This window comes from Saccharopolyspora rectivirgula DSM 43747 (assembly GCF_000497205.1).
Classification (GTDB): Bacteria; Actinomycetota; Actinomycetes; order Mycobacteriales; family Pseudonocardiaceae; genus Saccharopolyspora; species Saccharopolyspora rectivirgula.
Genome location: NZ_AYJW01000035.1, coordinates 1 through 40,577, shown reverse-complemented (window position 1 = coordinate 40,577; position 40,577 = coordinate 1). Strand labels below are relative to the sequence as shown.

42 protein-coding genes, 1 pseudogene and 1 riboswitch are annotated in these 40,577 nt (G+C 70.5%); of the genes and pseudogenes, 33 read left to right on the top strand and 10 right to left on the bottom strand.

The genetic code is table 11. From position 1 onward, the window contains the following. The first annotated feature begins 41 nt into the window (after nt 1-41). Complete coding sequence (locus SREC43747_RS0111530; RefSeq protein ID WP_029721395.1) at nt 42-950, top strand: CPBP family intramembrane glutamic endopeptidase; 909 nt, start codon at nt 42-44, stop codon at nt 948-950. A gap of 3 nt (nt 951-953) precedes the next feature. Here SREC43747_RS0111530 and SREC43747_RS0111525 read toward each other — a convergent pair whose 3' ends face one another. After that, nucleotides 954-1,745, bottom strand: a complete 792-nt coding sequence (locus SREC43747_RS0111525) for a carbon-nitrogen hydrolase family protein (RefSeq protein WP_029721394.1) — start codon at nt 1,743-1,745, stop codon at nt 954-956. A gap of 221 nt (nt 1,746-1,966) precedes the next feature. Here SREC43747_RS0111525 and SREC43747_RS0111520 point away from each other — a divergent pair, with 221 nt between their 5' ends. From SREC43747_RS0111520 to SREC43747_RS21615, 6 genes are all read left to right on the top strand, one after another. Next, nucleotides 1,967-3,556: an ABC transporter substrate-binding protein gene (locus SREC43747_RS0111520; protein WP_051387964.1), complete on the top strand. Its 1,590-nt coding sequence runs from the start codon at nt 1,967-1,969 to the stop codon at nt 3,554-3,556. Next, entirely contained in the window at nt 3,553-4,533 is a 981-nt protein-coding gene (locus SREC43747_RS0111515) for an ABC transporter permease (RefSeq protein WP_029721392.1), read from the top strand. Before SREC43747_RS0111520 ends, SREC43747_RS0111515 begins: the two co-directional genes overlap by 4 nt. After that, nucleotides 4,526-5,425: an ABC transporter permease gene (locus tag SREC43747_RS0111510; RefSeq protein WP_081722543.1), complete on the top strand. Its 900-nt coding sequence runs from the start codon at nt 4,526-4,528 to the stop codon at nt 5,423-5,425. The genes SREC43747_RS0111515 and SREC43747_RS0111510 overlap by 8 nt, the downstream gene beginning before the upstream one ends. Continuing rightward, nucleotides 5,422-6,363 carry an ABC transporter ATP-binding protein gene (locus SREC43747_RS0111505; protein ID WP_029721390.1) on the top strand — a complete coding sequence of 314 codons (942 nt, stop codon included), beginning with the start codon at nt 5,422-5,424 and terminating at the stop codon, nt 6,361-6,363. Before SREC43747_RS0111510 ends, SREC43747_RS0111505 begins: the two co-directional genes overlap by 4 nt. After that, nucleotides 6,357-7,001, top strand: coding sequence for an ABC transporter ATP-binding protein (locus SREC43747_RS0111500; RefSeq protein WP_029721389.1), 645 nt, complete (start codon nt 6,357-6,359; stop codon nt 6,999-7,001). Before SREC43747_RS0111505 ends, SREC43747_RS0111500 begins: the two co-directional genes overlap by 7 nt. A 63-nt stretch (nt 7,002-7,064) precedes the next feature. Further along, nucleotides 7,065-7,223: a hypothetical protein gene (locus SREC43747_RS21615; RefSeq protein ID WP_162832388.1), complete on the top strand. Its 159-nt coding sequence runs from the start codon at nt 7,065-7,067 to the stop codon at nt 7,221-7,223. 25 nt (nt 7,224-7,248) lie between these two features. On the opposite strand, the gene SREC43747_RS0111490 is transcribed toward SREC43747_RS21615, so the two are convergent. After that, nucleotides 7,249-8,535 carry a hemolysin family protein gene (locus SREC43747_RS0111490; RefSeq protein WP_029721388.1) on the bottom strand — a complete coding sequence of 429 codons (1,287 nt, stop codon included), beginning with the start codon at nt 8,533-8,535 and terminating at the stop codon, nt 7,249-7,251. Between the two features lie 113 nt (nt 8,536-8,648). On the opposite strand from SREC43747_RS0111490, the gene SREC43747_RS0111485 reads away from it, so the two are divergent. Then, the gene (locus tag SREC43747_RS0111485; protein ID WP_029721387.1) at nt 8,649-9,599 is read left to right on the top strand and encodes a sporulation protein; all 951 of its coding nucleotides are present in this window, start codon (nt 8,649-8,651) and stop codon (nt 9,597-9,599) included. Nucleotides 9,600-9,630: 31 nt separating this feature from the next. On the opposite strand, the gene SREC43747_RS0111480 is transcribed toward SREC43747_RS0111485, so the two are convergent. Continuing rightward, entirely contained in the window at nt 9,631-10,338 is a 708-nt protein-coding gene (locus SREC43747_RS0111480; protein ID WP_081722542.1) for a YqeB family protein, read from the bottom strand. Nucleotides 10,339-10,417: 79 nt separating this feature from the next. Next, nucleotides 10,418-11,665: a M14 family metallopeptidase gene (locus SREC43747_RS0111475; protein ID WP_029721385.1), complete on the bottom strand. Its 1,248-nt coding sequence runs from the start codon at nt 11,663-11,665 to the stop codon at nt 10,418-10,420. A gap of 183 nt (nt 11,666-11,848) precedes the next feature. On the opposite strand from SREC43747_RS0111475, the gene hisD reads away from it, so the two are divergent. From hisD to SREC43747_RS21610, 5 genes are all read left to right on the top strand, one after another. Further along, nucleotides 11,849-13,162, top strand: a complete 1,314-nt coding sequence (gene hisD, locus SREC43747_RS0111470) for a histidinol dehydrogenase (RefSeq protein ID WP_029721384.1) — start codon at nt 11,849-11,851, stop codon at nt 13,160-13,162. Nucleotides 13,163-13,199: 37 nt separating this feature from the next. Beyond that, nucleotides 13,200-14,318 (top strand): histidinol-phosphate transaminase, encoded by a 1,119-nt coding sequence (locus tag SREC43747_RS0111465; protein WP_029721383.1) that lies wholly within the window; start codon nt 13,200-13,202, stop codon nt 14,316-14,318. After that, on the top strand, nt 14,315-14,935 hold the full coding sequence (gene hisB, locus SREC43747_RS0111460; RefSeq protein WP_029721382.1) for an imidazoleglycerol-phosphate dehydratase HisB: 621 nt from the start codon (nt 14,315-14,317) through the stop codon (nt 14,933-14,935). Before SREC43747_RS0111465 ends, hisB begins: the two co-directional genes overlap by 4 nt. 184 nt (nt 14,936-15,119) lie before the next feature. After that, the gene (locus SREC43747_RS19795) at nt 15,120-15,662 is read left to right on the top strand and encodes a phospholipase domain-containing protein (RefSeq protein WP_037331819.1); all 543 of its coding nucleotides are present in this window, start codon (nt 15,120-15,122) and stop codon (nt 15,660-15,662) included. Nucleotides 15,663-15,672: 10 nt separating this feature from the next. Next, entirely contained in the window at nt 15,673-15,831 is a 159-nt protein-coding gene (locus SREC43747_RS21610) for a CG2302 family histidine operon protein (protein WP_162832387.1), read from the top strand. Between the two features lie 80 nt (nt 15,832-15,911). Here the strand turns inward: SREC43747_RS21610 and SREC43747_RS0111445 are convergent, their stop codons facing one another. Beyond that, the gene (locus SREC43747_RS0111445) at nt 15,912-17,261 is read right to left on the bottom strand and encodes a cation:dicarboxylate symporter family transporter (protein WP_029721381.1); all 1,350 of its coding nucleotides are present in this window, start codon (nt 17,259-17,261) and stop codon (nt 15,912-15,914) included. Nucleotides 17,262-17,710: 449 nt separating this feature from the next. Between SREC43747_RS0111445 and SREC43747_RS0111440 the strand changes: the two genes are divergently transcribed. The 6 genes from SREC43747_RS0111440 (at nt 17,711) to SREC43747_RS0111415 (ending at nt 23,855) form a co-directional block, all read left to right on the top strand. Then, the gene (locus SREC43747_RS0111440) at nt 17,711-19,333 is read left to right on the top strand and encodes an ATP-binding protein (RefSeq protein ID WP_029721380.1); all 1,623 of its coding nucleotides are present in this window, start codon (nt 17,711-17,713) and stop codon (nt 19,331-19,333) included. Nucleotides 19,334-19,615: 282 nt separating this feature from the next. Continuing rightward, entirely contained in the window at nt 19,616-20,101 is a 486-nt protein-coding gene (locus SREC43747_RS20275; protein ID WP_051387962.1) for an SseB family protein, read from the top strand. A 16-nt stretch (nt 20,102-20,117) separates the two neighbouring features. Beyond that, complete coding sequence (locus SREC43747_RS21710; protein ID WP_051387961.1) at nt 20,118-20,696, top strand: hypothetical protein; 579 nt, start codon at nt 20,118-20,120, stop codon at nt 20,694-20,696. A gap of 3 nt (nt 20,697-20,699) precedes the next feature. Beyond that, complete coding sequence (locus SREC43747_RS20265; protein ID WP_029721377.1) at nt 20,700-22,232, top strand: putative T7SS-secreted protein; 1,533 nt, start codon at nt 20,700-20,702, stop codon at nt 22,230-22,232. A 48-nt stretch (nt 22,233-22,280) separates the two neighbouring features. Continuing rightward, nucleotides 22,281-22,697 (top strand): hypothetical protein, encoded by a 417-nt coding sequence (locus SREC43747_RS0111420; RefSeq protein ID WP_152528397.1) that lies wholly within the window; start codon nt 22,281-22,283, stop codon nt 22,695-22,697. Between the two features lie 480 nt (nt 22,698-23,177). Next, on the top strand, nt 23,178-23,855 hold the full coding sequence (locus tag SREC43747_RS0111415; RefSeq protein WP_029721375.1) for a response regulator: 678 nt from the start codon (nt 23,178-23,180) through the stop codon (nt 23,853-23,855). Nucleotide 23,856: 1 nt separating this feature from the next. On the opposite strand, the gene soxR is transcribed toward SREC43747_RS0111415, so the two are convergent. After that, nucleotides 23,857-24,315: a redox-sensitive transcriptional activator SoxR gene (soxR, locus tag SREC43747_RS0111410; protein WP_029721374.1), complete on the bottom strand. Its 459-nt coding sequence runs from the start codon at nt 24,313-24,315 to the stop codon at nt 23,857-23,859. A gap of 90 nt (nt 24,316-24,405) precedes the next feature. Between soxR and SREC43747_RS0111405 the strand changes: the two genes are divergently transcribed. The 7 genes from SREC43747_RS0111405 to hisI are packed head-to-tail and all read left to right on the top strand — an operon-like array spanning nt 24,406 to nt 28,862. Beyond that, entirely contained in the window at nt 24,406-25,107 is a 702-nt protein-coding gene (locus SREC43747_RS0111405) for a thiamine pyrophosphate-binding protein (protein WP_029721373.1), read from the top strand. Beyond that, the gene (locus SREC43747_RS0111400; RefSeq protein WP_029721372.1) at nt 25,104-25,994 is read left to right on the top strand and encodes a transketolase family protein; all 891 of its coding nucleotides are present in this window, start codon (nt 25,104-25,106) and stop codon (nt 25,992-25,994) included. The genes SREC43747_RS0111405 and SREC43747_RS0111400 overlap by 4 nt, the downstream gene beginning before the upstream one ends. A 47-nt stretch (nt 25,995-26,041) precedes the next feature. Beyond that, nucleotides 26,042-26,674, top strand: coding sequence for an imidazole glycerol phosphate synthase subunit HisH (gene hisH / locus SREC43747_RS0111395; protein ID WP_037331816.1), 633 nt, complete (start codon nt 26,042-26,044; stop codon nt 26,672-26,674). Beyond that, nucleotides 26,671-26,874, top strand: coding sequence for a hypothetical protein (locus tag SREC43747_RS0111390; RefSeq protein WP_236623147.1), 204 nt, complete (start codon nt 26,671-26,673; stop codon nt 26,872-26,874). The genes hisH and SREC43747_RS0111390 overlap by 4 nt, the downstream gene beginning before the upstream one ends. Before the next feature lie 54 nt (nt 26,875-26,928). Then, nucleotides 26,929-27,660: a bifunctional 1-(5-phosphoribosyl)-5-((5-phosphoribosylamino)methylideneamino)imidazole-4-carboxamide isomerase/phosphoribosylanthranilate isomerase PriA gene (priA, locus tag SREC43747_RS0111385; protein ID WP_029721369.1), complete on the top strand. Its 732-nt coding sequence runs from the start codon at nt 26,929-26,931 to the stop codon at nt 27,658-27,660. 54 nt (nt 27,661-27,714) lie between these two features. Continuing rightward, nucleotides 27,715-28,488, top strand: a complete 774-nt coding sequence (hisF, locus tag SREC43747_RS0111380; RefSeq protein WP_029721368.1) for an imidazole glycerol phosphate synthase subunit HisF — start codon at nt 27,715-27,717, stop codon at nt 28,486-28,488. Beyond that, complete coding sequence (hisI, locus tag SREC43747_RS0111375; RefSeq protein WP_029721367.1) at nt 28,485-28,862, top strand: phosphoribosyl-AMP cyclohydrolase; 378 nt, start codon at nt 28,485-28,487, stop codon at nt 28,860-28,862. Before hisF ends, hisI begins: the two co-directional genes overlap by 4 nt. Here hisI and SREC43747_RS0111370 read toward each other — a convergent pair. Further along, complete coding sequence (locus SREC43747_RS0111370) at nt 28,859-29,491, bottom strand: TetR/AcrR family transcriptional regulator (protein ID WP_029721366.1); 633 nt, start codon at nt 29,489-29,491, stop codon at nt 28,859-28,861. The two genes, hisI and SREC43747_RS0111370, sit on opposite strands and share 4 nt — an antisense overlap. An 87-nt stretch (nt 29,492-29,578) precedes the next feature. Between SREC43747_RS0111370 and SREC43747_RS0111365 the strand changes: the two genes are divergently transcribed. From SREC43747_RS0111365 to lgt, 6 genes are all read left to right on the top strand, one after another. After that, nucleotides 29,579-31,171 carry an anthranilate synthase component I gene (locus SREC43747_RS0111365; RefSeq protein ID WP_029721365.1) on the top strand — a complete coding sequence of 531 codons (1,593 nt, stop codon included), beginning with the start codon at nt 29,579-29,581 and terminating at the stop codon, nt 31,169-31,171. A gap of 16 nt (nt 31,172-31,187) precedes the next feature. Next, nucleotides 31,188-31,730 carry a Trp biosynthesis-associated membrane protein gene (locus tag SREC43747_RS0111360; protein ID WP_236623146.1) on the top strand — a complete coding sequence of 181 codons (543 nt, stop codon included), beginning with the start codon at nt 31,188-31,190 and terminating at the stop codon, nt 31,728-31,730. Nucleotides 31,731-31,981: 251 nt separating this feature from the next. Further along, nucleotides 31,982-32,791, top strand: a complete 810-nt coding sequence (gene trpC / locus SREC43747_RS0111350; protein WP_029721363.1) for an indole-3-glycerol phosphate synthase TrpC — start codon at nt 31,982-31,984, stop codon at nt 32,789-32,791. Nucleotides 32,792-32,852: 61 nt separating this feature from the next. Further along, entirely contained in the window at nt 32,853-34,127 is a 1,275-nt protein-coding gene (gene trpB / locus SREC43747_RS0111345; RefSeq protein WP_029721362.1) for a tryptophan synthase subunit beta, read from the top strand. After that, nucleotides 34,124-34,918 carry a tryptophan synthase subunit alpha gene (trpA, locus tag SREC43747_RS0111340; protein ID WP_029721361.1) on the top strand — a complete coding sequence of 265 codons (795 nt, stop codon included), beginning with the start codon at nt 34,124-34,126 and terminating at the stop codon, nt 34,916-34,918. Before trpB ends, trpA begins: the two co-directional genes overlap by 4 nt. 62 nt (nt 34,919-34,980) lie before the next feature. Beyond that, a complete protein-coding gene (lgt, locus tag SREC43747_RS0111335) occupies nt 34,981-35,964 on the top strand; it encodes a prolipoprotein diacylglyceryl transferase (RefSeq protein WP_081722540.1) in 984 nt (327 codons plus the stop codon). Here the strand turns inward: lgt and SREC43747_RS0111330 are convergent. Genes SREC43747_RS0111330 through SREC43747_RS0111320 form a run of 3 tightly spaced genes read right to left on the bottom strand, consistent with a single transcriptional unit; the run spans nt 35,961 to nt 38,721 of the window. After that, on the bottom strand, nt 35,961-36,743 hold the full coding sequence (locus SREC43747_RS0111330; RefSeq protein WP_029721359.1) for an ABC transporter ATP-binding protein: 783 nt from the start codon (nt 36,741-36,743) through the stop codon (nt 35,961-35,963). The genes lgt and SREC43747_RS0111330 overlap by 4 nt on opposite strands. Beyond that, entirely contained in the window at nt 36,740-37,729 is a 990-nt protein-coding gene (locus tag SREC43747_RS0111325; protein ID WP_081722544.1) for a FecCD family ABC transporter permease, read from the bottom strand. The genes SREC43747_RS0111330 and SREC43747_RS0111325 overlap by 4 nt, the downstream gene beginning before the upstream one ends. Before the next feature lie 53 nt (nt 37,730-37,782). After that, on the bottom strand, nt 37,783-38,721 hold the full coding sequence (locus tag SREC43747_RS0111320) for an ABC transporter substrate-binding protein (protein ID WP_029721357.1): 939 nt from the start codon (nt 38,719-38,721) through the stop codon (nt 37,783-37,785). A 52-nt stretch (nt 38,722-38,773) separates the two neighbouring features. Then, nucleotides 38,774-38,915, bottom strand: a riboswitch (adenosylcobalamin (AdoCbl) riboswitch). Between the two features lie 352 nt (nt 38,916-39,267). Here SREC43747_RS0111320 and SREC43747_RS20260 point away from each other — a divergent pair. Next, a pseudogene (locus SREC43747_RS20260) lies at nt 39,268-40,577 on the top strand (glutamate synthase subunit alpha); the annotation flags it as partial.

Here is a 40,577-nt window from a genome sequence, read left to right as displayed (position 1 = left end):
GGAACAGCTGCGAATAGCCACGGTGATCACTCGACTGGAAGGTGGCGCGGGGGTGCTGGCGCTGCGCGGAGTGGTCCGCTCTGCTGAGCGGCCCGGACCAGGCCCGCAGACCGTCCGGCCCGATCTCCGGACTGCTCGTCGTAGCGGCGTGCACGGTTCTCGGTCCCCCGATCGCACTGCTGGTCCTGATGCCGCTGCTGGGGGTTTCCGCGCAGCAGCTGGTGTCGCCCACGATCGAGCTGTCGACCCAGTTCGCCCTGCTGCTCAGCCACCTCGGGGCGCTGGTGCTGCTGCTCCTGTGGGTCCGGTTCAAGGAACGACGACCGGTGAGCAGCCTCGGACTGCGCCCCACCGGGCGCGTGAGCTGGTCCCTGCTGGCCGGGGGCGGGGTCGCGCTGCTGGTGCTGGCGGTGCCGCTGGCGGTCAACGTGCTCAGCGGGCAGTTCACCGTGCTGCTGCCGGTCCGGTTCGTCGGTGCGCTGCTGGCGCTGATCTGCTTCGCGGTGCAGGCCAGCACCGAGGAGATCGTCTTCCGCGGCTACTTGATGCAGGTGCTGTCCCGCAAGTGGGGGTGGGTGGCCGGGCTGCTGCTGCAGGCGCTGGTCTTCTCCGCCGCGCACCTGTTCAACGCGGGGATGAACGCGATCGCCGCGGTGAACATCTTCCTCATCGGGCTGCTGTTGGGCTGCTGGGCGCTGGGCGAGGGCGGCCTGTGGGGCGTTTGCGCTTTCCACACCGCGTGGAACTGGGCGCAGGGCAACGTGTTCGGCATCGAGGTGTCCGGGCTGGACCTGCGGCACACGGTGCTGGACCTGGACCCGGCTCCCGGGAGCCTGTCGGTGCTCACCGGCGGCGCGTTCGGCATCGAGGCGAGCTTGGTCACCACCGCGGTGCTGCTGGCCGGAACCGCGGTGGCGGGGTGGGCGTTGCGCCGGAAGCTGGTCGGCTGACGGTCAGAAGCGCCGGTTGGCCAGCACGGGCACCGCTTGCCGCGCCTCGTCGACGGCGGATTCGTCGAGATCGGTGATCAGGACGTCGGGGGCGTCGGCGAGCTGGGCGTGGACCGCGCCCAACGGGGTGGCCACCATGCTGTGCCCGATCCCGGTCGGGGCTTTGGTCTCCGGGGTGCGGCCGATGCTGCGCGGATCCGCCTGCCCGCAGGCGACGACCCACGACGTCGAGTCGAGCGCCCGCGCCCGGACCAGCAGTTCCCACTGCTCCCGCTTGCCCGGTCCGGCGCCCCAGGAGGCGGCGGTGACGATGATCTTGGCGCCCTTGTCGGCGAGCGCGGTGTAGAGCCCGGGGAAGCGGATGTCGTAGCAGGTGGTGACGCCGATCCGAACCCCCTCCAGGTCCACCGCGACCGGGGTGTCCCCGGGGGCGACCGTGCGCGACTCGGCGAAACCGAAGGCGTCGAACAGGTGGATCTTGTCGTAGCTGGTGTCCAGGCCGCGGCCGGTGATCAGCAGCGTGTTGGTCACCCGGCCGTCCGGGGCGGGGGTGAACATGCCGGCCACCACGGCGATCCCGGCTTCCGCGGCCAGTTCGCGGACCTGTTGCGCCCAGGGGCCGTCGAGCGGCTCGGCCAGCGGGGCCAGCTTCACCCCGAAGCACGCCATGGTGGCCTCCGGGAAGACGGCGAGCTGGGCGCCGGCTTCGGCGGCCCGTCGGATTCCGTCGGCGACCAGTTCCAGGTTCGCTCGCGGGTCCGGTCCCGACACCACTTGGCACAGCGCGATTCGCATCGGCATCTCCCACGTTCTCGGCTGCACCCCAGTCTTGCACACCGGAAATGCCGGAAATGCGGTTGCGAATCCGGTTCCGGAGCGCTCGGCAGCTGCTGCTCCCGCTCCTCCTGCGGTGGTCGCGCGGTGCGCGGCGGTCCGCTGTCGGCTGTGGGAGTGATCTCACGAGAAGCGGGAGCAGGTTATTGCCAATAAGTTGCAGTAACTTCTAGAGTGCAACTGTGCCTACTCGTCGCCAGTTCCTGTCCGCGGTGCCGGCCGCGCTGACCCTGTTCGCAGCTGGTTGCTCAGCCCCCACGGCGCCCGGGTCCGGGCCGTCGGACTCGCTGCTGTTGGCCGACGGGTTCGAGCCGGACAGCCTGCACCCCCTGCTCGGCTACGCCCAAGAGGGAGCCGGCAAGTTCTACGACGGGCTGCTGGCCTTCGACGGTCGGGGCGAGATGCGCCCGGCGCTGGCCACCGCGCTGCCGGAGTCCACTTCGGATGGGAAGCGGTGGACCGCGCGGCTGCGGCAGGGCGTCCACTTCCACGACGGAACCCCGCTCACCGCGCGGGACGTGGCGGCCACCTACCGGGCCGTGCTCGATCCCGCGTACGCATCGACCATCAGCTCCGATTACGCGATGCTGGGCGAGGTGCGGGAACTGGACGACCACACCGTCCAATTCGAACTGAAGTACCCGTACGCGCCGTGGCCGGCGAAGCTCGTGCTCGGCATCGTGCCGGCGAAGAGCCTCGCCGACCGCCGCCCGCTGGAGAACTCACCGCTGAACACCCGACCGGTGGGCACCGGCCCGTACCGCCTCGTCGAATGGCGGCGCGGGGACCAGATGCGCTGGGAGGCCAACCCGCAGCACTGGGCCGGCGAACCGGCGATCCGGAACGTCACCGTCGTCTTCGCCAAGGACGACAACACCAGGGCCCAGCGGCTGCGCACCGGTGAATTCGACGGCACCGTGCTCCCCCCGGTGCTCGCGGACAGCTCCGGGCAGGGCGGTTACCGCGTCGTGCACCACAAGACCGCCGACTACCGCGCCATCATGCTGCCCAACGACCACCCGGTGACCGGCGACCGGGCGGTCCGGCTGGCCCTCAACCACGCGGTGAACCGGAAGGGCATGATCGACGCGGTGCTGGGCGGGCACGGCGAGCCCGCGCACACCCCGATCCCCTCCTCGATGAGCGGCTACCACGAGCCCGCAGCGGTGTTCGCCCACGACCCGGCCAAAGCCCGCCGCATCCTGGACGACGCGGGCTGGCGCACCGGGCCGGACGGGATCCGGCAGCGGGACGGCCGCCGGGCCAGCGTCACGGTCATGTACTTCGCCGACGACAGCCTCCGCAAGAACCTGGCGCAGGCCTTCGCCTCCGACGCCAAGGAAATCGGCATCGAGGTGCAACTGGCCGGAGTGGACCGTTCCGCAGCGGCGGAGCGACTCGCCACCGAAGGCATCGTGCTGGGCGGCGGCAACCCGATCGACCCGGACCTGCAGGCGTACTCCAGCCTGCACTCGTCGGTCATCGGCACCGGCACCTACAACAACCCCGGCAAGTACCGGAACCGGGAAGTGGACGAGGCGCTGGACCGCGGCCGCCGCACCCTGGACCGGCAGCAGCGGGCCGAGCACTACAAGCAGGTGCAGCGCGCCTACGTCGCCGACCCCGGCCTGGTCTACCTGGCGTTCATCGACCACTCCTACGTGATGCGGGAAGGGCGCTGGTCCGGCTACCAACCGGTGGTCGAGCCGCACACGCACGGCACCACCTGGGGTCCGTGGTGGAACGTCGAGTCCTGGAAGCCGGTCGCGTGAGCCGCGCAGCAGCCGTTCGACGACTGGTGCTGCGGCGCCTGGCCTTCTCGGTGCCGGTGCTGGTGCTGGTGGCGTTCGTGGTCTTCCTGCTGGCCGCGGCTTCCCCGTTCGACCCGGTCTACCAGTACTACGGGGTGGAGATCTACAACGCCTCGGCGCAGGACGTGGCCCGGGTCCGCGAACAGCTCGGGTTGGACACCGGGGTGCTCGCCCAGTTCTGGAACTGGGCGAGCGGAGTGGCCAGCGGAGACCTCGGGGTTTCCCGGGCCTTCCGCCAACCGGTCGCGCAGGTCGTCGCGGAGCGTCTGCCGTGGACGATGCTGCTGGCCGCCACCGGCTTGGCGCTGGCCGTGGTGCTGGCCCTCGTGCTGGGCACCACCGCGGCGTGGCGGCAGGGCGGCTGGGTCGACCGGCTGGTGACCGGGCTCGGGCACGTGGTGGCCGGGCTGCCGCCCTTCGTGCTCGCGCTGCTGGCGATCGCGGTCTTCTCCCTGGCGCTGGGGTGGTTCCCGGTCGCGGGCCTGACCGACGGGGGCAGCGAGGTGACCTTCGGCCAGGTGGCGGGGCACCTGGCGCTCCCGGCCCTGGTGCTGGGCGTCTCCCAGGCGCCGTGGCTGGTGCTGCACGTGCGCCAATCGCTGCTGGAGTCCCTGACCGAGGACCACGTCACCGGAGCGCGCGCCCGGGGGCTGCGGGAACGCGTCGTGGTGCTGCGGCACGCGCTGCCCACCGCCCTGCTGCCCGTGGTGACCCTCACCGGTGTTCGGATCCCGGAACTGGTGACCGGGACCGTGCTGGTCGAGGAGGTCTTCTCGTGGCCGGGACTGGCCGGCGCGATCGTGACCGCGGCGACCGCGGTGGACTACCCGCTGCTGGCGGTGGTGACCTTGACGGCGACTGCCGCGGTGCTGCTGGGTTCGCTGCTGGCCGACGTCGCGGTGGTGCTGCTCGACCCGAGGGTGACCGCCGATGGCTGAGAACACCGACGTGCAGCTGTGGCGTCCGGCGGGCAGCACCAGGACCGGAATCCGGTTCGTCGCGTCCGGGGAACGCCGGGAGCAGTTCCGGCTGTGGGGATCGATCGCCCTGCTGGGTGCGCTGGTGTGCGCTGCGATCGTGGTCCCGGCCGTGGTCGGCGACCAGCCCGTGCGGTACGACTCGGTGCGGTTGGCGCCCGGCTCCGCCCACCCGTTCGGCACCGATTCGGCCGGTCGGGACCTGCTCGTGCGCTGCCTGGCGGGACTGCGGGTCTCGCTGGTGGTGGCGCTGGTCAGCGCGGTGACGTCCACAGTGCTGGGATCGGTGGTGGGCGCGGTGTCCGGGGCGCTCGGCGGTTGGCCGGACCGGCTGATGATGCGGCTGGTCGACGCGATCAACTCGATTCCGCACCTGCTGCTGGGCATCGTGATCGTGGCGCTGTACCGGGGCAGTCTGCTCGCGGTCGTGCTGTCCATCGCGCTGACCCACTGGACCGCGGTGGCCCGGATCGTGCGGGCCGAGGTGCTCTCCCTGCGGCAGCGGCCCTACGTGGACGCGGCGGTCAACGCCGGGGCGTCGCGCTGGTGGGTGCTGCGCCGCCACCTGCTGCCGGCCGTGGTGCCGCAGGCCGCGCTGTCGGCGGTGCTGCTGGTCCCGCACGCCGTGTGGCACGAGACCTCCCTGAGCTTCCTGGGGCTCGGCCTGCCACCGCACCTGGCCAGCATCGGCACCGTCCTCGGGGAGGGTCGGGAAGCGGTGCTGCTGGGTGCCTGGTGGATCGTGCTGTTCCCGTCGCTGCTGCTGCTGGTCACCACGCTGGCGGTGGCCGGTCTGGCGGCCAGCTGGCGGGATCGGATGATTCCGCGACGCAGATCGGAGCTGTCGCTGTGAGTGACCAGTTGCTGGAACTCGAGCGGATGTCGGTGCGGTTCCTGCTCGGCCGGCGCGGCGCGGTGCGCGCGGTGACCGATGCCTCGCTGAGCTTGCGGCCCGGCCAGGTGACCGCTCTGATCGGCGAATCCGGCTGCGGGAAATCGGTGCTGGCGGCCGCGCTGCTGGGGCTGCTCCCGGCCAACGCCCAGGTGCGGGGCAGGGCGCTGCTGGCCGACGGCACCGATCTGCTGAGCGCTTCGGACGAGGAGCTCACCCAGGTGCGCGGGCGGCAGGTGGGCCTGGTGCCGCAGTCCGCCGCGACGCACCTGACCCCGGTGCGCACCGCGCGCAGCCAGCTGGCGGAGACCGTGCGCGAGCTCGGCGGTCGACGCGGTGTCGAGGAACTGGCGCTGCAGGTCGGTTTGCGCCCCGAACAGCTCGACCACTACCCGCACGAGCTGTCCGGGGGAATGGCGCAGCGGGTGGCGCTGGCCCTCGCGCTGGCCGGGGACCCGCCGCTGCTGATCGCCGACGAGCCGACCACCGGCCTGGACCGGCCGCTGGTGGAACGGACGGTGGACCTGCTCGCCGAAGCCGCCGGCCAGGACCGCGCGGTGCTGTTGATCACGCACGACCTCGCCGCGGCCCGCCGGGTGGCCACCGACGTCGCGGTGATGTACGCCAGCCGCATCGTGGAGTCCGGCCCGGCGGACAAGGTCTTCGCCGATCCCTGGCACCCGTACACCGCGGGGCTGCTGCGGGCGTTGCCGGAGAACGGTTTCCAGCCGATCCCCGGGCAGCCACCGGTGCTGTCCGAACTGGATGAAGCAGAGCGGAAGTGGGGTTGCGTGTTCTGTCAGCGCTGTCCGGACGTGCCGGGGGTGCCCCCGTGCAACGGGAATCCGGACCTGGTGGAGGTCGGTGACCGTCGAGTCGCGGCGCACCCGCCATGCTGAGCGGTAGCGGACTGGTCGTCGGGTACCGGTCGGGCGAGCCGGTGCTCGACGGGATCGACATCGAGGTCCCGGCCGGCGCGGTGACCGGCCTGGCCGGCCCGAGCGGCTCGGGCAAGTCCACGCTGGCCCGGGTGCTGGCGCTGCTGCAGGCCCCGTGGTCGGGCCAGGTCGTGCTGGACGGGGAACCGGTCACCAAGTTCCGGCACGCCGCGCCGCGCCGGCAGCGGACCGCGGTGGCCCTGGTGTTCCAGCATCCCCGGGAGGCGGCGGATCCGCGGTTCACCTTGCGTGAGATCATCGCCGAGCCGCTGGCGGCGAACCGGGTCCCGGGGGACGTGGGCGCGCTGGCCGACGAGGTGGGGTTGACCGCGGAGCTGCTGGCCCGGCGACCGCACGAGGTCAGCGACGGCCAGCTGCAGCGGGCTTGCCTGGCCCGGGCGTTGGCGTTGCGCCCGCGCTACGTCATCTGCGACGAGATGACGGCCATGTTGGACGCTTCGACCGCGGCGGCCCTGGTGCAGGTAATGAATCGCCGGGTGGCGGAGGATAACACGGGTGTGCTCGCTGTTAGCCACGACGAGGGCCTGCTGAAGCACTGGGCGGACCATGTCGTTCAATTGGGTATCGCCCCGGTGTGACATCGTGTCCGGACGCGGAGCAGGGACCGCTCGGCAACACCGATGAGCTTTGAGGAGTCGACGTTGAGCGAGGACGAAGGCACCAGCTTCATGCAATGGCGGGAACGGGCCCAGGAGGAGGTCCGCCGCGACCAGCCGAAGCTCCGGGGGATCATGATCACCGCCGCGGTGGTGGTCGTGGTGGGCATCGTTGCGGGGGCGCTGATCCTGCTGCTGGCCTGATGCGGTGCCACCGCGCGGTGGCGTCTCAGGTGTCCCGGTCCAGCGGGGTGATCAGCAGGCGGGAGACCCGGTGCGCGTCCATGTCGCGGACGGTGAACCGGTGGCCGAGCGCCTCGATGGACTCGCCCACGTTCGGGACTCGCCCCAGCTGGCTGATGAAGAATCCGGCGACCGTGTCGTAGGGGCCTTCGGGCAGTTTGATCCCGGTCTGCTGCTCGAAGTCCCCGCGGTGCAGCAGTCCGTCGGCTTCGAAGCTGCCGTCGGCCCGGCGGCGGACCGGAACGGCGCTGGGGTCGTACTCGTCCCAGATGTCGCCGACGACTTCTTCGACGAGGTCTTCGACGGTCGCGATGCCGGCCGTCCCGCCGTACTCGTCCACCACCACGGCCAGGTGGCCGCCTTTGCGCCGCATCTGCGACAGCGCGGCCAGCACCGGTTTGCTCGCCGGGAGCGCGGTCACCGGCCGGGTGATGTCGCCGACGGTCCGGTCCCCGGCGCGCTGGCCGACGGTGAGCAGGTCGCGGACGTGGATGAAGCCGATGACGTCGTCGGCGGTCTCCCGGATGACCGGGTACCGGGAGTGGGGTTTGTCGCCGACCTGCTCGATCGCCTCCTGCAGCGTCGTCCGGTGGTCGAGGAAGTCCACTTCGGTGCGGGGCACCATCACTTCGCCGAGCACCCGGTCGGCGGCTTTGAAGGTGTCGGTCAGCAGCCGCCTCTCCTCGACGGTCAGCTGCTCGTTGGTGCGGACCATGTCCCGCAGTTCCTCTTCGGAAACCGCTTCCCCCGCGGCTCGGGGGTTCAGCCCCAGCAGCCGCACCACCGCGTCGGTGGACTTGGACAGCAGCCAGATCAGCGGGCGGAACAGGGTGGCCATCCGGTCCAGGACACCGGCGGTGAACAGCGCGACGGCCTCGGACTTCTGCAGGGCCAGCCGCTTCGGCGCCAGCTCGCCGAGCACCAGGGACAGGTAGGAGACCAGCAGCGTCACCAGCAGCAGGGCGACGGTGGCGGCCAGCCCGGCCGGCAGCCCCCAGCCGGTGAACACCGGTTCGATGCGGACGGCGATCGTCGCTCCGCCGTAGCTGGAGGCGAAGAAACCGGCGAAGGTGACCCCGATCTGCACGGCGGACAGGAAGCGGTTGGAGTCCTCCCGGAGCTGGGCGACCCGCTTCCCGCGGCGACTCCGCTCGGCCAACCTGCGCACCTGGCTGTCCCGCAGCGACACCAGTGCGATCTCAGCAGCTGCGAAGTAGCCGCCCACCAGCACGAACAGCAGCACGAGCGCGAGATTCCACGCAGCGGTGTCCATTCGCGCAGTATCGCACCGGTGTCGCTGGTGGACCCGGTGATGATCGGCTGTTCGCGCGGTTTGTCGGGTATGTTCGTCCGCGGCGATCTTGATCTTGACCGCGGGAGGTCCGGATGTTCAAGAAGATGTTGCAGGCCTTCGGCGTCGGCGGACCGGCGGTGGACACCGTGCTGGACGGGGCGCCGTGCCGGCCGGGCGGGGTGGCCACCGGCCAGGTGCGCCTCAGCGGGGGCAGCGCCGCCGTTGACGTCCAGAGCGTCGTGCTGACCGTCGTGGCCGAAGTGGAGTCCGAGGAGGCGGACCGCAACTTCACCGCGGAACTGCTGCGGGAAACCGCCAGCGGGCCCTTCCGGCTGGCCGAAGGGGAGACCCGGGAGATCCCGTTCCAGCTGCACCTGCCGTGGGAGACGCCGCTCACCGCGGTGGGCGGGGCCCCGCTGCACGGGATGCGGCTCGGCGTGCGCACCGAGGTGGCCATCGCCAAAGCGGTGGACAAAGGCGACCTCGATCCGCTGCTGGTGGAGCCGTTGGAGTCCCAGCAGCGCGTGCTGGACGCCGTGCTCGCGCTGGGCTGCCAGTTCACCGGAGCCGACGTCGAGCACGGTCAGATCTACGGGGTTCCGCAGCAGTACCCCTTCTACCAGGAGATCGAATTCCTGCCGCCCCCGCAGTTCGCCGGCCGGGTCAACGAGATCGAACTCACCTTCGTGGCGCGCCCGGACAGCTTGGACGTCGTCCTGGAGGCGGACAAGCGGGGCGGGTTGCTGCGACCCGGGCACGACGCGTTCGGCCGCTTCCACCGCACTCACGAGGACGCGCTCAACACCGACTGGGCGGCGGAGATCACCGGCTGGTTGGAGGCGGTGGCCGAGCACGGCGGTGCGCCGGGGTTCCTCCCGCACGGCGGGCACGACGGCGGGAGCGCGCTGGGCGGTGCTGGGGCCGCGCTGGGCGGCGCGGTCGCGGGGGCCGCTGCCGGAGTGGTCGGCGGCATGGTGCTCGGCGAAGTGGTCGACGAGATCGGTGACTTCTTCGAAGGGGAAGAAGGCGAGGAGGAGGACTGACCCCCGCGCGACCCGCCCACCGCGGGCGGGGTCAGTCCCGGGTGACCGCGCGCCAGTGCTGGCGCTTGTTCCGGTCCCGGAGCACGATGCCGTGCCGGCCGAGCTCCTCCCGCAGCGCCTGCTGCTGCCGGCGGTCGCGCCTGCGGATGGCCCGCTGCCGGGCGGCCAGCAGCTCGTTCACCCGCAGCGGCAGATCCGGGCTCTCGCCCTCCCAGAGCCGGTAGGAGTTGCGGTGGGGATCGCCGTCGGACCAGGGGTACTCGTGCTCGCCGAACGCCCGGCGCAACTCGGCGAGGGGCAACCCGACGCGGACCCGGTGCCGTTCACCGCCGGACTCGTCCAGCACCACCAGGTCCTGCTCGTCGAGGAAGACCGCGCCGATCCCGTCCCGGTCGAGCTCGACCTTCCGGTGGCCCTGCAGCAGGGTCACCGCGTCGGTGTCGACGACCACCGACACGCGTTCCTGCGCCCACAACCCGGCGAAGCCCAACCCGATCGCCGCTCCGCCCGCCACCACGGCGATCGTGCCCCACGGGTCGGAGCCGGAGGCGAGCAGTTTGAAAACCCCCTGGAAGGGCGCCCAGGACAGCGAGGCGACCCAGGTCGAAGCTAGCCGCAGCAACCAGCCGATCACCGCGCCGAGCACCGGGGCGCACACCCACGAACCGATGCGCTGCACGGCCGGCGGGGAAACGGTGATCGCGGTGTTGTCCGGCTTCCGAACGGGGTCTGCTGCCATACCGGCCATTATTCCGGTGGTGCCGGGCACCGGTGCTGGCGCGAGGCCCGCGGACCGGGCTCGCGCCAGCGCTCGGGCGTCAGGCGCCGGCCTCCCGCAGCAGGATGTCCACGGCGCCGTCGTTGCGCGCGGTCTCCTGCTCGATGACCTCGTCAGGCGGGTAGAAGCCGTCCAGACCGCTGCCGTCAGCGGGGTACATCTCCAGGCAGAACGCCAGGATCTTGTGCTCGCCCCACAGCCAGTCCAGGCTGTCGCCGTCGGTGATGTAGAGGTCGCTCGACTGCTGGGGCGTGTAGCCGTTGGAGTCGGCCATCTCGGTGCCGACCCGCTGGAACCGGTCGTACTCCTCCTGGGTCATGCCTTCGGTCACGTCGTCGGTGGTGTGCCCGAACGGCCACAGCACCAGCTCGGAGTAGGTGTGGAAGTCGATCGCGGCCTTGATCTGCTGGGTGCCGTCGACCACCCGCGAGTTGACGAAGTCGCGCAGCGCGGCGGTCTCCGGGGCCGAGAACGGGGCGCTCCCCCGGTAGGTCTCGGAGGAGGGGTTGTCGCTGGCCCCACCGCAGCAGCCCCACTTGTAGCCCCAGTTGCGGTTGAGGTCGGTGCCGCTGTCCTGCCGGTTCTTGCGCCAGCCCTGGTACTGGCCGGACGCGATGTCGTAGGTGGAGCCGTCCGGGTTGGCCATCGGCACCACCCAGATCTCCCGGCTGTCCACGGACTCCCGCACACCGCTGTCGGTGGCGTAGCCGTCGGTGAACCGCTGCACGATGTGCAGGCACATCTCGGTGGTGAGGTGCTCGCGGGCGTGCTGGTTGCAGATGAACAGCACTTCCGGCTCGTCCTCGTCCTGGGCCGCGTTGTCGCTGATCTTCACCAGCGGGATGTCGCGGCCCTCGTAGGACGTGCCGATGCTGGACTTCACCGCGATGTCCGGGTGGTCGGCCACCACGGCGTCCAACTCGGCCATCATCTCGTCGTAGGTGTGGTAGCCCTCATCGCCCGGGGGGAAGTCGGCCGCTGGCTGCTGAGAGGCCGGGAGCTCCCTGCTGAGCGCGGTCTGCTCCTGCAGGGAGAAGCCGGCCCGCCGCAGCTGCTCGGCCTGGTCCCGGGTGGCTTCGACGGTCGCCACGTCACCGGCCACCCCGATGACCAGCGCTCCGGTCCGGTTGATCTGGGTGCGGTCCTGGCCGTCGGTGCCCGCAACGGTGTAGATCACCCGCTCGTCCGCGGGGGCGGACGGCTCGGCCGCCCCGCTGGCCACCGGCCATAGCAGCAGCAGGCACGCGCTGGCCAGCACCGCTGTGGTTCTGCGCCGTGAGCTCAACATCGCGTCTCCGATCGATCACTGGTGGTGACGTGGAGAGGTTGGCGGAGCGGGAATCTGTTGGCAACCCACTGACGCAGAATGGTCGCGGCCAACGTTTTCCCATTTCACGGACGCGTCCAGGGGGTCGATGACGGCGACGACTACCCTGGGGTGGAGACACTGCCGGATTCTGGAAGGACGCTCATGCTCACCCGTACCGACCTGCGCGGTCGTGTTCCGTCCACCGCTGAACTGCGTGCCACCCTCCCGCGCGCCGAGATGGACGTGGAGCAGGTCCTGCACCAGGTGCGCCCGGTGATCGAAGCGGTGCGGGACCGGGGTGTCGAGGCAGTCCTGGAGTTCACCGAGAAGTTTGACTCGGTTCGACCGGATCGAGTGCGGGTGCCGGCGGAGGAGCTGCGCCGGGCGCTCGACGAGCTCGACCCGCAGGTGCGCGCCGGGCTGGAGGAGTCGATCGCCCGCGCCCGCAAGGTCCACAACGACCAGCGGCGCACCGATGTGACCACCCAGGTCGTGCCGGGCGGCACGGTGACCGAGCGCTGGGTCCCGGTCGAGCGGGTGGGGCTGTACGCCCCGGGCGGACTGGCGGTCTACCCCTCCAGCGTGGTGATGAACGTGGTGCCCGCCCAGGCCGCCGGGGTCGAGTCCCTGGTGGTGTGCAGCCCGCCGCAGGCGGAGTTCGGCGGCCGGCCGCACCCGGTCATCCTCGCCGCCGCGCAGCTGCTCGGCGTGACGGAGGTGTGGGCGGTCGGCGGTGCCCAGGCGGTCGCCCTGCTGGCCTACGGCGGAACGGACACCGACGGGGCCGAACTGGTGCCGGCGGACATGGTCACCGGCCCGGGGAACGTCTTCGTCACCGCTGCCAAGCGGCAGTTGCGCAGCCTGATCGGCATCGACTCGGAGGCCGGTCCGACGGAGATCGCCATCCTGGCCGACGAGACCGCCGACCCGGTGCACGTGGCCGCGGACCTGATCAGCCAGGCCGAGCACGACACGCTCGCCGCCAGCGTGCTGGTGACCGACTCCGAGGCGCTGGCCGACGCGGTGGACGCGGAGTTGGCGCGCCAGGTGCCGCAGACCAAGCACTCCGAACGCATCCGCACCGCGCTGACCGGGAAGCAGTCCGGTTGCATCCTGGTGTCGGGCATCGATGACGGGATCAAGGTGGTCGACGCCTACGCGGCCGAGCACCTGGAGATCCAGACCGCTCAGGCCGAGCAGGTGGCGCAGCGGGTCCGCAACGCCGGCGCGATCTTCGTCGGCCCCTACGCGCCGGTTTCGCTCGGCGACTACTGCGCCGGCTCCAACCACGTGCTGCCCACCGGTGGGTGCGCCCGCCACTCCTCCGGGTTGAGCGTGCAGAGCTTCCTGCGCGGCATCCACGTCATCTCCTACACCGAGCAGGCGCTGCGCGACGTCGCGGACAAGGTCGTCGCCCTGGCCACCGCCGAAGACCTCCCGGCGCACGGCCAGGCGGTCACCGCCCGATTCGACTGAGCCGTCTTCCGTTGTTCGATCTCGAAGGTAATGCCACATGACTGAGGTGCTCGGCGCCGACACGACGCTCGCCGACCTGCCGCTCCGGGACGACCTGCGCGGACGCAGCCCCTACGGCGCCCCGCAGCTGGACGTCGCGGTGCGGTTGAACACCAACGAGAACCCCTACCCGCCGCCCCCGGAGCTGGTGGAGGACGTGGCCGCGGCGGTGCGGGAGGCCGCTGCCGAGCTGAACCGCTACCCCGACCGCGACGCCACCCTGCTGCGCGCCGACCTGGCCGCTTACCTGTCCAGCTCCACCGGTGTGCGGCTGGCGAAGGAGAACGTGTGGGCGGCCAACGGGTCCAACGAGATCCTGCAGCAGATCCTGCAGGCGTTCGGCGGCCCGGGGCGCACCGCGCTGGGGTTCGTGCCGTCCTACTCGATGCACCCGATCTTGACGGCGGGCACGCGGACCGAGTGGTTGGAATCGCCGCGCCGCGCGGACTTCAGCCTGGACGGCGCCGAGGCGGCGCGGGTGGTCCGCGACGAGCAGCCGGACGTGGTCTTCCTGACCAGCCCCAACAACCCGACGGGCCAGTCGGCTCCGCTGGACGAGCTGCGGGCGGTGCTGGACGTCGCTCCCGGGGTGGTCGTGGTGGACGAGGCCTACGCGGAGTTCTCGTCCCAGCCCAGCGCGGTTCACCTGCTGGAGCAGTACCCGCAGAAGCTCATCGTGAGCCGCACCATGAGCAAGGCGTTCGCGTTCGCCGGCGGTCGGCTGGGATACCTCGCCGCGGCCCCGGCGGTGATCGACGCGCTGCTGCTGGTGCGGTTGCCCTACCACCTGTCGACGCCCACCCAGGCGGCCGCGCGCGCTGCTCTGCGGCACGCCGAGGCGACCTTGTCCTCGGTGCGTTCCCTGATCGAGGAGCGGGAGCGGGTCACCGAGGAGCTGCGCGGCATGGGCTTCACGCCGGTTCCCAGCGACGCGAACTTCATCCTGTTCGGCACCTTCGCCGACGCGCACCGCGCCTGGGAGCGCTACCTGGAAGCCGATGTGCTCATCCGGGACGTCGGCATCCCCGGCCACCTGCGGGTGACCGTCGGCACCCCCGAGGAGAACGACGCCTTTCTGGCCGCCAGCAAGGCAGTACGCGAGGAGATCAGCCAGTGACCGCATTCCAGCCGGGCAGCCGGGTCGGCAAGGTCGAGCGCACCACGAAGGAATCGTCGGTGCTGGTCGAATTGGACCTCGACGGGACCGGCCAGGTCGAGGTCGACACCGGTGTGCCGTTCTACGACCACATGCTCAACTCGCTGGGCACGCACGCCGCGTTCGACCTGCGGGTCAAGGCCAGCGGGGACACCCACATCGACGCCCACCACACCGTCGAGGACACCGCGATCGTCTTCGGCCAGGCGCTGCGGCAGGCCCTCGGCGACAAGAAGGGCATCCGCCGGTTCGGTGATGCCTGGATCCCGATGGACGAGACGCTGGCGCACGCCGCGGTGGACGTGTCGGGGCGTTCCTACTGCGTGCAGACCGGGGAGCCCGACGAGTACCGGACCTTCACCATCGGTGGGAACTACCCGTTCGTGCTCAACCGCCACGTGTTCGAGTCGATCGCCTTCCACTCGCAGATCAACCTGCACGTCCGGGTGCTCTACGGGCGCGACCCGCACCACATCGCGGAGGCGCAGTACAAGGCCATCGCGCGGGCGCTGCGGGCGGCGGTCGAACCGGACCCGCGGTTCGCCGGGGTGGTGCCGTCCACGAAGGGAACGCTCTGATCGCGCGGACGAGGCGGAGCGTGCTACTCCAATCGCTCACCGTTACTCCTTTCAGGGGATAACCGGCGTTCACGGATGCGTCATCGTGGAGCCTGCCTCCCGTCGGTTCCATGGCTGACGATGTCAGCTTGTGACCGATGTTGCCGAGTGCGCACCCGCTGGTGGAGCCAGCCGATGCCGTCCGGTGGCCGCTTGGTCGCCGGACGGCCAGCTCCACGTCTCGGCGGGCCTGCAGGACCGCGCGCTCGGTCTGCGGCTCGGCAGCACCAGTTCGTCCCCGGTCCGCTTCGAGATCTGCTCGCCCGGCCCGACCGGGCCGCTGGTGGTGGACGTTCGCGGGGAGCACGTGGAGAAGGTGCCCGTGTCCGACCACTACCGGGTGGCGGTCCGGGGGCCGGAGCGGTTCCGCTTCGAGCTGAGCGGCTCGGTCACCGGTGCCGCGGCCGCGGTCGACGTGCAGGTCCGCCCCGGGCCGTCCGGGCTGTCCCTGGAGTTGCGCAACAACGGCGCCCACGAGGTGGTGCTGCGGATCCGCTCCGGCCGGGAGCCGGCGTGCGAACAGGACGTCCGGGTGGTGGCCGGGGGTGCGCAGCCGGTGGACTGGCCGGCCGATGGGGACGGTTACGACGTGGAGATCACCGCTCCCCAGGACGCTTCGTTCTACCGCCGGATCAGTGGACTGCGCAGCTGGGACAGCTGCCGCGGGGCGCTCCGGTGCGACGGGTAGCATGACCGCCATGCGGGAAGTGCTCCCGATCTTGTTGCTGGGATTGGCCGGGTTCCTCAGCGGCGGCGTCTACGTCACCTGGCGGAATTCGCGTGCGCTGTCGGTGGTACTCGCGGTGCTGGCGCTGCTCGCGCTGGCCGGTGGAGTCACCTGGCTGTTGTCCGGTTAGGCGCAGCGGTCGCCCGCCGCCCCGGATGCGGAACCGCCCCCGCACCGGTCGTCCGGCGCGAGGGCGGTTCCCGCGGCAGATCAGGCGGAAGCGGATTCCTTCTGGGACTCTTGGCCACCGTGCCCGTCATCCACAAAGGAGGATTCGTCGAACGGGTCCTCGCCGGAGAACACCCGCTGCATCTGCGTCCGGTCGATCTCCTTGGTCCAGGATCCGATCAGGACGGTGGCGACGGCGTTGCCGGCGAAGTTGGTCAGCGCGCGGGCTTCCGACATGAACCGGTCGATGCCGACGATCATGCCCACACCGTCCACCAGGTCGGGGCGGTGCGACTGCAGACCACCGGCGAGCGTGGCCAGTCCGGCACCGGTGACGCCCGCGGCGCCCTTCGAGGCGATGATCATGAACAGCAGCAGGGAGACCTGCTCGCCGACCGTCAGCGGGTCGCCCATCGCGCTGGCGATGAACAGCGACGCCATGGTCAGGTAGATGGCGGTGCCGTCCAAGTTGAACGAGTAACCGGTCGGAACGGTGATGCCGACCACCGGCTTGCTGATGCCCAGGTGCTCCATCTTGGCGATCAGCCGCGGCAGCGCGGTCTCCGACGACGAGGTGGACACGATCAGCAGGAACTCGCGGCCGAGGTACCGCAGCAGCGAGAAGATGTTGACCTTGGCGAACAGCCACAGGATCGGCCCGAGCACCAGGAAGATGAACAGCACGCAGGTGACGTAGAAGCCGACCATGATCACGGCCAAGCCCTTGAGGGCGTCCATGCCGGTGGCTCCGACCACGGCGGCGATCGCGCCGAACGCGCCCACCGGGGCCGCCCACATGATCATGGCGAGGACTTTGAACACCAGGCGCTGGATGTGCTCGATGCCCCGCAGGATCGGAGCGCCCCGCTCACCGAGGCTCTGCAGCGCGAACCCGGTCAGCAGCGCGACCAGCAGGGTCTGCAGGACCTCGCCCGAGGTCAGCGCGGACACCAGGGTGTCCGGGATGATCCCCAGCAGGAAGTCGACGGTGCTGCTGGCTTCTTCGCCGGCTTGCTCCGCCCCGGCGCCGCGCATCTCGTCGGTCAACTGCATGCCTTCACCGGGGTGCAGGAAGTTGCCGACGACCAAGCCGATGACCAGGGCGACCAGGGACATGACGATGAAGTAGCCCAGTGCCAGGCCGCCGACCTTGCCGACCTGCGCGGCCTGCCGGACGTTCCCCACGCCGAGGACGATCGTGCAGAAGATCACCGGCGAGATCATCATCTTGATGAGGTCGACGAAGCCGGTGCCCAGGGGTTTCAGCGCCTGGCCGAAATCGGGCGCGGCAAAACCGACGATGATGCCGGCGATCACCGCGGCGATCACCGCGATGTACAGGAAGTGAGTCCTGTCCCGACGGCGGGTTGTCGCAGCCTCGTTGCTTGCCACGTGCGTACTCCTAGCGGGCTTCGGGGACGATTGCCCCGTCGTGTCCGAGGTCACCCAAGGGTCGGGAGAGACTATCGGTGCCCGCCGTCCCCGCCGTCACGCTTTTGTTCATTGTGTTCACGGCAGTGTTACCTTCTTGGTACCTGCTGTTACGCATACTAGTCCGGCTGGTCGCGCTGGGTGATGACGACCGGCGCATTGGTTGGCAGCCGCGGGTTTTCGCACCGGGGAGGAATCGCCGGGGCGCCGAGCACCGCAAGTATCGCCGTTCACCGGGCCGTTCGCCGCTCCAGCGGTGCCCGTTCCCGCGATCCGGTGGGCGGTGTCGGGCCGGCCGCGGTCCGCGTTGCCGGCCGGTTGCGGTTTTGTGCTGATACGCTCGGTGAATTCGGTTCTCCGGCGGGGTTCGCCGCCGGACCAATCCGTTCGTTCCTCAGCGCTGGTCGCCCATGCACCGAAGAGACATCTCGAACTGGTTCAGCCGGGTGCGCCCGGGGTGGAGCCTGGCGCGACAGCTGTTCGTCCTCCACGTGATCGTCGTCGTCCTGGTGGTGCTCACCGGCGCCGGTCTGGCTTGGTACGAGGCGCAGCGGCGCACCGAGCAGGCCGCTCGGGACGAAGTCGTGGCGGTGGCGAGGACGCTGGCCGCGCAACCGCTGGTGCAGCGGGCGGTCACCGGTCCGGACGGGAGTTCGGTGCTGCAGCCGTTGGCCGAACGCGTTCGGGCGGACACCGGGGTCGGGTTCATCACGATCATGACCCCTTCCGGTGTTCGGCTCACGCACCCGAATCCGGAGCTGATCGGGGAGCGCTTCCTCGGGCACATCGATCGAGCGGTGGCCGGTCACGTGCTCACCGAGACCTACACGGGAACCCTGGGGCCTTCAGTGCGGGCCGTGGTGCCGGTCTTCGGGGACCGGGGGGACGTGGTCGGGCTGGTCGCGGTCGGGATCACGGTGCAGGCCATCAGCGCCGAGGTGCGAGAACAGGTGGGGGTGCTGGCCGCGGTGGCCGGCGCGGCGCTGGTGGTGGGGGCGCTGCTGACGCACCTGATCAGCGCGCGGTTGCGGCGGCAGACCCACGGCATGACGCCCACCCAGCTCAGCCAGCTCTACGAGTACCACGACGCCATCCTGCACGCGGTGCAGGAAGGTCTCCTGCTGGTGGACCCGACGGGGCGGATCGTGCTGTGCAACGACGGTGCGGCCGCGCTGCTCGGGGTGTCCCCGCAGGAGGTGGAGGGCGAGCACGTCGCCGCGGCCGGGTTGTCGGGGCCGCTCGCCGAGGCGCTGGAGGCCGACCGGAAGGTCACCGACGAGGTCTTCCTCACCGACGACCGGGTGCTGCTGGTCAACATCTCCCCGGTGCGCAGCGAAAGCCGCGACCTGGGCAACGTGGTGACGTTGCGCGACCACACCGAGCTGCAGGCGCTGAGCGGGGAGCTGGATTCGGTGCGGGGCTTCGCCGAGTCCCTCCGCTCCCAGGCGCACGAGTCGGCGAACCGGCTGCACGCGGTGGTCTCCCTGATCGAGCTCGGTCGCCCGGAGGAAGCGGTGCAGTTCGCCACCCGGGAGTTGGAGCTGGCCCAGCAGTTGACCGACCGCGTCGTGGGAGCGGTGCGCGAGCCGGTGCTGGCCGCCGTCTTGTTGGGCAAGAGCGCGGAGGCCAGCGAACGCGGTGTTGCGGTGGTGGTCACCGAGGACACGGAAGTCGGCGACGAGGTCGTGGAGCAGTTCGACTCGCGGGACCTGGTGACCGTCCTGGGGAATCTCATCGACAACGCGGTGGAGGCGGTGGCGGACCGCCCGGGTGGCCGGGTGGCGGTGACGTTCCTGTCCGATGGCGAAGAACTGGTGATCGAGGTGGCCGACAACGGCCCCGGGGTGGCCGAGGAGGACATCGCCGAGATGTTCCAGCGGGGGTGGTCCACGAAGGCCGACGGGCGGGGCCTGGGATTGGCCCTGGTGGGGCAGAGCGTTCGCCGTTACGGCGGAACCATTTCGGTGCGCAACGACCGGGGGGCGGGGTTCACCGTGCGGCTCCCGGTTCGATCGCGGCGGTCGCGGGGCTGATCGTTCGGCGCGGACGGACGTCGTCTCAACAGGACAGTCCATTGTGTCTTGTTTAGTCCCATTGGGTGATTCGGTTTTCCCTTGAATTTTCAGTGTTCTTCGATCGCTGCACTTCACGGACTCGCGCCCGTGTTAGCTGCTTCATAGTTCTTCCGATCCGGTGGACCGGCACCTCGGGTGAGAACAGAATTACTGCCCGTTGCTCGAATCCGGTCGAGAGGGGAATGCTGAAGTGATTTCGGCGAAGTCCTGCTGCCTCGAAGCGCCTTCGCGGGTTGGAGCATGCTGACCGGCCCGCGGCGGGTTGTGCTGGGCGGCACGCTCCCGGTCGGGGAAACCGCGCCAGGGGAGGCTGGTGGCCGCGCTGCGCTGCTGGACGCGGTGTGGGCGGTTCGCTGGGGGCGCACCGAGCAGATCCCGCGCGTCGTGCAGCTGCTGCGCCAGATGCCGGAACTGGTCGTGGAGACGAACATCGACGAAGCCGGTGCGGCCGTGCGGACCTGGCAGGTCGAAGGAGCCCGGTGGCTACCGGTGTTCACCGGTGTGGCGCAGCTGGCGGCGCACGGAGTGGCAGTCGGCCGCGGGGACCAGAACATCTCCTACGGCTTGGTGAGCGGGCGCGAATTGCTGGAGCAGGTGTGGCCGCAGCTGCCGCGCGGTACTGGCTTGCTGCTCGATCCGGCCGCGGACCACGTGCTTCCGCTGCCGCCGTTGGCCGGTGTCGCGCCCGATGAGATCGCGTTGCCGCGCCAGCGGACGACGAACTGAGCACGGGAGGGGAGCAATGGGGCACGAAGCCTTCGGCGTTGATCTCGAGGCGTTGTCCCTGGCCGAACAAGGCGTGCGGGACGCTGTGGCCGAGCTGGGGGAAATGGCCGGCTGGGAAGGCAGTTATGTCGCCAAGGACGGGAAGGGCTTGGTCGAAGGGATCACCGACAACGCCGACGACGTGGGCACCGGTGAACTGCCCGGCGCGTTGACCCGGTTCGCCGACGCCTGGAACTGGGGCGTGCGCGTCCTGGTGAACGACGGCTACGCCGTGGCCGATGCGCTGCGGGACACCCGTTCCGAGTACGAAAAAGCCGAAGAAGCAGCTTCCGATGCCGTCAAGTACGTCCTGCACGCGGCGTTCGGCAATCCGATGGAGGACTCGACCGCGTGGCAGGACAAATCAGCCGGGGAGATCGTCAGTGATTTGACCCCCAGCCTGGACGGGGAGATGCAGCGCGTGGAGCGGGCTCAGCAGACCTTGGCGCAGAGCGGGATGTCCGTCGTGGAAAGCCGAACCGGTGTTCCGGTTTCCCAGCTGGCAGAGCAGGTGCAAACCCAGCAACAGGCTCAGTCGCAAGGAGCAGGCCAGTAAGCCGTGGTTACCAACGATTCCTCCCTCGGAGAGGATCTCGGGGAGCTTTGGGACACCGCCAAAGACGCGGGGAAGTCCGTCGGTCAGAAGCTGGGCCTCATCGAAGAAGACCTGATCCCGGGCAATCCGGACGCCGCCCGGGCGATCGCGGACGACTTGCTCGCTCTGGCCGGTGCTTTCGAGCGGGCTGGCGAAGGGTTCAAGCGGATCAACCTGGGCGGCTGGCGAGGTGCGGCTGCCGACAACGCCAGCTCTTACGTCCAGCAGTCGCCGCCGAAGTGGTTCGCCGCTGCGGACGCGTTCGACAAAGCTGGCAAGGCGGTCGCGGAATACGCCGAGATCCTGGCCGAACAACAGGGCAAAGCCGCTCGCGCCAAAGAGGCCCTGGACAAGGCGACCGAAGAGGCCGAGGCGGCGGCCGAGCGCTACAACGAGGCGGCCGCGGCCGCAGCGGACGGTGCGGGGCCGGATCCAGGGCCGTGGCAGGATCCGACGGCGCAAACGCGGCAGCAGGCGCAAGCTGACATCGAGGCAGCTCAGCGCGCAGTCCAGGAGGCTGATGCGCGCGCGGCCCGCGCGGTGACCGAAGCGGCCCAGCAGGCTCCGGCCGAGCCGGGACGGTTGGAAAAGCTCAAACGGGAAGCCGGGGACCTGCTGCAGGGCATGGGCCGGGCCATCGGAGGAGTGGCCGAGGGAGCCGGGTCCGCTGTGGTGGACCTGTACAAGACGGTCCGCGCCGTGACCCCGTTCGATCCGTACAACATCACCCACCCCGCGGCGTTCGCCGAAACGGCGACCACATTGGCCGCCGGCCTCATCGGGGTCGCGCAAAACCCCTACCAGGGGGCCAAAACGATCCTCGACATCGACGGGTGGCGTGAAAACCCCGCCAAATCGTTGGGATCGTTGATCCCGGACGCGGTTGCTTCGCTGGCCGGTGGGGCCGGGGTGGCCGGGAAAGCGGCCAGGGGCGTCGGTCGGGTCGCGGGCGAGGTGGACGAGCTGGCCGGAATCGCCCGGCACGCCGATGACATCGCTCGAGCGGAGCGGGTCGTCCCCGACTCGCACATCTCGCACCTGCCCCACACCCCGGACAACGTTCCGGGAGCTTCGCATCCGTCGAGCACGGGATGGCAGCACTCCGACACCCCGACGTCGTTCGGGCAGTCCGAGCAGCCGTTCGGTTCGTACCCCTCGGAACACGAGTTCGGACCGAAGGGAACTGAATGGGAGCCGCCGGAAAAGCCGAAGGTGGAGGGCAACCCTCCGCCGCCGGAGCCCGACCACGATTTCCCGGAGGGCTCTTGGCTGGATCACGGTGACGGGGCCACCGATCCGAGGGAGGAATGGGACGACATAGTCGAGGACAAGCCTGATTCCACTCCGGTGGTCGACAAATCAGAGGCGATCAACCGGCTCCTCAGGCAGGCGGAAGACGTCCGGGAGGCCATGAAAACTGCAAGTCCTCTGGAAAAGAAGTATTTGCAAAGCGAGCTCGAGAGCATTCGAGCGGAAATTCGGAAGCTGGGGGGTTGAATGCGCACGCACGAGCGTTACATTTGGACGCACGGGCCTGCGGGGTTGGTGAAAGCCAAGATCCGAGTCGAGTACGAAGAGGAGAAGGAGTTCTTCCGCGTCCTCTTGATGGGCGATGACGTGCCCGCGGTCCAATCCCCCGGCAGGAACATGTTCCGCGCCTTGATGGGCCTGCGCCTCCAGTTGGAAGACATCGGACCCTGGAAACTGCTCATCGCTGCAGCGCGCTACGACGCGTGGGACGGCATCCCGGGTTATCCCTGCCCGCGCACTCGAGTTCGCCTCTACCCCTTCGGTCAGCCGCCCACCGAACCGGTGCACGCCCTGGAGCACACCCAAGATCCCAATGTGCTGGCCGTGAGCGTGCAGGAAAGCTTGATGTGGCGGTTCCAGTGGCAGCACAACACCGATTCGTGGAGCAGGACCTTCGGCGCTCAGCGCCAACGCGTGTACGGCACCGGCTGATCGCTGCAGTCCGAGCCGGCAGGGGTGGCGCGGTCGTCGGTGGCCGTTGCCGTGCAGGGACCGGTGGCAACGGCTTCGGGGCCGGTGCGAGCTGGCCGCAGCGAGCCGCCGGGCGGACGGGGACGCCCCGGATCCACCGGTGATCGCTCCACAGCAGCGGGTGCGGACTCGCGCCGCCCGAGGCCGGTGCGTCCGAAGTCGTCCGAGCGCGTTCGTCCAGGGCGGAACATCTGGGGCGCCCCGCTTCTCCGGGCGCTGCACCGGCGTGGTCCAGTCGTTTCGCGACCGGACCACCGGCAGCCGCGGGGAACGGGTCCTGCCGCGGCGATCGCGGTCCGCTGCGGCTCCGGTCACGCGCCCCGGCTACCGGCACCGCGACCAGGGGCGGAGAATTGCCGGTGGTCGATGTGGCGGACGAGCGGGGAGGGAGATCGTGACTCACCAGCGGAACCGGCTGCACGGCGGACCGGGCTGCCACCGGTGATCTCGGTACTGGTCGTCGAGGACGACCCGGTGGCCGGGGAGGCGCACGAGACCTACGTCAACCGGGTCGAGGGGTTCCAGGTCGTCGGCCGAGTGCGCACCGGGCAGCAGGCCCTGCAGTTCGTCGAACACGCCACCGTCGACCTGGTGCTGCTGGACATCCGGCTGCCGGACATGGACGGTCTGCAGGTCGCCCGCGCGCTGCGCACCAGCGGCAACCACGCGGACGTGATCGCCGTCACCTCGGCTCGGGATCTCAAGGTCGTGCGCGCTGCCGTTTCCAGCGGGGTCGTGCAGTACCTGCTCAAACCGTTCACCTTCGCCGCGATGCGGGAGAAGCTCGAGCACTACGCCCGGTTCCGCCAGACCATCGGCGGCGATCGGGAAGTCAGCGGCCAAGCCGAGATCGACCGCGCGTTCGCCATGCTCCGCGGAGTGGACCGCAGTTCCCTGCCCAAGGGGATGGGGGAGGAGACCCTCGCGAAGGTGGTCTCGGCGCTGCGCCGCTACCCGGAAGGCGCTCCCGCCGGGGAAGTCGGGGAAACCGCCGGGGTGTCCCGGGTCACCGCCCGGCGCTACCTGGAATACCTGGTCGACAACGGCATGGTCGAGCGCAGCCCGCAGTACGGCGGGGTCGGTCGCCCCGAGATGACCTACCGGTGGCTCGAGCGCTGACTCACCGCTCGTCGGCGGCCGGGCGCAGCAGCGGAGCCCCCGGGCCCAGCTCCGCCATCCGGTCGTCCCGGTTGTGCAGCGCGCAGGACCGCAGCGACAGGCAACCGCAGCCGATGCACCCGGTCAGCCGGTCCCGCAAGCGCTGCAGGCCGTCGATCCGCGCGTCGAGCTCGTCCCGCCACTTGCGGGACAGCCGCGTCCAGTCGGCCTTCGTCGGCGCGTGGTCGGCCGGCAGCGTGGAAAGGGCTCGCGAGATCTCCTCCAAACTGAGCCCGACCCGCTGCGCGGCCCGGATGAACGCCAACCGGCGCAGCACCGCGCGGTCGTACCGGCGCTGGTTGCCCGAGGTGCGGGTGGACGAGATCAGGCCGCGCTGCTCGTAGAAGCGCAGGGCGGTCTGGGCGATGCCGCTGCGCTGGGACACCTCACCGATGGTGAGCTTCTTGGGTAGTTCAGCCACGGAACCAGACTAGCTACTTCGAGCTAACTCCAGGTTCGTGCTGCGATCAGGACTTGACTTGGAGTTCACTCGAACTTCAAGGATCGGGTCATGACAACGACTTCTTCCGCGCTCGGGTACGCCGAGCTCCCCGCCCTGCTGCGCCGGATGACCGGGGACGACAAGCACACCTTCGCCGCCACTTCCACCCTGGACGTGCTGTGGGTGCTCTACGACCAGGTCCTGTCGGTGGACCCGGAGCGTCCGGACGATCCTGATCGCGACCGCTTCCTGCTGTCCAAAGGACACGGTCCGATGGCCTACTACGCGGTGCTGGCGGCCAAGGGGTTCATCGCCGTCGAAGAACTGGACTCCTGGGGAAGCCACGGCTCCCGCCTCGGGTTCCACCCCGACCGGGTGCTGGTCCCGGGGGTGGAGATCAGCAGCGGTTCGCTGGGGCAGGGGCTCGCCCTGGGCGTCGGCACGGCCCTGGGACTGCGCGCCCAAGGGCGGACGAAACCCCGGGTGGTGGTGCTCACCGGGGACGCCGAACTCGACGAGGGCAGCAACCACGAGGCCATCGCGGTGGCCGGTCGGATGGGGCTTTCCCGGCTCACCGCGGTGGTGGTCGACAACCGGTCCGCCACGCACGGCTGGCCGGGCGGCATCGCCCGGCGGTTCTCCGTCGAGGGCTGGGAAACCCGCACCGCGGACGGGCGCGACCACACCGCCCTGCGCCAGGCGCTCGCCGACCGGCGCAGCTCCCGGCCGCTGGCCGTGATCGCCGAGGTCGAGCCCAAGGAGGTGGCGTGACCGTGCGCGAGACCTTCGTCAACACCACTACCGCAGCGCTCGACTCCGATCCGCGGATCGCCCTGGTGCTGGCGGACGTGTCGGCCGACCGGTTCACCGCAGCCGCCCGCCGCCACCCGGACCGGGTGATCAACGTGGGCATCCGCGAGCAAGCCATGATCGGCATCGCCGGCGGGCTGGCGCTGTCCGGGATGCGGCCGGTGGTGCACACCATCGCCCCGTTCCTGGTGGAACGACCGTTCGAGCAGATCAAGATCAGCCTCGACCACCAGGACGCGGCAGCCGTGCTGGTGAGCAACGGCGCTTCCTACGACTACTCCCAGGCCGGGCGGACCCACATGAGCCCGGGCGACGTGGCGCTGCTGGACGCCCTGCCCGGTTGGACCGTGCACGTGCCCGGGCACCCCGCGGAGGTCGAAGCGCTGCTGCGCACGGCGCTGGCCGGGGAGGGGCGCGTCTACCTGCGGCTCTCCGAGCAGACCAATCCGCGCCCGGAAGCGGTGGGCCCCGGCTGGTCGGTGCTCCGGCGCGGCGAGCGCGGCGTGGTGCTGGCGGTGGGCCCGATGCTCGGACCGGTGCTGCAAGCCACCAGCGGGCTGCCGGTGACGGTGCTGTACACCGCCACGGTCCGGCCGTTCGACTCCGCGGGGCTGAACCGGGCGGTGGAGCAGGCCGCGCCGGACGTCGTGCTGGTGGAGCCCTACCTGTCCGGCACCTCGGCGCACCTGGTGGCCGAGGCGCTCGCGACGACTCCGCACCGGGTGCTGCCGCTGGGGGTGCGCCGGGACGTCGAGCTGCGGGCGTACGGCACGCCGGAGGAGCACGCCGCCGCGCACGGACTGGATCCGGCTGCCCTCGCCGCGCGGATCCGGGCGTTCCTCGGTTGAACTCCCCGACATGCGGCGGCGCGGGCTCCGGCGGGTAGCCTGGTGCCGTGGCACGACGAATCGTCATCCTGGACTACGGATCCGGCAATCTCCGTTCCGCGGAACGCGCTCTCCAGCGCGTGGGCGCTGACGTCGAAGTGACCTCCGACAAGCATGCCGCGCTGGAGGCCGAGGGACTGGTCGTGCCAGGCGTGGGGGCCTTCGCCGCCTGCATGGAGGGGCTGCGCCGGGCCGAGGGCGACAAGATCATCGACCGGCGGCTCGCCGGCGACCGCCCGGTGCTGGGGATCTGCGTCGGCATGCAGGTGATGTTCGAGCGCGGCGTGGAGCACGGCGTGCAGGCCGACGGGTGCGGTCAGTGGCCGGGCGCCGTGGAGCGCCTGCAGGCCGACGTGCTCCCGCACATGGGGTGGAACGAGGTCCAGCCCGCCGAGGGCAGCGTGCTGTTCGCCGGGATCGAGCCGGGCACCAGGTTCTACTTCGTGCACTCGTTCGCCGCGCGCAAGTGGGAGATGGAGCCGTCGGAGTCCCTGGAGCCGGCCAAGGTGACCTGGGCCGAGCACGGTGAACCGTTCATCGCCGCGGTGGAGAACGGGGCGCTGTCGGCGACCCAGTTCCACCCGGAGAAGTCCGGCGAGGCCGGGGCCCAGTTGCTGCGGAACTGGTTGAACAGCCTGTGAGCCGCCGCTACGGACTGCTGCGTCCGGGCCTGGTCACCCGGTGCGTCGCCGTCGTCCTCGCGGTGGGGCTGGTTGCCGGGTTCACCCTCCCCTACCTGGTGCAGGCCGGGGTGCCGCTGTGGACCGGGGTGCTGCTGTCGCTGGTGGTGCTCGCGGTGCCGGTGATCGCCGTGGTCCGCGCCGACCGCGAGCAGCGCTGACGGTCGGGAACCCGGTCCGCGCCGACCGCGGCCGGGCCCAGTAGGGTTGAGCGCGTGAGTTTCACGCTGCTGCCTGCTGTTGACGTTGCTGAAGGACAAGCGGTACGGCTGGTCCAGGGTGCCGCTGGTACGGAGACTTCCTACGGGGATCCGCTGGAGGCCGCGCTGAACTGGCAGCGCGCCGGAGCGGAGTGGATCCACCTGGTCGACCTGGACGCGGCGTTCGGCCGCGGTTCCAATCGGGAGTTGCTGGCCGAGGTGGTCGGCAAGCTCGATGTCAACGTCGAGCTGTCGGGTGGTATCCGCGACGACGAATCGCTGCAGGCGGCACTGGCCACGGGCTGCCGGCGGGTGAACCTCGGCACCGCGGCGCTGGAAGATCCGGATTGGACGGACCGCGTGGTCGCGGAGCACGGTGACCGGGTGGCCGTGGGGCTGGACGTGCGGATCACCGAGCAGGGGCACCGGTTGGCGGCCCGGGGGTGGACCAAGGACGGCGGTGACCTCTGGGACGTCCTCGACCGGCTCAACGAGGCGGGCTGCTCCCGCTACGTGGTCACCGACGTCAGCAAGGACGGCACCCTCAAGGGGCCGAATCTGAAGCTGCTGCGGGAAGTCTGCTGGCGCACCGATGCCCCGGTGATCGCCTCCGGCGGTGTGTCCAGTGTGGACGACTTGGTGGCGCTGTCGGAACTCGCCCCGATCGGGTTGGAGGGCGCCATCGTCGGAAAGGCCCTCTACGCCGGCAACTTCACGCTGGAAGAGGCGCTGGCCGCGGTGCGCTGAAGGCGCGATGGGCCCCGCGCCCGCGGGGCCGGTGCCCAGCTCTACCCTGGGAGCATGGCCGTTGCGGTGCGTGTGATCCCCTGCCTTGACGTCGATCAGGGCCGGGTGGTCAAAGGTGTCAACTTCACGAACTTGCGCGACGCGGGTGATCCGGTGGAGCTCGCCCGCGTCTACGACTCCGAAGGTGCGGACGAGCTCACCTTCCTGGACGTCACCGCTTCCTCGGCCGATCGGGAGACCACCTACGACGTGGTGCGCCGCACCGCCGAGCAGGTCTTCATCCCGCTCACCGTGGGTGGCGGGGTGCGCAGCACCGATGACGTGGACCGGCTGCTGCGGGCCGGTGCGGACAAGGTGAGCATCAACACCGCGGCCATCGCCCGCCCGGAACTGCTGCGGGAGGCTTCGCAGCGGTTCGGCGCCCAGTGCGTGGTGCTCTCGGTGGACGCCCGCCGGGTGCCGGAAGGGGGCCAGCCGACTCCCTCCGGTTTCGAGGTCACCACCCACGGCGGCCGGCGCGGAACCGGCATCGACGCCGTCGAGTGGGCCGCTCGCGCCCAGGAGCTGGGGGTGGGCGAAGTCCTGCTGAACTCCATGGACGCCGACGGCACCAAGGCCGGCTTCGACCTGGAGATGATCCAGGCGGTGCGCAAGGTCGTCGACGTCCCGCTGATCGCCAGCGGCGGTGCCGGGGCCGTGGAGCACTTCGCCCCGGCGGTGCGGGCCGGTGCGGACGCGGTGCTGGCCGCCAGCGTCTTCCACTTCGGCGAGATGACCATCGGCCAGGTCAAGGACGCCATGCGGGCGGAAGGGATCACGGTGCGATGAGCGGCTTGGACCCGGCGATCGCGGCGCGGCTCAAGCGGAACGCCGACGGCCTCTTCGCGGCGATCGCCCAGCAGCGCGGCACCGGTGAAGTCCTGATGATGGCGTGGATGGACGACGAGGCGCTGCACCGCACGCTGACCACCCGTCGCGCCACCTACTACTCCCGCAGCCGCCAGCAGTACTGGGTCAAGGGCGAGACCTCCGGGAACACCCAGCACGTGCACGAGGTCCGGTTGGACTGCGACGGGGACACCGTGCTGCTGATCGTCGACCAGCAGGGCGGCGGTGCTTGCCACACCGGGGACCGCACCTGCTTCACCGCGGACGTGCTGCTCGGCCCGGAGAGCCCCGAACCGGCGGGCAGCGCCGGCTAGGCCCCGGGCGGGGCGGAGATGTCCCCGGTCAAGTAGCGCTGCAGCGCGGGCGCCACGGCGGCGACCACGGTGTCGTGGTCGGCGGACGCCAGCGGCTCCAGCTCGATCACGTACCGGGCCATGCCCAGACCGACGATCTGCGATCCGCACAGTGCGGCCCGCAGCTCCCCGCGGTCCATCCGCAGCTCGCCGATGAGCCGGCCGAACAGCACGGTCTTGATGAAGTCCCGCAGCATGCGCACGGCGTCGTGGTGGGTGGCGATGCTGCGGACCAGTGCGGTGAACTCCCCGCCGCCGTGCTCGTCCCACACGGTGAGGAACCGGCGGACGATGCGCTCGCCCAGCTGCTCCGGATCGCCGGCCAGCAGCTGGGGGACCAGCTGCGCCGGGTTCACCGGCAGCGACACCGCCGCGGTGAACAGGCCTTCCTTGTTGCCGAACCAGTGGTGGACCATGGCCGGGTCCACCCCGGCGCGCGCGGCGATGCCGCGCACCGTGGCGCCTTCGAACCCCTGCTCGATGAACACCTCCCGGGCGGCGGTGAGCAAGGCGTTCCTGGTGTCTTCGCCGCTGCTCCGGCGCCCCCGGCGCTTCCCTCCTCGCCGCTGCTCAACTCCCTCGCTGCGCACCCGTTCATCCTCCCCGGTGCCCGCGGGGAACGGCAAAGGACAGGAGGTGGCGGAGAGGTCGGCTCCCCCGGGCGGCACAATGACTCTATGGTCGGCGACGGTGAGATCGGCAGTATCAGCCCAGGACGAGAGGAGTTCCGCGAGCTCGCCAAGGGCCGCCGGGTGATTCCGGTGGTGCGGCGCCTGCTGGCGGACGACGAGACCCCGCTGGGGGTGTACCGCAAGCTCGCGGGGGACCGCCCGGGGACCTTCCTGTTCGAATCCGCGGAGAACGGGCGCTCCTGGTCCCGGTGGTCGTTCGTCGGGGTTCGCAGCGCTGCCGCGCTGACCGTGCGCGATGGTGCGGCGCACTGGATGGGCACGCCGCCGGTGGGGCTGCCGCAGGAGGGGGACCCGCTGCACGCCCTCCGGGAGACGGTCCGGCTGCTGCACACCGATCCGCTTCCCGGGCTGCCGCCGTTGACCGGCGGCATGGTGGGCTACCTCGGTTACGACATCGTCCGGCGGCTGGAGCGGCTGCCCGAGCTCACCGAGGACGACCTGCAGATCCCCGAGATGATGATGCTGCTGGCCACGGACATGGCGGCGCTGGACCACCACGAGGGCACGATCACGTTGATCGCCAACGCGGTCAACTGGGACGACAGCCCGGAGCGGGTGGACGCCGCCTACGACGACGCGGTGCGCCGGCTGGACGAGATGACCGAGCAGCTGTTCACCCCGGCCGAACCCACGGTCGCGGTGTTCTCCCGGCCGCAGCCGCAGTTCCACCGGCAGCGCACCCAGGAGGAGCACTTCGCCGCGGTGGAGAAGGCGAAGGAGGCGATCCGGGCCGGCGAAGCGTTCCAGGTGGTGGTCTCGCAGCGGTTCGAGATGCCCACCAGCGCTGACGCGCTGGACATCTACCGCGTGCTGCGCACCACCAACCCGAGCCCCTACATGTACCTGCTGCGGTTGCAGGCGCCGGAGGACGACAGCTCGTTCGCCATCGTGGGGTCCAGCCCGGAGTCGCTGGTGACGGTGCGCGACGGGCAGGCGACCACGCACCCGATCGCCGGCACCCGGTGGCGCGGTGCCGATGCCGACGAGGACGCGCGGCTGGAGAAGGAACTGCTCAACGACGAGAAGGAGCGGGCCGAGCACCTGATGCTGGTCGATCTCGGCCGCAACGACCTGGGGCGGGTCTGCCGGCCGGGTTCGGTGCGGGTGCTGGACTTCTTCCGCATCGAGCGCTACAGCCACGTGATGCACATCGTGTCCACTGTGACCGGACAGTTGGCGGAGGGGAGGACGGCTCTCGACGCGGTCACCGCCTGCTTCCCGGCCGGCACGCTGTCCGGGGCGCCGAAACCGCGGGCGTTGGAGCTGATCGAGGAACTGGAAGTCACCCGGCGCGCCCAGTACGGCGGGGTGGTCGGGTACCTGGACTTCGCCGGGGACGCGGACACCGCGATCGCCATTCGCACCGCCTTGCTGCGCAACGGGACCGCTTACGTGCAGGCCGGTGGTGGCATCGTCGCCGATTCCGACCCGCGGGCCGAGGACCAGGAGTGCCTGAACAAGGCTCGCGCCGTGCTGAACGCGGTGGCGACGGCGGAAACGTTGCGGCGCCCGGAGAGCGCCCAGCACACGGAGGAAAGCGTTGACCAACGGGGCGGAATCCAAGCCCACAACCGGTAAGCGTCCGCTGTGGGCGGTGTTGCTGCTGGTGCTGGCCGCTGCTGGGCTGCTGTGGGCGGCCAGTTCGGTGACCTGGTTCCAGCAGCGCTACCGGTCCCCGCTGGGCGGGGCGAGCGACGTCGCCGTCACCGGGGAGATGCTGTGGCCGGAGCTGGTTCCGCTGGCGCTGGCCTCGTTGGCCGCGGGGGCGGCGGTGCTGGCCACCCGCGGCTGGTTCCGGCGGTGCATCGGGCTGGTGGTGGTCGCCATCGGCGCGGTGCTGGGGTGGCGGCTCGCCCAGGGGAACTCCTGGTCCGCCTTCGTTCCCCCGGAAGTGCCAACTGGCAGCGAGCCGGTGGGCGCGCCGGCCCTCGGTGCCACCGGCCCCCTTCTGCTGGGGGCGTCCGCGCTGTGCCTGCTCGCCGCTGGGGTGCTGGTGGTGGTGCGGGGCGGCCGGATGCCCGCGATGGGGGCGAAATATTCCGCGCCGGGAGCAACCAAACCGCGTTCCCAGGATGTGGGCAGGCGGATGTGGGACGACTTGAACGAGGGTCGGGACCCCACGGAGGAGGACCGGTAACCCAGGTAGCTGGCTGACCGGGTGAAACCCACGTTCTACTGGCGAGTATCCGGTTGGCTGCACGCAAACAGCCTTGCTGCGCTGGGATGTTGCGGCGACCCCTTGCTGAGGGGGGCTGCCGGACAGGGTTTAGCATCGGCCATGCGACGGCACGGCGGGAAGGGGAGTGTCGTGATCGAGCGCAACGAATTCAGGTGCGCAGCCGCCGACTTGCGGGTGACTGTTCGGGGCACGGCTGGCGAGGTGTTCGCGTGACCGTTTTGGAATCAATCATCGAAGGCGTTCGCGAGGATCTCGCCGAGCGTGAAGCCGCTGTTCCGTTCGAGGAGATCAAGCAGCGCTCGGCGGCCGCACCACCGCCGCGGGACGCGCTGGCGGCGCTGGACGCCCCGGGTGTCGGGGTGATCGCCGAGGTCAAGCGGTGCAGCCCGTCCAAGGGCGTGCTCGCGGACATCCCGGAGCCGGCCGAACTGGCGGCCGACTACGCGGCGGCCGGTGCTCGGGTGATCAGCGTGCTCACCGAGCGGCGCAGGTTCGGCGGTTCCCTGGCCGACTTCGACGCGGTGCGCGCCAAGGTCAACGTCCCGCTGCTGCGCAAGGACTTCATCATCAGCCCCTACCAGGTGCACGAGGCCCGTGCGCACGGCGCGGACATGGTGCTGCTGATCGTGGCGGCGCTGGAGCAGAACGCGCTCGAGGGCCTGCTGGACCGGGTCGAATCCCTGGGCATGACGGCGCTCGTCGAGGTGCACACCGCCGAAGAGGCCGACCGGGCGCTGGAGGCCGGGGCGAAGGTCATCGGCATCAACGCCCGGAACCTGCACACCCTCGAGGTGGACCGGGAGGTGTTCGGCAAGATCGCTCCGGGCCTCCCGCAGGACGTGCTGAAGGTGGCCGAGTCCGGGGTTCGCGGACCCAGCGACCTGATGGCCTACGCGGGTTCGGGGGCGGACGCCGTTCTCGTCGGCGAGGGCCTGGTCACCAGTGAGAACCCGAAGATGGCGCTCACGCAGCTGGTGACCGCAGGATCACACCCGGCGTGCCCCCGCTCCAGCCGGTAACGCGGATAATCGGTGCTTCACCCGCGGACGCGGGTGGCAGCACGGCACAGGAGGTAAGGCAATGACCGCCAGCGGCGCCGAGACCGCGCGCGCTCACCGCAAGGGCAAGCCCGTGCCCGAGGGGCACGATCCCGATCCACGCGGTCATTTCGGGGACTACGGCGGGCGGTTCATGCCGGAAGCGCTGATCGCCGCGCAGGACGAGCTGGCCGCTGAGTACGAGAAGGCCCAGCAGGACCCCGAGTTCCTGGCCGAGCTCGACGACCTGCTGCGCAACTACGCCGGCCGTCCTTCGCTGCTCACCGAGGCCAAGCGGTTCTCCGAGCACGCCGGTGGGGCTCGCATCCTGCTCAAGCGGGAGGACCTCAACCACACCGGCTCGCACAAGATCAACAACGTGCTCGGGCAGGCCCTGCTGGTCAAGCGGATGGGCAAGCGCCGGGTCATCGCCGAAACCGGGGCCGGCCAGCACGGGGTGGCCACCGCGACGGCGTGCGCGCTCCTGGACCTGGAGTGCGTGATCTACATGGGCAAGGTCGACACCGAGCGGCAAGCCCTCAACGTGGCCCGGATGCGGTTGCTGGGCGCCGAGGTGATCCCGGTTGACAACGGCTCGGCCACCCTCAAGGACGCCATCAACGAAGCCCTGCGGGACTGGGTGACCAACGTCGAGACCACGCACTACCTGCTGGGCACCGCGGCCGGGGCGCACCCGTTCCCGGTGATGGTGCGCAACTTCCACCGCGTGATCGGCGACGAGGCCCGGCGGCAGGTGCTGGAGCTGACCGGTCGGCTGCCCGACGCGGTCGCCGCCTGCGTGGGCGGTGGCTCCAACGCCATCGGCATCTTCCACGGGTTCATCGACGACCCGGAGGTCCGGCTGTTCGGTTTCGAACCCGGCGGCCACGGCATCGACAGCGGTGAGCACGGGGCGACCCTGACCGCGGGCACCCCCGGAACGCTGCACGGCGCCCGCTCCTACCTGCTGCAGGACGAGGACGGCCAGATCACCGAGGCCTACTCGATCTCCGCCGGGCTGGACTACCCGGGCGTGGGGCCGGAGCACTCCTACTTGAAGGACATCGGCCGCGCCGAGTACCGCGCGGTCACCGACGACGAGGCGATGCAGGCCTTCCGGCTGCTGTCGCGGACCGAGGGCATCATCCCGGCCATCGAGTCCGCGCACGCCCTGGCCGGGGCCATCCAGCTGGGCAAGGAGCTCGGCCCGGAGGCGATCATCCTGGTCAGCCTGTCCGGGCGGGGCGACAAGGACATGGACACCGCCGCCAAGTACTTCGGCCTGGTGGACGGTGACGAGCAGGAGGAATCCCGGTGAACCTGCGCGAGGTCTTCCAGAGTTGCCAGGACGAGAAGCGGGCAGCTCTGATCGGCTATCTACCCGCGGGATTCCCGACGGTCGAGGGCTCCAAGAAGCTCTTCGACGCGATGCTGTCCGGCACCGGGGACAAGCCGGGGTGCGACATCGTGGAGGTCGGCGTCCCGTTCTCCGATCCGGTGATGGACGGTCCCACCATTCAGCGGGCCAGTGAGACCGCGCTGCGCGCGGGCTTCCGCCTGCGGGACACCTTCGACGTGGTCTCCTCGATCGCCGACAGCGGCCGGGCCGCCGTTGTGATGACCTACTGGAACCCGGTGCACCGGTACGGTCTGGAAGCCTTCGCCCGCGACCTGAAGGCCGCCGGCGGACTCGGGGTGATCACCCCGGACCTCATCCCCGACGAGGCCGACGAGTGGATCGAGGCCACCGACAAGCACGGCCTGGACCGCATCTTCCTGGTCGCCCCTTCCTCCACCGAGGAGCGGCTGGCGCTGACCACCAGGGCCAGCTCCGGCTTCGTCTACGCCACCTCGGTCATGGGGGTCACCGGAGCGCGGGACCAGGTCGGGGAGGCCGCGGCGAAACTGGTGCAGCGCACCCGGGCCCACACCGACCTGCCGATCTGCGTCGGCCTGGGCGTGCGTTCGCAGCAGCAGGCGGCCGAAGTCGCGTCCTTCTCCGACGGGGTGATCTCCGGTTCGGCGTTCGTCGCGCGGGCCGAGGAGCAGGGGCCGGACGGCGTGGCCGAGCTCGCCGCGGAACTGGGCAGCGGAGTTCGTTCGCGCTGAGCACGTGATCTCCGGCCCGGGCGGTTCCCGGCGTTGGTGGCCCTACCGATACGGTTAGTGCCGTGAGTGCCGTGGTTGCCGCTTCGGGTAGTGCTTTCTTGGCCACCATTCCAAGCCCTCCGCGAGGTGTCTGGCACATCGGGCCGTTCCCGCTGCGCGCGTACGCGCTGTGCATCATCGCGGGGATCGTGGTCGCGATCTGGCTGGGCACTCGGCGGTGGGTGGCCCGTGGCGGCCGGGACAGCGACGTCATCGACATCGCGGTCTGGGCCGTTCCGTTCGGTTTGGTCGGCGGCCGCCTCTACCACGTCGCGACGGACTGGCACAAGTACTTCGGGCCCGGCCAGAACCCGGTGGACGTCTTCAAGATCTGGGAAGGCGGCCTGGGCATTTGGGGAGCGGTCGCGCTGGGTGCGCTGGGCGCCTGGATCGGCTGCCGGCGGCACGGCATCCCGCTCCCGGCCTTCGCCGATGCGGTGGCGCCCGGGCTCGTCCTGGCCCAGGCCATCGGACGGCTCGGCAACTACTTCAACCAGGAGCTCTACGGCGGGCCGACCGAGCTGCCGTGGGGGTTGGAGATCTACCGGCGCATCGACCCGGAAACCGGGCTGGCGGACCCGATCGCCGGGGTGGCCGTCGGGCCCCCGGTGGCGGTGGTGCATCCGACGTTCCTGTACGAGCTGCTGTGGAACGTCGGGGTGTGCCTGCTGCTGGTGTGGGCCGACCGGCAGTTCCGGATGGGGCGCGGCCGGGTCTTCGCCCTCTACGTGGCCGGCTACACCGCGGGCCGGTTGTGGATCGAGTTGATGCGCACCGACGAGGCGACCCACCTGTTCGGGGTGCGGATCAACGTGTTCACGTCGATCATCGTGTTCCTGCTGGCGGTGCTCTACCTGCTGCTGGTGCGCGGCGGCCGGGAAGCTCCGGAGGCGCTCGGCGGAGGAGCGCGGACGCAGCCGGACGGCGCGGCGGAGGACGGTGGCGAGGAGCCGGACCGCCAAGCGCAGCGGGACGACCGAGGTGGCGACGGGACGTCGCGGGACTAGCCCGCCACCGACCGCACCGGTGCCACCACCGGAGAACCGTCCGGGGCGGTGAGCACCGCGATCCGGGCCGCGTAGCGGTCGGCCAGCGCGGACGGTTGCAGCACCTCGCTGGGAGCTCCTTCGGCGATCGTGGTCCCGGAGTCGAGCAGCAGCAGCCGGTCGGCGTACTGGGCGGCCAGGGTGAGGTCGTGCAGGGTCATCACCACCGTCGTGCCCAGTTCGCCGCGCAGCTCGTCGATCAGGTCGAGCAGGGCTTGCGCGTGCCCGACGTCCAACCCGGTGGTGGGTTCGTCCAGCAGCAGCACCCCGGCCTGCTGGGCCAGCGCCCGGGCCAGCACTGCGCGCTGCCGTTCTCCCCCGGAGAGGGTGTTCAGCGGGCGGTCGGCCAGGTGCTGCAGGTCCAGTCGGGTGATCAGGGAGCGGACCAGTTCCAGGTCCCTCGCGCTCTCCCGGCCCAGCGGCCCCAGGTGCGGGGTCCGGCCGAGCAGCACGTAGTCGGTGACCGTCAAGCCGATCGGTATCTGCGGGATTTGCGGCGCGTAGCCGACCAGGCGGGCCCGCTCCCGGCGGCGCATGCTGCCGAGCGGTTTCCCGCCCACCTGCACGAGCCCGCGGTGCGGGATGAGCCCGGCGATGGCTTTCAGCAAGGTCGATTTGCCGGCTCCGTTGGGCCCGATGATGCCCAGCCAGCTGCCGGACTCCACCGTGGTGGACACCCCCGACACCACCGGCGTGCGCCGGTAGCCGGCGGAGAGGTCGCTGATCGTCAAGGTGCTCACGCGCGCCTCCGGTGCAGCAGGAAGGCGAAGAACGGGGCACCGGTGAACGCCGTGATCACGCCGATCGGGATTTCCGCCGGGGCCAGCAGGCTGCGCGCCAGCAGGTCCGCCAGCACCAGGAAGGCCCCGCCGAACAGCAGGGAGAGCGGCACGATGATCCGGAAGCTGCCGCCCGCGGCCAGCCGGACGAGGTGCGGCACCACCAGGCCGACGAAGCCGATGAGCCCGGCCACCGACACCGCCGCTGCGGTGGCCAGCGAAGCGGCGCCGAGCACCAGCACCCGGACCCGGCCCGGGTGGACCCCCAGCGCGGTGGCCTCCTCGTCACCGGTTCCCATCAGGTCGAGCAACCGGGCGCAGGAGCACAGCACCACCGCGGCCACCGCCAGGTAGGGCAGCACCACCAGCACTTCCCACCAGCCGGTGGTGCTCAGCCGCCCCAGGATCCACATGTAAACGCTCTGCAGCGACTCCACCCGCAGCTGTTGCACGAAGGTCTGCCCAGCGGTGAGGAACGACCCGACCGCGACCCCGGCCAGCACCAGGGTCGTGGTGTCGCGGCCGGCGGACCTGCCGACCAGCCAGGTCAGGGTGACGCCGCCCACCGCGCCGGCGAACGCGGCCAGCTGGACCCACGAGCTGGTGCCGGCCGCGGGCAGCGCGGTGATCACCACGGTCACGGCCAAGCCGGCACCGGCCGCGGCGCCCAACAAGTACGGGTCGGCCAGGGGGTTGCGGAAGACGCCCTGGAAGGCAGCACCGGACACGGCCAGGGCCGCTCCCACCAGCGCGCCCAGCACCACCCGGGGCACCCGCAGCTGCCACAGGATCGCCGCTTCCCGCTCGGTGAGGGGGGACGTGCCCCCGGTGAGCTGGGCGACCAGCTCTCCGAGGACGCGCTGCCAGCCCAGCTCCGCCGCGCCCAGCAGGACCGCCGCCAGCGAGCACGCCACCAGCGCCACGACCGCGGTGACCAGGTGGCTCATCCGCAGGCGGGACGGCTGGGGGCGGGTGGTCAGCTGCTCGGTCGTGGTGCTGCTCACCCTTGCTGAGCCTTGGCGATCGCGTCGCTGACCGCGCGCACCATGTCCACCACGCGCGGTCCCCACCGGCTGGCGATGTCGTCGTCCAGTTCGACGACCCGGCCGTGGCGCACCGCGTCCAACGTGTCCCAGCCCGGACGCTCGGCCACGGAGGCGGCGGTCACCCCGTGGCCCTTGGTGTCGGCCAGGAAGATCAGGTCCGGGTTGGCCCGCAGGATGTGCTCTTCGGAGAGCTGCGGGAATTCACCGCCGGCCGAGTCGGCGATGTTGGTCAGCCCGAACAGCTCGTACACGCTGCCGACGAAGCTCTGCGAAGTCGCCGTGTAGAAGTCGGGACTGACCTCGTGGTAGTAGCTCATCGGCCGCTGCGGCTTGGGGGTGTCCCGCACGATCTTGTCGATGTCCGCCCGCATCCGCTTGACCAGGTCGACGGCCTGCGTCCGGTGCCCGGTGGCTTGGCCGAGGACTTCGATCTGCTGGTAGGCCTCTTCCAGGTTCTTCGCCGCCGGGGTGAGCAGCACCGGGACGTCCACCTCGCGCAGCCCCTCGGCCAGCTTCTCCGAACCGTCCGGGAGGATCACCAGGTCCGGGTCGTGCCCGGCCACGGCCGCCGCGTCCGCGGTCAGGGCGGACAGGTCGGTGCGCGGGGCGTGCTCCGGGTGGTTGGAGTACGCGTCCACCGCGATGACCTGGTCGCCGGCGCCGACCGCGTACAGGGCCTCGGTGGCGGTGGGCGAGAGCGAAACGATCCGCTTCGGCTGGTGGGTCAGGGTGACCGGTTCCTGGCCGGGCAGCTGCACCTTCGCCGGGAACGCCGACGCCGGGTCGGCGACCGGACCGGAGGGGTCGGAGTGCGGGCGGTTCGCGCACGCGGACACCCCGAGAAGCAGCACTAACGCCGCGCACAGCGTGGCTATTCGACGGAAACCGATCATTTCTTCCCTCGGCTTCGGCCGGTGCAGGCTGGCGTGGGCCGGAGGGAAGCCGACGCCGCACCCCTGCACCGGGGGTGGCGGACATCTGCGCCAGCGCAAGGCGACCTGACTCGACCCGACCGGGCCATCACAGTTGCGGCACAGTACCGGATTCGCACCGGATTTCGCTTGTCGCTGGCGGTTGCTCGGAGTCTTCGCAACGAGGACCCTGAACAGGGAAGATACCAGGAATTGATCGAGGGTCACGGCGGTGGACGCAGTGTCCTGGCCCACGAAGGCGGGTCTGCGGGCGAATTGGCGGTTACTTTGGCGTGGAACAGGCCCTTGCCCGGGCGATCGTTGCTGGCCACGGGGCTTTGGCATGGTGGTGCAGGTAGCCGGCCTGTTAGGGTTTTTGAAAATCGATGACTGCTGGGTGTCCGAACGGTGTCCAGCGCGCTCTTTTCAACCGCCGAGAAATCAAGCGGGCCAACGTCGTCCCGTGCCGCAGAACGGAGCCGGTGATTACCAGGCTCTTCGCACGAAACGGACGAGGAGGTCTGCGCGGTGGTCTTTTCGGCCGCCCCTGCGTCCCAGGGGCTGTACGACCCGGCTGCAGAACACGACGCCTGCGGTGTGGCCATGGTGGTCGACGTCCGCGGTCGGCGTTCCCACGGCATCGTCGCCGACGCGTTGACCGCGCTGGTCAACCTGGATCACCGAGGGGCCGCTGGGGCCGAGGAGACCAGCGGTGACGGTGCGGGGGTCCTCGTTCAACTGCCGGACCGGCTGTTCCGGTCCGAAACCCGGCTGCCGCTGCCCGAGCCGGTCGCCGGCGAACACCGCTACGCGGCCGGGATGGTCTTCCTGCCGAGCGCGGAGCCGCAGCGCAGCCAGGCGGTGGAACTGGTCGAACGCTTGGCCGACGAGGAAGAGCTCGACGTGCTGGGCTGGCGCGACGTGCCGGTCGAGCCGGAAGCTGCCGAGGTGGGGCCCACGGCGCGCAGCTGCATGCCGCACTTCGCCGTGCTGTTCGTGGCCGGCCGGCGGGGAGAAGCCGGTCTGGACCTCGACCGGCTCGCGTTCTGCCTGCGCAAGCGGGCGGAGCGGGAGGCGGCCCGGAACGGGCTGGAACTGTACTTCGCTTCCCTGTCCAGCCGCACCTTCGTCTACAAGGGCATGCTGACGCCCACCCAGCTGCCGGCCTTCTTCCCGGACCTGACCGACCAGCGGACCGAGAGCGCGATCGCGCTCGTGCACAGCAGGTTCTCCACCAACACCTTCCCGTCTTGGCCGCTGGCGCAACCGTTCCGGTACATGGCGCACAACGGCGAGATCAACACCATTCGCGGCAACCGCAACCGGATGCGCGCCCGCGAAGCGCTGCTCGCCTCCGACCTGATCCCGGGGGACCTGAGCCGGCTGTTCCCGATCTGCGACGACGCCGGCTCCGATTCGGCGTCCTTCGACGAGGTGCTGGAACTGCTGCACCTCGGCGGGCGCTCCCTGCCGCACGCGGTGCTGATGATGATCCCGGAGGCGTGGGAGAACCACGCGGAGATGGCTCCCGAGATCAGGGCCTTCTACCAGTTCCACGCCAGCTTGATGGAGCCGTGGGACGGACCGGCCTGCGTGGCCTTCACGGACGGGACCCTGGCCGGTGCGGTGCTGGACCGCAACGGGCTGCGCCCGGGGCGCTGGTGGCGCACCGCTGACGAGCGGGTGGTGCTGGCCAGCGAGAGCGGGGTGCTCGACATCGAGCCCGAGCGGGTGGTCGCCAAGGGGCAGTACAGCCACGGCTACTCGGGTTTCGAAGGAGTGCACGACGAGCACGGGGAGCTCCCGGAGTGGCTGCGCCGCCACGGGGTGGACGAGGT

Coding starts and splice junctions, on each gene's coding strand:
- SREC43747_RS0111525 (WP_029721394.1), bottom strand. CDS start 1,745: ATGCGAATCGCGCTGTGCCAAGTGGTGTCGGGACCGGACCCGCGAGCG.
- SREC43747_RS0111510 (WP_081722543.1), top strand. CDS start 4,526: ATGGCTGAGAACACCGACGTGCAGCTGTGGCGTCCGGCGGGCAGCACC.
- SREC43747_RS0111500 (WP_029721389.1), top strand. CDS start 6,357: ATGCTGAGCGGTAGCGGACTGGTCGTCGGGTACCGGTCGGGCGAGCCG.
- SREC43747_RS0111490 (WP_029721388.1), bottom strand. CDS start 8,535: ATGGACACCGCTGCGTGGAATCTCGCGCTCGTGCTGCTGTTCGTGCTG.
- SREC43747_RS0111485 (WP_029721387.1), top strand. CDS start 8,649: ATGTTCAAGAAGATGTTGCAGGCCTTCGGCGTCGGCGGACCGGCGGTG.
- SREC43747_RS0111480 (WP_081722542.1), bottom strand. CDS start 10,338: ATGGCAGCAGACCCCGTTCGGAAGCCGGACAACACCGCGATCACCGTT.
- SREC43747_RS0111475 (WP_029721385.1), bottom strand. CDS start 11,665: ATGTTGAGCTCACGGCGCAGAACCACAGCGGTGCTGGCCAGCGCGTGC.
- hisD (WP_029721384.1), top strand. CDS start 11,849: ATGCTCACCCGTACCGACCTGCGCGGTCGTGTTCCGTCCACCGCTGAA.
- SREC43747_RS0111465 (WP_029721383.1), top strand. CDS start 13,200: ATGACTGAGGTGCTCGGCGCCGACACGACGCTCGCCGACCTGCCGCTC.
- SREC43747_RS21610 (WP_162832387.1), top strand. CDS start 15,673: ATGCGGGAAGTGCTCCCGATCTTGTTGCTGGGATTGGCCGGGTTCCTC.
- SREC43747_RS0111440 (WP_029721380.1), top strand. CDS start 17,711: ATGCACCGAAGAGACATCTCGAACTGGTTCAGCCGGGTGCGCCCGGGG.
- SREC43747_RS20275 (WP_051387962.1), top strand. CDS start 19,616: ATGCTGACCGGCCCGCGGCGGGTTGTGCTGGGCGGCACGCTCCCGGTC.
- SREC43747_RS21710 (WP_051387961.1), top strand. CDS start 20,118: ATGGGGCACGAAGCCTTCGGCGTTGATCTCGAGGCGTTGTCCCTGGCC.
- SREC43747_RS0111405 (WP_029721373.1), top strand. CDS start 24,406: ATGACAACGACTTCTTCCGCGCTCGGGTACGCCGAGCTCCCCGCCCTG.
- hisF (WP_029721368.1), top strand. CDS start 27,715: ATGGCCGTTGCGGTGCGTGTGATCCCCTGCCTTGACGTCGATCAGGGC.
- hisI (WP_029721367.1), top strand. CDS start 28,485: ATGAGCGGCTTGGACCCGGCGATCGCGGCGCGGCTCAAGCGGAACGCC.
- SREC43747_RS0111365 (WP_029721365.1), top strand. CDS start 29,579: ATGGTCGGCGACGGTGAGATCGGCAGTATCAGCCCAGGACGAGAGGAG.
- trpB (WP_029721362.1), top strand. CDS start 32,853: ATGACCGCCAGCGGCGCCGAGACCGCGCGCGCTCACCGCAAGGGCAAG.
- SREC43747_RS0111325 (WP_081722544.1), bottom strand. CDS start 37,729: ATGAGCCACCTGGTCACCGCGGTCGTGGCGCTGGTGGCGTGCTCGCTG.
- SREC43747_RS0111320 (WP_029721357.1), bottom strand. CDS start 38,721: ATGATCGGTTTCCGTCGAATAGCCACGCTGTGCGCGGCGTTAGTGCTG.